The following is a 41,328-nucleotide window of genomic DNA, read 5'->3' on the forward strand; positions in this document are numbered from 1 at the left end:
TCTACAATCATGAACGGCCCCACGGATCCCTGGACGGCATGACGCCGAAACGCTACTGGGAAAACTGGACGCAAGAAAACCTATTAGCTATCGCATAGACGCTGGACTGCTAACGGGGGCCCAACCACCCGTGCTGAGGATCCTCTTGAGAACGCCGGATGGGACGCTCCGGAGTGACCGGGAGGCTCGGAGAGCATTGGCGCTCCACATACGCCGGAATATTTTGGCCGCGCAGTTGAGGGTCGCCCTCGACGAGCAGCGGGACCGGCCGACTCCCGACGCCGTGAAGCGACTGGCCAAGAGAGAGCTTCCGCCACTCGGGTGAAGACGATGGGCGCCGCACCCGGATCAGTGGCCGCACCCCTGACGGGTGCGGCAGCACCTCGATGTGGGAGTGATTCCTCGAAATATGCCCAAAAATGCACCACGAAGCTGCTGAGAATGCAGAAAACCCCCGGAATCCAGGGGGTCTTCTTTGGCGGTGACGGTGGGATTTGAACCCATTGTCGGTTTCGGCGACGGAATCCGAAAAAGGGACGAAAAACAATCGGAACGCCCCAGTAGTGTTGGCCAGCACTGGTTTTCTGAAATGAAAGCTACGTTGGTGGATAGATTTTGGCGTGTCGGGAAACGTGATCGGCTATGCGAGGGTCAGCACCCGGGGGCAGCCTTGGATCCCAGGTTGCCAGGAATACGCTTCAGGGGCGACGCAGGACCGGACGCGGGGATGGAATGCTTGGATTACATGCAGCCGGACAATGTCCTGATGGTTGCCGACCTCTCCAGGGTGGGGGCGCAATAACTCTGACCTGGCCGACATCTTGACTTTGCTGCGGAAGCGGGGGGATAGGGTTCCGTTCTCTGGCTGGTCCGTGGCTTGACACAACCAGTGCCCACGGCAATCTCATCTTTTTTGTGGACACGACTCCATCCCTACTAGGTTCTCGGCCAGCCAGGAAGAAGTCGACCGGTTGTACACGCAGGTCTTAAAGAACGTCCAGCCCACCGAACTGACAGAAGCCGACGAGGCAGAGGCCTACCGCAGGCTCTTGATCATCGGCATATCTCCAAGAAGACAGAACGGACCAAGTCCATCGTTGAAAAGCGCACTGAAAGAACGCTGAAAGCCGAAGCCACCACAAGAGGTGCCCAGGCAATGATCCCGCTGGTCGCGACCACTTTTGAAGTCGGTGAGACCGCTGGGCAGCAGCGCCCCAATGATCATGTTCCCGGGCTCGAAGCTCACGCTTGAGAGGTCCACGTCGGGTATGTCGAGTTTGTCGCGGAAGTAGAGGTAGCCGACGGCGTTGATCGTGAGTTAGACCAGTATCTGGACAATGTCGGCCTTGAACAGGACGATGACTTTGCCGATGTTCAGGGTGGTCGGTTCAGGGTTGCGAGATCATTTCGGGGACTGTCATAGATCCTGTCCAGCCGCGAGCAATCTCAGAGCGGATTGCTCGGCCAAATGGGGCTTTGTGGCCCACCGGCCTGGTCGTGGATTGCAGCCCTGTTCATTACCGCTGGATAGGCGCCCAGGCGAGACAACGCGAAGCCTGGATGTAGTAGGAACTTGGCCAAGGGGTGCCCGGCCTGACTTGGGCTCGATCCGGGGAAATCAGCAGAACTGAGCCTGGCCAGATTGGATCGGGCAGCGCTTCGATCCAAGCGTGCTGAACATGGTCGAAACGGTTCCACCGTATCGTTATCCAGGATCCCGTGGGTTCGAGGGAATCGACGCTCAGGACTGTGACCTCTGCTGTGGTGCGGTGCGCCAGCTTTGCCTCGTCAAAGCGATTCCACTTTTCGTTCGCGGCCGCTGTCCAAACACGAAGCCGGCGCAGGCGCGCCAACCAGACGGAGCCAGCAACAATGGTGGCCAGGAGGGCTGTAAGCGCTGTCGCTTGCAGCAGCAAGGTAGACGGCCAGCTGGCGGCCATAGTGGCCAGAAGGTATGTGACACACATCGAGAGGGCCACGCTAGTCAGAACCAACGCAGGTGTCGCAAGCTTCGGCTTCAGGACTGGGTTTCTATCCATGGATTACCTTCTCGACCAGTTTAGATTTGCCAGCCGACATTGATAAGCCGGTCCTCCCACGTAATCGGGTCATCACGCAACTTCGAAGCCTGCCGGTAATTGGGAGACGATAGAGCCGATTGGTCAACAAGGCGGGTTATCCTGGCGCGCTGCTCCTGCTGTTCCCAGTCGTAGGAGTCAGGAACTGGTCCCAGGGGGAGGGGAGAGTCATCGATACCCCATCGGTCCCTATGGATAGCGACTTGGCCAATGACGTCCGTCGCATGCTCTGGAAGTGTATTTGGACCCAAGGTCTCCAAGAGCGCCCGTTTCCATTCGGTGTCACGCATCGTGGCGTCGCTGGCGACATTCATGATCCGCTGCTGGATCCGGTCCTGAACCTGGCTGACCATGTCGGCCAGGTCGGGACGAGACATGCGGACAGGTTCAGCCAGGGGATAGATTCCAGTTGCGGGCATCCCGGACAGGAACTGACGGAGTCGGGAGTGGATGACAGCCGCCATGTCTCGAGCCGCCGCATCTGTTTGCAGGGCAGCGATGACGACACGTTGCGTGCTTGGACGGCTAACGCCAGTAGCCCGGCGCCACGCTGCGACAGCGGCTCCCCACGAATGGGACTGGTGAAGTTCAGCGGCCTTCCCGGGCGCGTGACTATCAAGGAACGCCGCCAGATCCTCGGCGGCTGCGATTTGGGCGAGGTAGTCATACTCAGCACTGAGGTGCTCCAGACTGTCCGCCTTCGACTGCTCGGCGTTGAGGGCTTCGTGGGCTGTGCGTTCCGCGCCTTCGGCGGCAAGGACGCCACCGAGTATCTGGCGCCACGGGGACGGTAAGGCGGGATCCAGAGGGTCGTCGTTCAAAGGATCGTTTTCGCTGACATATGCGTGGTTTCCCGATCGTCCGCGGGTCATGCTCACGTACAGCAGTTCACGGGTGAGCCGGCCCCGGGTGACGACGGTGTGCCCGGTGTCCACTGTGATGCCCTGCGAACGGTGGGCTGTCGTCGCATATCCCAGCTCCACCGAGGACTCAACATACTCCCGGCCAAGAACTTTCGTTGCGCCGGTGTCCCGGCGAACCGCGGTCAGCGAGCCGTCGCGCCTGCCTATACGGACGACGTCGAGCATGGTCCCGTTCCGGATGAAGTCACCGCTGCTGTCGGTGATACTGCGGTCATTGCGGCGGGCAATGACGGTGTCGCCAGCACCGGCCCGCGATCCGTCGCTGAGCGGCACCGTGTGTTCCGCGTCCACGGAACCTTGGAGAACGCGGTCGGCCTGGGCGCGCTGGTTGAGCATGCTGACTGTGTCGTTGTCGGCCGCGATGAGAATAGACGACTTGCCTTCTTGGAGGTCCGATTGCCAGCTCAGGTAGGCTTCGTCGACCATATCGACGTACGAGCCGTGTTGAATACGTTGGTGCCGGTCATAGTCAGCGATGGCCGCGAAGTCCCCGGCACGGAGCTTGAGTGATGCGTCCTGTTCCCACTTCTGTTCGAACCGCCAGATGGTGCTTAGCCGCACCGTCTTGCCTTGCCGGTCGAGCCAGCCGAGCGTACCGCCGGCATCAATGGCATCCAATTGCGCGGGGTCGCCCACCAGCAGCACCTTGGCCCCGGCGTCCCGGGCCTGCTGTACCAGGGCAGAAAGCTGAAGGGTGGAGACCATGGAGGCCTCATCGACGACGACCAGCTGGTTCGGATGGAAACGCCACCTGTCCTGTTCGGCGGCGAGCCGGGCGGCTCTCTGAGCGAACCGAAGGGGCAGGGGGCCGGGAGTAGCACCGACAGTGAGCTGTTGCTCCATGTCGAAGAAGAGTGCAGCCCGTTTGCCGGCTCCCTGGCCGACCGACTCGTAGAGCCATTTCGCGACGTTTTCCGTGGCCAGTGCCAGCTCTCGCCCGAGGACCTCGGCGCTCGCAGCAGCCGGCGCCAGCCCGACGACGGTACCGGCCCCGAATTCTGCCTCCCAGGCTGCCTTAATCGCGCCGAGCGTGGTGGTCTTGCCGGTGCCGGCGGGACCGACGACGGCGTCGAGCCGGTTGCCGCTGAGCAGGACATGGGCCGCCGCGGAGCGCTGGTCGCTGTGGAGTTCGAGCCGACCGCGGTGTTTGTAGCCGGCGAGCGATTCCATGGTGACCGCCGCGCTCACGGCCGGGCTGCCGTCGTCGTTCCTGGCCGCCATGACGACATCCTCATTGGTGAGGGTCGCCGTGTCTGTGTAGAGCCGGGAGCCGTGGAAGTCGAAGATGCTGCGGTGTGCGAAGCGGAGGTCGGGCTGCGCGTTGACGGGGACGGCGTAACGGTACTCGTTGAGTGGAACCGACTGGTTCTCTGCGGCGGTGGCAACGGCATCGATCATGGTGTTGCGGTCCGCCGGCGTCCTGCAGCGGATGTCGGCGCAGACCCGTTCGGTTTCCGCTAGGAGGTTCCACCGGTTCCAGGTGGCGCGTTTCGTCGCGACGCGCTCGCGGGTCAGTGAGCCGACAGCGTCGATCCAGTCGGCTGTGAAGTCACCGGTGCGGTAAGGGGCTTGGTGGGAGCGCCGCACGGTGTTCGCGAGAACGAGGCTGGGCTCGAAGCCTTGGGCCGCTGCGCGTGCCCGCCACTGTGCGGAAAGCTGATGGAGTGGTGCGGCGGTTTCCGGTTTGGCGCCGCGGGTGGAAAGGGTTGCCTGCTGGCGGAGCTTGATGGTGGTCGTGGCGGTTGGGGGAGTGCTGTGGCTGGCGGTCCATTCGGCGACGAGGCGGTCGGTTTCCAGGTCGATGAGGCGGGAGCGGTTGGAGAATTCGCGGATGAGCACCTGGTCGACGCCGGTGAGTTGCTGACTGGGGTTGTGTGTGTTTGCGGCTGGCTCCCGGATGTCTGCGTCGGTGCCGAGGTTCCGGTGGAGTGCGTCGAAGAGGAGACCGTTGTAGTGCTCGCTGGCAGCGACCGCGGCTTTGTAGAGCGTCCGCGAGTCCAAGGTGACCCACGCATCGTCGGTGATGCGCTGGACGCGGTTGGCGATGACCAAGTGGGTGTGTAGCTGCGGATCTCCGGCACGGGAGTCCCAATGGTCGAAGGCGGCGGCGATGGCTCCGCGGGTGCCGAGGTGGGCGACGCCGTTACGGCCTGCCCTCGTGTGTATGACCGATTCTTCGAGCCAGTGCAGGGTGTCGTTGACGGCCTCGTGGTGGGTCTGGAGGATCTGGTCTTGGAGCGCGCGGGGGCTCAGGGCCCAGAGGACGGACACGGACTTTGGGACGCTGAACGTGAGGTCGAAGCCGACAACGGCGTGGCGCGTTTCGGTTCGGCCTTGGCTGTTCTGGACGACAGTGGGTTGGCCGTGCGGACGGCCCAGGGGAGTGCCGGTGTCCGGGTGGACCGCGTGGTCGAACAGGGCTTTGGCGTCGGATTCCGTGACGGCCTGTCCGCTGGTCCGGCTGATGCCTTGCAGGCCGGAACCCAGCCAGCGGCCCTGCGGCGTGCCCGCTTTCATGTAGTACGTGGTGGCATCGGCGGGAGTGATCGTCAGATCGTCCAACATAGTGGTTTTGAAGAGGTACTTCAGGCCAGACTGGGCGGACAGCCGGGCGATGGACATGGTCATTGCTTCGATGCCTCCCGATGGCGGCTGGAGGATGTCCACCCTCGCCGGCGGAATACGGCTTTCGTGGTGTCGTCCATTTCAAGTCCGGTGGCCTGGGACAGAGCCAGCAGCTTGCCGGCCAGGCGGACCAAGTCCTGGGTGTCAGTTCTCTGACCGGTCTGCAGGCTGGCGACGTCGGCGCGGAGGTTCTTGATCAGGGCTCGTTGGTCCGCGTTCTCTGCTGCCAAGTGGTCGATGTCTGCGGCTTGGGATCTGAGCCGGGTATACAACGAATCCAGGAGCTTGCTGCTCATTGAGAGGGCGGCAGACAAGCGGGCGTCGGTGTTGCGCGGGGGTGCCGTTGGGGCGGATGCTCTGGTGGGTGAATTGAACGCAACAGCCGCGCCGGTTGCGGGCGGCGCGCCCTTTGCTCTGTGCCGCCGTCGACGATCACGCTGTCGGTTGGCGCAGCGCGTAGAGCAGAACCGCTGCGACCCGCGCGACGGCTCGAAGCGCTTGCCGCATTCCCCGCAAACCTTTCCGCTCACAGTCGTTCATCAACGCCGAGGCGCGCTGCGACATGACTTGCCGTGAGTACGCGCTCACGCCGACAACCTTGGATGCCAGAGGTGTGAGGGTGGTGCGGTTTGGTGCTCTGGACATGTCCAGAGCACAGGCGTTCAATGGTGGTAGGCGATTCTTGGCGGGCGCAGATGAGCGGGCCGATTCGTCGAAGGGCAGCGGGCATGGATATGAGCCGGCAGCCCAGATGATGGGATTCCAATGGGACGTTTTGCTGACTCTGAATACTCGCCGGCGAGCAGCGCTGCGGAGGGCTTCCGAGCGCTGAAGCTGCCGAGCCGCCTTTCCTTGGACCGTCTGATCTCGATCATTGAGAAGGCCCGTGGACGGCGGATTGAGATCGACGTCTGTGAGTCTTTGAACAGCGGAACGGTTTGTGGGCTGTGGCTGTCCACGAACACCCGGGAGATCATCCTGCACGCGCCAACGCCGTCGGCCCTTCACCGCCAGCAATTTATCCTTCACGAACTCGGACATATGGTGCTCCGCCACGATGAGGCGGTGGTGTCCGCGAACTACGCCGAGACCCTGTGTCCCAATCTTTCCGGCGAGAAAGTCTCGCGCATCCTGGGGCGCAGTGACTTCCTGGATCATATCGAAGCCGCTGCCGAGACCCTGGCAGATCTCTTCGCCGCTGCAATCAGGGACAGCAGCATCGAGCCCCGGTCGTTTGAAAGGATTTTGGGGTGATCCAGGTCTTTGCCGCCGCCGTGATCTGGGGCTTGGTCCTGTGCCTCCTTCCAAGCATGAAGCGGCGCAGCGACCACAGCATCATGGTGGCTGCCGTGACTATTGCCACCGCACTCACCCTGAACGTCGACACAATCTACCTCGAGGGGGACAGGCTTCTCGGAGGCCGCAATGTCCTGGACCTGGTGGCCAACATCTTCATGGTCGTCGGGATCTACTTCCTGTCCCAGGCGATCCTGCGGGCGGCCGATCCAGACGAGAAGATGGACCGGCGCAACAGGGGCGGACTCGCTCTGCTGGGACTGGTCGTCGTCGCACTGATTCTGACTTTCAGCCTGGTCGATGCCCCGCGGACGTCCACCGCCTTTATGAAGGACTTTGGCAGCCAGTGGGCAGCCGCCGCGTACTCCAGCATCCAGTTCCTCTACATCGGAGCGGTGGTGACCGTCACTGGCTATACGTGCTTCGAGTTTCGTGGCGAGATGGCAAGGCCGTATTTCCGCCTTGCACTCACTTTCATCGGCATTGGGTGTTCCCTGGCCGTGGTGCTCGTTCTGGCGGTGGTGGGTATGGATGTCCTGCACCTGATGGGAGAGATTGAGTCGATGATGCGGCTCTCCTATGTGTACGACGCTGCGGTATTCGGGGCCATGGCGTTTCTGTGCGTGGGCCTTGCCCTGCCGCCCGTTGCGCGTCGCCTGGAGCGCAGATCCGATTCCCGGACCACCGCCGTCCTCCTCGCCCGCTTAGCTGAGACCTGGGAACGAACCACCGCGGCCCGCGCCGGGGTTCGGCTCAATGTTCCGGCGGTAGCCAGCGACCCGCGGGATGCGTCCAAGCAGCGTCTCCACCGGATGCTGGTTGAGATCCAGGACGCCCTCTTGGTCGACCCCGAACCTGCCAAGTCACTAGGGGAGAGTGATATTCAAGTACTGGCTGAAGCGGAGGAGTATCTCGGAACCCGGGTTTCCACCCCCGGGCATTGGGGAGCCAGGACGCCAATCAAGGGGGAGGTGAAGTCATGACCGACAGCGACGGCGATCTCTCCGAAACGCCGCAAGCACGCCTCGCCCGAAAACTGAATCTCCTCCTGGATCTTTTTGAGGCCCAAGGGTCTTCGCCATTGACCTACCCGCAGATCAGCCGGCACATGGAGGAGCGGGGAACGCCCTTGTCCCGTTCCCGGTGGGCTTATATGCGCAGTGGCGACGGTCCCATGGCGACGGACACGGCGCTTCTACAGAGTCTTGCCGACTACTTTGGCGTCGACTCCCGGTATCTCCTGGACGACACCGGGGAGATCCCAGATCTGGTCGACGCCCAACTGCAGCTGTTGCGGGCGCTGAGGGAAAACCGCGTCAGGAACTTTGCAGCCCGTCAGTTGCAGGCGATTTCCCCCGCCACGCTTCTGCGTTTACGCCAAGTCATCGACGACCGCATGAAAGAGCCAAAGGACGACGGCGATGCGTAAGGTCGTGGTGGGTGTGGTCGTCGGAGGTGCTGTGGCCGGCGCCGCAGCGCTTTTCGCTGCTGTCTATTTTGCGCGTCAGATTGTGGTTCCAGCATCGCGGCGAGTTGAGGATCTGCCGATTCTCAGCGTGTTCCGTGACAGCAACGATTCGTTGCTGATTGAACTGCCAGCATCGCCCCGGACCACCGTTCCGGGGCGCTACAGCATCTGGTTTGCCAATGGCGCAGGCCACGCCTGCATCGGGAAGATCGCGGCCACCGACGACGGCGCTGGGCCCGCCGCCGTCGGGACGGTGACGCGACTGGTTGAGCGGGTTGACTCGGGGGACCTGCTGAACGCCAAGGCTGGGATCTGGAGCGGCTACGTCTATCCAACGCCGGACCCGCTGGGCCTTCCTTACAAAGACGTGGGGATTGCAGTGGAGAACGGCATGGCGCCTGCCTGGCAGTTCCCACCCTCTGAAGCCTCCCCAGGTGATTCCGGCACGTGGGCTATCCATGTCCATGGCTTGGGGGGTAAGAAATCCGGCGCCCTGCGCGGTGTACCAGTGGCGGACCGGCTGGGCTACACCTCCCTGGTGGTTTCGTTCCGGAATGATGGAGAAGCGCCGGCCTCGGCGGATCGCCGCTACCACTTGGGACAGTCCGAGTGGCGCGACGTGGACGCTGCCGTCTCATATGCCGTGGATCAGGGCGCTAGCAAAATTGTATTGTTCGGTTGGTCTCTCGGCGGCACGATTGCTCTTCAGTTGACCCTGGAGTCGGAGTTCCGGGACCGCATCGCCGGGCTCGTTCTCGATGCGCCGGTCATTGACTGGACGAGCACGCTCATGGCCAACGCCCGATCAACTATGCTTCCGAGCTGGATTGCGGCCCTGGGGCTGCGGATTCTTGAGTCACGTCGACTGTGTTGGATCGCCGGGCTGGGAACAGCCTTGAATTTGAGGGCCCTGGATGGGGTGGCCCGGGCGGACGAACTCCGCCTTCCTGCCCTTCTGATCCATAGTGAAAGAGACAGGTCGACTCCCTTCGCGGTTTCCCGCCGGTTCGTCGACCGCCGTCCTGATTTGGCCACGCTGGTGACCTTTCCGTCGGTGGAGCACACGCAGGAGTGGAATGTCGATCCGGAGGGGTGGGACGCAGCGGTGTTTCGGTGGCTCCGAGACCGTGTGGCGTCAGGCTGACTGCCGGTTCCCAGGGTAGATCAATCTCTCGGTAGTTGTTCAGGATGCCTCAAGCCCGCGATTCCGATACGCCGTGTTCCGGTCCATGGTCCAGCCGGCGACTATTCCGCGACCGATCATTTGGTCGCTGAGCCTGGCCAGGTGGTAGCCGGGGTCGGCTTCGAGGGCGAGTTGCAGGAATTGGTGGGCCTTGCTGCCTCTGCCTTCCCACCAATTGATGAAAGCGATGGCGGTGAGGATGGGGGCGGAGTGCCTCGTGCTGCTGCGTGTGTAAGCGTGCAGCAGCAGCTGCTCTGCCCACTCGACCCTGGACCAGCGCGGCGTGCTGTCCGTCTGGGCCAGGAGAACGCGGTCCATGGGTTCGTCGATTCCGGGAATGTCCGCCATGAGTTGATCCCGAATGGTGGGGAACTGGAGGCACGCGATCAGGCTGATGATTCGCTCGTCGGTCGGGAAGGATTTTGCGTCCAGCATTTCCGTCCACAGCGTCCGGGCCCGGTCCATGGCATCTCGGACGTTCAGGCTCTGCATGGATTTCACGCAACTTTCGACGGCATCCGCAGTGTGGATTTCCTTGGTCGAAGCTGGCAAAGTGATCCGGTTAGTCGGGGCGATGGTGCTGCCGCGGTAGACGAACTCGGCGTTGATCTGGCTGGACTGCGTCGACGTTAGAGGCAGCGACGGTCCGGCCTTGGGATCGCCGTCGTATTGCGAAACTGCATCGTCTCCGACGAGGAGCCCGTCACGGATAGACATTCCCCGCTCGGCTAAGGCCCCTGTCAGTGCCGCGATGGTTGCGGCGTGCGGCCTGGAATGTCCGGACTCGGCGGGCAATGATGTGTATAGGGCGAAGACAACGCTGGCGGCCTTAGCGTCGTGGGCCAAGTATTCGGCGATGGTTTGTGCGTAGCTGATCTCTGCTCCCGGTTTCGGCAGGTCAACGCGCAGTGTGGCCCCGACGTGGTTGTCGACGAGCGTGATGCAGACGAGGCTTTCCCGGGGCCAAAACCCCAGGGTGTGTCCGACGAAACTGAGAACGTCTGCGGGTGTTTTGATGGTGAGCGTTTCCATGGTCTTTCTCCTTTATCGGCTGGCGGGCACCGGTTGTGCTTGCCAGATTTTGGCGTCGATCTGATAGAGGAGTCGCCGCTGGGTATAAGGGGCCGGAGTGCAACTTGGGGAACCGGTCACGGTCCAAGATTTCGCGAGGAAATAAGCGACGAAGGAGCACCGAACGAAATGTTGGATCGCGATCGGCGCATCGCGCCCTGGTTGCGTGGAGGACCCGCCCAGCGATGATGGGGGATCAGAATGACAAACAGCGAAGATACTTCTGGTCATTCATGGATGGTTTTCGGTGGCGCGGCATGACGCCAGAGAGTCGTGAGAACACCGGGCGGGAACCTGCTGGGTCAGGCCGAGAGTCCACCGGCATCGACGCGTTCAAGACCGAACACGCCGAACCCGGCTGGAGCCTCAGGGTCTGGTGGGGCTGGGCCAAACAGGAATGCCGTATCGGCGTCAGCTACCACTCTGGCGAAGACCCTGAACCCGAAGAGAAGGCAGCCAGCGGCGCCCTTGAGCAGTGGCGCCTGACCGCAGGCGGGCTCGACTCCGAGCACCTGCGGAAGGCAAGGTCTGCGGTTGCTGGCCGGCAGGAGGCCCTGCGGCGCCGAATAGAGGATGAAGCAGCAGCGGCAGCCGAGGAAGCAGCGGACAAGAGACGACGTGAAGAGGCCGCCCGCCGTGGCGCCCTGAATGCGGACCTCGCTCGCTACCGCCAGTATGAGGAGCAGTTGAGGACTCACTGAATATACCCGTGCTATTTTCCTATGCTTGCTCATGAGTTCGTAAACCCACAATGTTGAAGAAAAGAGGGGCACCAACTGGCCCGTTAGGATCGGACCATGATCATCACTAGCAGCACGCCCGGATATCCCTATCAACAAACTCGGAAATCTGCGAGCTGGGAAGACTTCAAGGGCCAAGTCCGCAAGGTTGACCGCGACAGTCTCCTGATTCAATGCGCCGCGACCAGTGCAGCAATTGCCCCCAATGACGACCGCGACAATTCTCTGAATCGGCTAGGGCTCAACCCTTGGAATATTGCCGACGTGGCCCGCACGTCACTTGCATGGGGATCTTTTCAACGCCCCCAGGCTGACAACAAAGTCCTTCTGCGCCTTTGCAATATGAACGTGCACCTGACAGATGAGGAACTTCACTCCAATCCCGATCGAACTGATGCTTTCGCGAAGACCCTCACGCGAATGTACTTCGAGCAGTTCCCCGGCCAGCGGGATATATTCTCAGCGCTCTCTAGGACCATCCTCCTCTTTGGCACGATGAGCGAGCACCCAAAGGGCTTTTCGGTGGAGAAGATGACCGCAGGTTGGTTCGAGGAGATCGCGAACGGCCTTACGCTTGACGAGTACGTGGAATCAGTGTTCGTCATCTCTGTCGGCGCCCATTCCAACAGCGGCACATTCAGTCTTGAGTGGCTAACCGGCGACGCTTTTCAGGGGCTGGGGGAGGTGCTCTCGTTTAGTGCGTTGCGACAGACGTTTAATGAGCAGCTCGTGACCTCCGTAGCCGAGTTCAAACGGGTGAACCGTGAGTTCCAAGATCATGCGACCTCTACTGAGAAGAAGTTCGCGTTCAACCCACTTGCGAATCGACCATTCATTGAGGGGATTACTGATGTGCCGATCGCTCCTTGGTGCCAGGCGATCATTGCCAAGGCCTTTCCGCCGGCCATCTATTTTCTTGGTGTCCAAGCTTTCGGCGACGGTTTCTCTCGAGATCTCGGTCACGTGTTTCAGCATTATGTAGGCCGTCATCTGGAGCTTATCAGCGGTGACTGCTCTCGCAAGCCTGAGCTTCCCTATCAGTTCAAAAAAAACCGCATCGATTCTTGCGATTGGTTCCTTGATCTCCCCGGTTTGCTTGTGCTCATTGAATGCAAGGCAAGACAGCCTATTGAGGCACTTAGAGTCGGTAGGGATACTTGGCTTGATTCGGTCACTGGCTCAATCGGCAAAGGCATTGAGCAGCTGAACCGGTCGCATAGAGATATAGAAGCTATCGCAGCCATCAACCCGGAAATCGACCCGATGAAACCACGCGTAGGGCTTGTCATATCCTTGGAACCGTTCTATATGGACCAGAACTGGCCGATGCGCGCGCAACTTCCGGATGCAGATTTCCCTGTAGGGGTGCTATCTATCGAAGAACTGGAGTCGCTTGTGACGCTCTCGGGGGATGAACTGGCTGACTTATTGACGAAGTCCGCTCACGATTCCGTTGACGGAGTATTGCCGATGACGCCTACCCTGAAGGCGGCGGCCGGACGGGAGAACCCGCTTGTGGCGGCCACTTGGGACTCGATTGGATTGTTCAAACGCATCGGTGAAGAGCAGAACCGCGCGGCGGTCGCGGACTTGGGATAGAGCTCGGCGGCGCGACTCGTGTCGGGTAGTTGTCGACCGAACGGCGAGTGCGAGGGGGCGGGTACGGAATGGACGGCGTCCAACGGTGAGAATGGTCTCTATGAAGGATGCGGATAAGGTGCAGGCTAAGGCGCTGCGTAGGAATAGCGCCGGCGGCGGGGTTGCCGACAAGCTGGGCAACACGTATGAGTTGTCCTGGGCCGTCCACTACGCTTTACGGTGCATCCAAGACGAGCGGCGCGCTATCACCCTCGAGGATCTTGATCCGGACCTGGCCGACGGTTCTGAGTTCACTTTCGTTGATGAACGGGGCACTGTGGCCGTCACGCAGGTGAAGCGTCAGCACAGCATTAACGATCATTGGACCGTCGCAGCGCTGCGGAGTCGCGGAATCTTCGCGGCTGCGGCGAGGCATGTCACTGACGGCCGGGAGTATCACTTCAGCTCAATGACGCCGTGCGGGCGGCTACGCGTGCTTAGCGAATGGGCTCGGCAGTCCGCGGATGTCGGGCAGTTCGTAACGCACCAACTCACCGAGCAGTTGAGCCCGGTATTCGATGAGCTGTCAGCTTCTGATATCTTTGGCAGCGCGGAGGACGCTTGGCAAGTGATTCGCGGCATGTGGTTCGAGATCGGTGACGAACAGCAGCTGGGTAAGACAAACGCTATGTTCGCCGCTACGGTGCTGGAGGGCGCCGCAGAGCCGCTGCTACCCGTCGCTGTTGGCGCAGTGTTGCTAAGTAACCTCCGTAAGCGCCTCACGAGGCGTGAATTGCTTGAAGGACTGGCCCTTCACGGCGTCTTCGCCCGCCAAGCAACAGCGAAACGAACTGCGCATGACGAGGTACACGCTACAACCACGAGTTGGCAGCGTACCGTGGAGCGGGAGTTACTCAGACCAGCTATCCCGCGCAAAGAAACCGCCGATCTCATCGAACTTATGGGCAGAACGCGTCTGGCGCTGGTGGTCGGCACTGGCGGCGGCGGCAAGAGTTCGGTCGTCTATCAGGCGGCGAAGGGCCTTGAATCGAAAGGCGCTGAGGTGCTGGCATTCCGGCTCGATCGTCGCGGAGCATTCAGTTCGACAGCCGAGTTGGGGGCGCAGCTGGGCTTGACTAGCTCGCCGGTTGCGTCGCTGCGGATGGCCGCCGACGGCCGCGACGCTTTCCTGATCATCGACCAGCTCGACGCCGTGTCACTCGCGTCGGGACGACTGTCCGAACGCTACGACGTCATCGAGGATCTGATCCACGAGGCTACGGCAGCCGAGGGTGTACGCGTCATCCTGGCCTGCCGCCTCTTCGATGTGGAGAACGATCATCGCATTCGCAAGCTCGATGCCCGGACAGACGTTGAGCGCCTCGCGGTCGAGCCCCTGCCCGATGAGGCCGTCACTGCTGCCTTAGAAGCGATGGGTTTGGACGCCACAACGCTCACCTCGTCGCAACAGGCGCTGCTGAAGTCGCCACTGAACCTCGTGCTCCTCGAAACTGTCGCGAGTCAACCAGGCGCGCTCAACTTCACCTCACGTGGATCGCTATTCGAGGCTTTCTGGCAGCGAAAGCGCCAGACCATCAACGACTATCGCCCAGAGGTTCGCTTCAACGACGTGCTGGCGCGCATCGCTAACACCGCAAGCGATCAGCAGGCCCTCTCGGTCGCCATCGAGATACTCGACCCCGACGACTACATCCGTGATGCCCAGGTGCTGGCGTCTGAACAAGTCTTGGCCATAGATGGTGATCGCGTCTCCTTCTTCCATGAAACGTTCTTCGACTACACCTTCGCGCGGCAATGGTTGTCGCGGCAGCAGTCAATGGTCGAGTTCCTCTGCGCACAGGAGCAAGAGCTTTTCCGGCGGGCACAGGTGCGTCAGATTCTTGAACTGCTGCGTGAGCGTGAACCAGCGCGCTTCCGCACGGAAGTCGAGGCGGTGCTGACCGGATTGTCCATCCGTCTCCACATCAAAGAAACTGTCATGATCGTTTTCGCCAACGTGAACGCACCGACGGATGAAGACCTTAACCTCGTTCTGCGAATCGGCGAGGGCGACTCGACGTTGGCCGGACGGCTATGGCAGCAAATCGCCCGCCCGAGCTGGTTCGACGTGCTCCACCACCGCGGACTCCTCGAGACATGGCTCGACAGCACCGATCAGACACTGCGCGAACGAGGCATCACCTTTCTCGCAAACGCCGGAGCTGATAACAGCAGGGTGGTCGCGGAACTTCTCTTAGCGAGACGAGATGCACCCGAGTACCTGACGTGGCTCCGATGGCTCACGCAGCGCGCTGATCTCCACGAGAACAGACCCCTATTCGACCTCCTGCTGAATGCGGTGCGATCGGGAGACCTCGACCCGATTGACAAAAATCTCTGGTTGTCGGCTCATGACCTTGCCACACACGAACCACTCTGGGCGATCGACTTGCTGAGCGCCTGCTTCATTGACAGCCCATCGGCGCTCGAGACGGGTCGAGACGGCAAAGTTACCATTCTCGGTCTGCACGATTACAGCGCCACTGAGCTCATCAAAGAGACGAGCAAGTTAGAACCTCAAGCCTTTGCCGAAAGCGTCGTGCCACATCTTCTCGGCGTCATGCAGGCGACATCCCTAGAACGGCGACACGACAGCCCGCTATACGACCACCACTTCAGCCTCCGACTGCGATCAGAAGCGGGGTTCGACAACGCTGACGACGCGCTCTACAACGGCGCGGCGGATGCGCTCGCCAGGTGGGTGTCAACCGCACCAGAGTCGGTCGAGCCGATGCTTCGGACCCTCGCGGCAAACGAGCACGCCTCCGCTCAAGCGTTACTATTCCGCACGCTCATTGCCGGTGCCGCGCACTTCACCGACTGGGCAGCCGAGCTAATCCTCGAAGGCGGCAGTCGTCTTGAAAGCGGTTATCTCTCAGACGGTTGCTGGCTGTCTAGAGAGCTTGTCGAAGCTATCGCGCCGCTCATCTCCGCAGAGGTCCACGCCCGTCTCGAAGACGAACTGCGAGACCTCCGCAATCCATACGAACGCTTTCGCTCGTTTGGCTACACCGCCTTTAAGTTCTTGTCGGCGCTTGATAGAAACCGGCTTAGCTCCCTGGGCACACGACGACTTGCCGAGTACCAACGAAAGTTCGGCATGGAGGTTCCGCCGCCACCGACCGGCATCATCAGCTACACCGTCGGCTCTCCGATCGGTGATGCGGCAACAGCGAGGATGACGGACAAGCAGTGGCTTCGCGCCATGGCCAAGCACGACAATGACCGCGAGCGGGGCAGCTCAATTGGTGGTGCCCACGAACTATCGCAAATACTCAAGAACCGCACCACAGAGGACCCACAACGGTTTGCCGGCCTAGCCATGCATATGACTGCAACGACAAACGCGGCCTATCCCAGCGCCATCCTCTGGGGATTCGGTGAAGCGACAATTCCCCCCAATGCGCAGCCGGCAGTATTTGACGCCATCCGGCATATCGTGAGCCTCGAGCTAACCGATTGCGACCGGTGGCTCGGATGGTCCGTACGACACGTCCTCAGTGAGACACCCCTCGACATCGTCGAACTAATCAGGGACCGTGCCCAGCATGCGCCAGACCCGAAGGACAACTCACCGGACTGTGACGAACGCCGCGGTCGTGACCTGCGTCAGAACGGTATGAACACAGCAAGAGGCAGCCTCGCCGAAGAACTCGGCGACCTCCTAGTCCATGACGTACACGGCGAGCGTACCGCGGCAGTTAGCCCTCACCTGGTCGCGCTCGCCAACGATCCGGTCTTAAGCGTCCGCTCCTGTGTTGCCCACACCATCGCGGCCTGCCTTCGACATGCACGGCCGACGGCGTATACAGCGTTTGAACGCCTCATCGAGGCGGACGACATCCTGCTTGCCTCCGACTTCGTCGTCAATCTAATGATGTACATCGGCAACGTCGACCCAGAACTAATCGACCCAGTGATCGACCGGATGCTCCAATCAGGGGAGGGAGAGGTACGGCAGGCGGGCGGGAGCATGGCTGCGTTCGCGGCCCTTCAGTGGGAACGTCCGCAGCTAATGGAACGAGCACTCGCTGGCGACATCGAGGTTCGGACTGGCGCGGCCATCGTTTGCAGCGCCAGGGTGGAACGCGCCGCTAACTCAGAACTCGTTCTCGCCACCTTGCGCCAACTCATGCACGACGATGACGATGACGATGAGGTTCGCAAGGCAGTGGGTGCGCTCGCCAGCCACTTCAGAGGGCACAGTCTGCGTCCCTTCGTGAGTTTCCTCGAGGACCTGGTCGCATCTCCGAGTTACGTCCATGCCACCCCCCAACTGCTGATCGCCTTACAAGAAGCTCCCGATAGGGTCGACGACCTGGTTGATCTCGCCGCACACCGCTTCCTCGACACATACGGCAGCGAAGTAGCAGATATCCGAACAGGGGCAGCTGGTGACGCACGCTACATCGCGGACTTGGTCGTCCGAGGGCTGGCACAGACAGTCGACAAGAAGCGCATCTCGGCACTGCTCGACATTCTGGACCGTCTGGTCGAGCTCGGCGTCTACGGAGTCGACCGAGCGTTAGAGCATGCCGAACGCCGCTAATCCTCAACTCCGATTAGTCAAAATAGTCGATCGCCACTCCCGGATACGAAGTAGCCTGGCGATGTTTGACGAGCATTCTGCGTTGTAAGAAACTTCCGCTCAGTAACACTTCCTGGCTTTAGGAATCACGCACTCCCCGACGGCAGGATCTTCATAAACTTTGGATCGCTCAGCAGGTGGGCCAACGCCGTATGGGATGACGACATGGCCTGGATTCCGGCGGTTTTCGCCGGAATCCGGACACACCCGCATAAATAACCGCATGTCTGAACCCGAACAGGTGATCTTCCGCAACAGCATGCCGCCGTGCGGGTATGCCCGGGAGGCCGTAACGAGCGCGGACAGGTCCCGGTTGCAGCTGCGATTGTTCTTCTCCAGCAGGATCAGGCGTTTTCAGGGCAAAGAAGCGCCGCTCCCTGTCGATGCGGGTGCGGCTGTTTGGGGGAGGTCTTTGGTGGGGAGATTTGGGGGTGTGGACAGTGTCCACACTTTGGGTCTCGAACTGGGCCGTACCGGTGCCGGACTGGGCCGGTTTCCGTATGTTGGGGCGGGAGTCCAGTGTTTGCAAGGGCTGGAACCCGGTTCGAGTCCCACCTCGGGCACAGTGTTTCCGCAGGTCAGGGGCCTTTTTGGTGTTTTTTCGTGTGGACAGTGTCCACACTCTCGCCTCTGATCTGATGTTCCGGGTGTGTGGGGTCCCGGACAGACCTATTCGGTTGTGTGGGGGAGCGGCTCTCTACTGCAGATCGGGTACCGCCCTGCGGGGTGCGTTCTGGGTGTTCATCCTTGTTCGTCCTTTCGTTGGGTTTTNTCGTTGGGTTTTCGCGTTCACTACTTCATGGTGGCCAGGGCCGCGTACAACATGATTTGCTTATTATTCTTTAGATATGGCCTGGGTTGCGGCCGGTCTGGAATTGCCGCTCTGATACCTTTTCATGCAGGAATGCGGGGGAACGGCATGACATGGCAACTGATCCGGGTTGGCCCGAGACAACGCGCGAGCCCTGGCAGAGATACAGGAAGGTCTTGAGGATACCGCAGCGACTGAGCTGGGTATGAAAATGGAACCCTTGGGACTGTCGCTCCTGCAAGTCAGACCGATCTAGGACTGGGCCCAGCCACCTTTCACATAATTCCGGTTAACCCAAGCATCTACGGCGATTCGACAGGAATCACGCATTAGATGCAGGAACCGGTGCCAGCCTTGGCAGGGCAAATCCAGACAGCACACACGAACCAGCTCCACAGCACACCGCGATCAGACCTGCGGAATGGTGCCGCTCTTCTTCGAACGGGAATTTTCATCCACTGCAGCTCCTGTTGGTCTAAACGCCGATAACGGATCTGATCTTACGAAGAAGGATATGGAATAGGCGGTGGCCGCCCACGGGGTCCTGGACCCAAATGAAGTCACCGTCTGCTGTCCGAGCGTCCACTTCGCCGGCGTACTCTGTGCGCCCGCTGGAGACCAGCTGCACCCTGTCTCCAACTTGGACATCGTCCCAGTTGGAAGCTCCGTCGCAGTTCGTCTTTGAAGTCAAGTACTTACCTCCGATTCCGTTTAGCAGGCGAAGTCAATGCACTGATCTAAACGGATGGCGCCTGATGAGCATGTTTCATTCCTCAGTCTTTAATGTCGCTGGGATGACACCGATCCCGGCCGGACCGGTGCCATCCTCACGGCAGGGAGCGATTCGTATGTATTAGAACTGGAAGGCGACCTGGGCGATGACTGCCGCGGCGACAAAGCTCGCGGTGAAGGTCATCAGGGCGACGATGACGATTTTCCAGCTCAGCGAGCGCAACGCCTTGATGTCGCGACCGAGCGACATGCCTATCAACGCGATCATGGGCAGGCCTGCGAAGAGGACGTTGATGTGCTGCGTGGTGGAGGCGATGAAGGGGCCTATCGGTAGGAATGTTGCGGAGGCAATGGTGGCCAGGGCCAAGACCCAGATGCTGGACGGGACTACCGGGACTAGCTTCGCGAGCACGAGTGCGATGGCGGTAAGGGCCAGGAGGATGAGCACGCCGACGGCATCCAGTGGCCGGGCGGAACCGGTTCCGAGGGCGTTCAGCAGGAAGCCCGCGACTCCGGTGGCGGCGAATGCGATGAGCCACGTCTTGGGTGTCCGGACAACAACGGGGTCCTCTTCGATGCCGTAGACGTCTACGGTGTCAATGCCCGACTCCTCGTCGGATTCGACCACTGCCCGGTCTAGTCTTCCTGACTCCGGGCTCTCGGCTTGGGTTCGCCCGGCAGCGCGGACGAGAACGCCATTGCGGACACGGCGGCCGAGGTCGTCCCGTCCGAAGATGCGGGACCACATTTTGTAGAGCTTCTGGCACATTGGCAGCGCGATGAAGACACCGGCGTAGAAGCCGACAATGTTAGTGACCAGGTTGGAGAGAGCAGCGAGGGCCATGATCTCCCCTGCCATCTCCGGGTACAGGATGGACAGAGCGCCGACGCCCCCGAGCATCATGGAGGCGGAACCCAGCCCGAGACCCAAAGCGAGGGCCCGCGGATCAAAGAAGTCGAGTCCGCCGAGAAGGCCGGCCAGGAGAGAGATAAACACGGCGCCAAAGACGCTGCCCAGCACCCACACCGCGAACACGCCGCGGTATTCGGGGGACCGGACTCCGAATCGCTGGATGGCGAAGGCGAGGTAGGACTCACGGTCGATGGACCAGGTGGCGCCGATCGCCGTGCGGCCCAAGCCGAGCGCAACCGCCACCGGAAGGGCCAGGATCACTGTCCCGACCACGTGGCCCACCTCCTGCAGGAGGATCGCGGGGCCAATGTTTGTGAACTTCGACAGCGACGGGCCAATCTGAGTACCGAGGCCGGCCAGAAAGAAAACAATGGCCACGTCCATCAGGTGTGTGGACACTGCCCGGGCACGCCCTCCGATGGGTTTCCTTCTCTGGACACCGAGGAATCCGCCGATAAGCACGGTCCACAGGATGGGCATCAGTACGATGGCCGCCGGGCCGAGATGGAACTTATGGGTTCCGATCATGATGGCAACGGCGCAGATGGCGGTGGAGAGCGCGATCATTGCGAGCCACATGGCTGGGCGGGCACGGAAAGAACGAGTGGGCGGCGTATCCATGAGGGCGGATGCCGGGCCGCCTGTGGTCTTCGCTTCGTTGCTCATGATGCAGGCCTTTCGAGGGGTTCAGGTTCCGGGGCAAGACATCTCACATTGCGGAATCTTGCACTTGGTATACCAAAAGACTGTATACTCGTAACCATTGAGAGGCAAGTCACATTTTTTAGCAAACCCTCGGAAGTCCGGCTTGCTCGGATGCCCGGACATGGGCAGTGACCCACCGCCGCATATCAAGACCGTGCCGGTCAAACCCGGCCGCTGTTCAAGGAGGCACGTTGTATAAGAAAATTTCGGCCCGGTACGTTCTGGGGTTCGATGGAATGCAGCACACGCTCATCGAGGACGGCGACGTCGTTTTCGTAGGAGATTCAATCGTCTTCGTGGGGCGCGATTACAGGGGCCCGGTCGATGAGGAGCACGACTATGGCCAGAGTCTGGTCATGCCCGGCCTGATAGACCTCGACGCCCTCGCGGACATCGATCACCTCATCCTGGACTCGTGCCCCTCGCCCGATGTCGCACCCGGTCACCTCTGGTCGGAGGACTACTTTGCCACCCGCCGACGGGACGCATTCACGCCATCGGAGCGCGCCGCGGTCCGCGAGTTCGCCTTGGCGCAGCTCGCGCTCCACGGCATCACGACCTACATGCCTATCGCCTCGGAGATCCACAGTTCATGGGCTGAGGGCTTCGACGAACTCGTGGACATGGCAGGGATAAGCCGGCGGATCGGACTGCGCGGCTACCTGGGGCCGGCGTACCGTTCCGGTGTCCATGTCACCACTTCCGCTGGTGATCGGGAGGTTCACTTCGACGAAACGCAGGGGCGGGCAGGCTTGCACGACGCAGAGCGTTTCCTGGACTACGCAGCCGGTTTGAAGGACCCCCTTATCACCGGGGCCCTGCTGCCGTGCCGTATCGAAACGCTCTCCGAAGACCTTATGCGGGAGACGGCGCGGATCGCCCGGGACCGCGACGCGCTCGTCCGGCTCCACTGCCTCCAGTCACCACTTGAGGAAGAGCTCCTGCAGCGCTCCGCTGGTCGCGGTGTCTGGGAACTGCTCGAATCCACCGGCCTCTTCAGCACACGGCTCCTCATCCCGCACGGTGTCATGATCGACGGCGCCGATCCAGCCGCGTCCGCGCCGGGCGGCCCGCTGAACACATTGGCCCGCTACGGCGTCAGCATCATCCATTGTCCGCTGACATTGTTCCGCTACCAGAAGCAACTTGTTTCATTCGACCGTTTCCGTGAAGCCGGCATCAACCTGTGCCTGGGCACTGACTCCTTCCCACCGGATCTAGTGCGGGGCATGGACGTCGGCATGCACCTGACTCGGATGGTCGAAGGACGTCCTGACGCCGGGACCCTGGCAGACTACTTCGACGCCGCCACCCTCGGCGGCGCACGGGCTCTTGGGCGGGCTGATTTGGGAAGACTTGCCTCCGGCATGCAGGCCGATATCACGGTGGTTTCCCTGGGCAACTTCGGTGACGGTGTCGTCGAAGATCCGCTGCGCACGCTGGTGCTCAATGGGACGGCACGCCAAGTGACCGATACCTTTGTGGCTGGTCGCCCCGTCGTCGTCGATGGCGCCCTGCCCGGCATCGACCTCGACGCGCTAAGGGTTGAAGGGCAGCTGCTGTTCGATAAGATGCGGTCCGCTTACTCGGCACGGGACGTTCAGCTCCGGGAGCCCGACGAGCTATTTCCGCCCGCTTATCCGCGCGCGGAAGCGGCCAGATCGGTCGCCGTGCCGTAACGGGTGCAAGCATCCGCTCTTACGTGATCACTCCCGCCGTGGTATACCAAAGATCAGGGGTGGCGGGCACGCGAGGGCACCAACCGGACAGTGTGGGGAGCTGATCCAGCTCATCAGAACCAGACTTTGACCTTTTGATATCGGACCTGGGCTGCTTCGGCCAGGACCCTTTCCCCTTGGAGGAAACAATGTGTTTGCACGATCACACCCCTGCTGCTCCGCCTGCGGCTGCGGTTCCACGCCGCGGCATCCTGGCCGGAGCGGCCGCTCTGGCTGGAATCTCAGTCGCGAGCCTGGCTGCCCAACTTGGAAGTGCTCCGGCCGCGAGGGCGGGCAGCAACGCATCCAGCCCCAAATACGCTGACCGGCCCGCTTCACCCCCGCCCATGATCATCCAGGGCGGCACCATTGTGGACCCCAAGACGGGCAACGCAGTCGAAGACGGAGTCCTTGTACTGGAAGGAGGGAAGGTCACCGCAGTCGGGAACCGGGAGGAGACACGGCGTGCCGTTGCCGCCCTCGCTGGCCGCGCGCAAATCGTGGATGCCTCCGGAGGCTGGGTCCTTCCTGGCCTCATCGATGTGCATGTTCATGCGAACGCGCTGTCCGACGCGCGGACCATTCTGCAGGGCGGCGCAACCAGCGTCAGGAGTGGCTCCAGCAGCTTCTATCAGGACGTCGCCCTCGCTGCCCTGCCTGCCTGGGCCGCCGGCGTCTCGCCCCGGATGAGCCCGGCCGGGCTGTTCATTTCACCCGAGCTTGGGGACTCGCTCCTCGCCGACCCGGACCTGGCACCGCTCGCGTCCCTGACCGGGGGAGTCACAGAACCGGCAGACCTTGCCTACCTCACCCGCGTCAACCTGAAACGCGGTGCCCAAGTGATCAAGACCCGCGCCAACCCCCGGGCCGGCTTGGCGGAACAAGACCCCCGCGAACTGGTCTACGACTATGAACAGCTCGCTGCTGTGGTCAAGGCCGCGGGCAAAGCAGGCGTGCTGTGCCACGCATACAGCGCAGATGGGATAGACGGTGCCGTCCGGGCAGGTGTGCGCAGTATCGAGCACGGCGTCTTCGTCACCGAGGAGACCATCTCCCGGATGGCCAGCCGCGGGACTTACTTCACACCCACCATGGATGCCATCACGAGCATGGCGGGCTCACCCAACCCGATCCTTGCCGCCCGCGGTACCGAGTACACGCCCATCATCAAAGCAGCAGTGAGGGCTGCCCATGAAGCCGGTGTGACGGTGGTCGCAGGAACGGACTCCTTCGGATCCGACGTCACCCCGATCGGCACGGAAGCGAGACTCCTTGAGGAAGCCGGGCTTTCACCACTGGACGCGCTGAGGGCGGCCACAGTAAATGCCGCCGCCCTGCTCGGCTGGAGCGAGAATGCCGGACGCCTGGTGCGCGGTTCCTTTGCCGACGCCGTCATCGTTGACTCTGATCCCTTGAGCAGCGCTTCTGCCCTGGAAAAAATCCGGGCAGTGGTGGCGCAGGGAGTCCTCGTAAGGAACGACCTCTGATTGATCGCCATGGATAACGGCGACGCCGTCCAAATCCTTCTTACCTTGCCCCAGCAACTATTCACACCAATTCAAGAAAGCCACTCATGACTCTGATTCTTAAAGCCTCCGAGCTCCAGGCTCTGGCCGATATGCCCGGGACCATCGCCGCGGTCGAACGCGTCTTTGCCGCCCTCAGTCGAGGCACCGCTTTTCAGCCGGCGCCCGATTCCCTCTTTCTGTCGTCTTCGGATGCGAGGTTCCTGCCGATGGCGGCGTTGTCCAGCGCCGAGGAGCTGGCATCCGTGAAGTTACTGGCGGACATCCCGGCAAACCGGGAGTCCAATCTGCCCACACAGCGGTCCACCATCATGCTTGTCTCCCAGCTGACCGGCGAAACCTTGGCCATTCTGGACGGCAAAGTCCCCACACGGGTCCGCACCGCAGCCGCCAGCGCCGTGGCGTCAAAGCTCCTGGCGAGGGCCGGCAGTACCACCCTGGGACTGGTAGGTGCGGGCGCCTTGGCAGTGTCACATGTGGAAGCCATGCTGGCCGTCCTGCCAATTGAGAACATAGTGGTGTGGTCGCGTTCCGCGGACACCGTCACGGAATTCTGCGGGAAGATATCCCATCATGACCTGAACATCACGCGGGCCTCGAGTGTTCAGGAAGTTGTAGAGGCTGCTGACGTTCTGTGCACCCTCACTCCGGCCGTTGAGCCTCTGGTGAAGGGCGAATGGTTCAGGCCCGGACTGCACGTGAACGCCGTCGGGTCCCGCCCCCGGGCGGATCATCGGGAGATTGATTCGGCGGGCATGGTGAGGGCGAGGGTCTTTGTGGACAGCCTGGCCACAGCCAGGGCCAAATCCGGAGGGCTAATTATCCCCGTCGCCGAAGGCATGATGAGCTTTGACGATGTCGAAGCCGAGCTTGGTGACGTGGCGGCCGGGACAAAAACAGGGCGCCTGGGCGATGAGGACGTAACCTTGTTCAATTCGGTTGGTATCGGTCTGCAAGACCTTGCCATCGGACGGCTCCTGTACGACGCGGCCGTCCATCAGGGGATCGGCACCCGCGTGGAGCTGAATAACTGAGAGTACGCGGCAGTAAGACTCATGTACAAAGCGGAGGCATCAATGACGGTCCAAACGGAATCTCCCGCGTCCTCGGCTGATACTACCCGGGCACGGATTCGAGAGCTGATCATCTCGGGCGACTTCGCGCCAGGATCACGGCTCAGGGAACGTGATCTGTCCCAAGCCCTAGACGTTTCCCGGGTGCCCGTCCGGGAAGCCCTCCAACAACTCGAAGCCGAAGGTTTCATCGACACCTCCCCGCGGCGGGGTGCCACGGTCAAACAGATCACCCTGCGCGACGTCAACGAACTCTTTGATGTGCGGCTGAGCCTCGAGGTTCTCGCCGCGCGTCTTGCGGCTCAGGCGGCAGCACGGGGCCAGTCCCCAGCGCGGTTGCACCAGATGATGAACCAGGCTGAGGAAGCAACGCGGCGCCACGACCATGCGCAGATACCGCTGAGCAACACGGCGCTGCACGCGGAGATCGTCTCGCTGGGAGGCAACTCACTGCTGGAATACTCCATGAAGCCGCTCCTCGGCAGGATGCAGTGGCTTTTCACCCTGACCGGCCACCGCGACCCGCAGGTCCAGTGCGCGGAGCACTTGAGCCTGTGCAAGGCAATCTACGACGGCAAGGTGGAGCTGGCGGCAGCACTGGCCTACGCACATGTGGAGTTGGGCCGCGAACCGTCGCTCCAAGGGCTGGCCGGACGCCTACCCGAACGCTGACCGGACTGAGAAGATCCGCAACAGTCAGACCTAACGCGACCCAGAGCGAAATATGAATCCCTGCGCCGGATGGTGCGGAAGGCACCGCGGGTTTGGGCCGTCGCCGTCCCAGCTGGGACGGCGGCGGCCAAGGAGCGAGCTGATGCGGACCCGATCCGGCGGTCGCCGTGCGAGGCGATGTTCCACCTCTGCCGGGGGAATCCGAGTCGGCGTGATGTCCGTGGGCCAGCCCGTAATTTCCGGGTCCGATCGGGCGATGATCCGGCGGGCTCCGTCACTAGGACATGCACGCGGAAGAAGGAGTGACCGCTGTGGGAACTGCTCCTTTCTCCCGGGCTTGTTCTCTGATCGCTGCCTCAAGTCCAGACCGTTTAGAGCCCCAACTGATCAGGAACTGCGGGCCGGCTCAGCGGCGGGGAGTCAACTCTCACGGTCGGTTACGGCGTATTCATCCGGTCTCACCGCACCGTGGAAGACCCAGCATTGATGATCTTCACGATCGCGGCGAATCCCAGCCTGTGGGCGTTCTCCAACGCCGTTCGTCCCTGAGGGTTCGGGATCGAGGGGTCCGCGCCGGCGGCGAGGAGTTGCCGCACCACGTCCTGCTGCCTGGGGCCTCCGTCGTTGAGGAGGATGGACTCCTTGTAGGGCGGTCCAGCCCAGGCTGTTGACGTGGTTAACGGGCACCCCTGCTTCGAGGAGGATCCGCACGGTCTCGTCGTGTCCTTGTTCGCTGGCCGGGATCAGCGCTGTCCCGCCGCACCGGTTGGTGCTGGAAACGTCGGCACCGTCGGCGAGCGTCAGCCGGAGGACCTCATTGAACCCTTCAGCCCCGGCATAGAGGAACGCTGAATCCTGGATAGAATCCTTGGCGGTGACGTTGCCGCCGGCCCGGATCAGCTCGGCCACCTGACCGACGTCGTTGGCCTTGGCAGCCTGGACAAGACGCCGGTCCAGTGCCGCCTGAGCCTCCCGGGGCGGGACCGTCGGGGCCGACGTTGTCAAAGAATGCGGCGGGGCCGGTGGCGTCAGCTGCGGCGCCTGCTGCGCGGGAATGCCCCGGACGTGGGGGACTCGAGCCGGAGGGGCCGATCGGTTCCCGGGCCAGAGGACGTCAGCCCGAGCACCGCTGCGCCGATCAAGACAAGGTTCCGGATCACAGCCAAGGTGACGCCTACTTGGCTGTGCCCGGCGCGGCACCCGCAATGGATTCCGCCCCGGCTGCGGCGCAGGCTTCGTCGAGCATGCCGTCGGGAGCTCCTCCGACGCCGATGCCCGCCACGGACACCCCGCTGACCTTGAGCGGAACGCCGCCGGCCAGGAAGAGCGTGCCGGGGAGGTCAGCGATGCTCGGCCCGTTCCCGTTGATCCGTTTGGACAACTCGCTGGTCGGCGTTCCGAAGGCCGCGGCGGTGTAGGCCTTTTGCCGGGCCGCCTCGATCGTGTGCTCGGCGGCGTTGTCGCCGCGAAGCAGCGCCTGGACGGTGCCGAAGCGGTCGACCAGCGCCACCGTCACGAACGGCAGCTTGTCGGCCTGGCATTTCGCGAAGGCGGCCTGGACGGCAGCAGCGGAAGCACCCGCGCTGATGCGGTTCTGGGCGACCACGTTCCCCGGAAGCGGCTGGATGTCCGCCGCCGGTAAGGCAAGGCTGGCCGCGGCCGGGTTGGGCCCGGCGTTGGCGGCGGCCGTCAGCCCGCCGGTCAGGAGCAATACGCCGGTGGCAGCGGCGGCAGTGATGATTTTGTGGGACTTCTTCATGGGTTCTCCTTGGAGTGCGGTCTCGGGGCTTGCTCAAGGCTGATGGCCCGGGCCCCGAATCCATCCTTTCCGCTCCCGTGCGGGTGGGCATCGGGAATTCGTCTGACGATTCCTCGCCCGTAAGGCCAGCAGCATCAGCCAAAAGGCTGAGGCCGGCGCAACGGTGCGGGCTCTAGCATGGTGGGTAGTACCCCATCCACCGAAACCGGATCCCATGCCTGACTTACCAGCCGCCCCGCCGGAGCCCGCCCAGCGCGACCATGCCAGGGGGAGGGGACCGCTGGGCCGGATCGACGCCGTCGTCCATCTTGGTTTTGCCGTGCTCCTGGTGGCGTCCGCGGTCCGCTACATGATGCGGCACAGCCCTGCGGATAACTTGGGGGTCCTGGCACTCGCCGCGGCGGTCTGTACGCTCTACGCTCTGATCGCCGTGCTCTCGCAGCGGCGGCGGCCGTGGGCGGTGTGGATGTTCATCCTGGTAGTGCTCTGGGCCGTGCTGGTGATTGTGGCGCCGAGCTTTGCCTGGTGCTCGTTCGCGCTGTTCTTCCTCTGCCGCACGGCCTTCAGCGGGTGGGTCGCCTACCTCGCCGCCGGCGCGACGGCGGCAGCCACTGCCGTGGGGCTGTTCCGGCTTGGCGGCGGCACCGATGTAGCCATGCTCCTGGGCCCGTTGGCGATCGGCGTCATGCTGACACTGATCCATGACCACATCGAGCACGACGCTGAGGAGCAGCGCCGGCTCCATGCAGCGGTGTCGCTGGCGCAGGGTCAACTGGCGGCCACCGAGCGCCGGGCGGGGAGCATCGAAGAACGTGCGCGGGTTTCCCGGGAGATTCATGACACCGTGACCCAGGGCCTGGCGAGCAGCCTCCTGCTCCTGGAAGCGGCCAGCCGGTCCTGGCCCACCTCGGCCGCACTTGAGGACGTCCGCTCCGCGAGCGGGATGCTGCGGCAGAACCTGGCCGAAACCCGCAGCCTGGTCCACGACCTCGCTTCCCCGGGGCTGGAAACGGCGCTACTGCCGGACGCCGTATTAGAAGCAGCATCGCAGCACCTGCCGGGTGTGCACCTGCTGGTCACCGGCGAGCCCCGTCCCATTCCCGCCGACACCCGCCACGCCCTGCTGCGGGTGGTTCAGAGCGCGGCCGCCAACACGGCGCTGCATGCGTCCGCGGCCAACGCCACGGTAACGCTGGGCTTCCTCCCGGGCGCCGTCACGCTGGATGTACACGACGACGGCGCGGGCTTTGATCCGTCGTCACTGGCACCGCCTTCGGTCGCTGGAGGCTACGGACTGCGCGCCATGCGCCAGCGGGTCGAACAACTCGGCGGCGTATTCTCGGTGGAAAGCCGCCCTGCGACGGGACGGTTGTGGCCGCGGAACTGCCGACCAGGGAGAAACAATGAATACCATTACTGTGCTGCTGGCGGATGACCACCTGGTGGTCCGCAGCGGGCTCAAGGCGCTGTTGGCGACCCAGCCCGGCATTGAGGTGGTGGCCGAGGCAGCCTCGGGCGAGGAGGCACTCGCCCTGGTGGAGCAGCACGGTCCGGCTGTGGTGATGATGGATCTCGCCATGGGTGCCGGCATGGACGGCATCGAGGCCATCAAGCAGTTGCGGCAGCGCAACAGCCGGCAGGCGATCCTCGTGTTCACCACCTATGACTCCGACGCCGACATCGTCCGCGCCGTCGATGCCGGGGCGATGGGCTATCTCCTCAAGGACGCCTCCCCCGAGGAGATCTTCGCAGCTGTCCGCGGCGCAGTCCACGGCAAGAGCGTGATGAGCGCACCCGTAGCCTCGCGGCTCTTCCAGCAACTGCGCAACCCGGACGCAATCCTGACCCCGCGCGAGGCCGAGCTGCTGAGCCTCCTGACCGAAGGACTCAGCAACCGCGAACTCGGTCAGCGGCTGTTCATCTCCGAGGGCACGGTGAAGACGCACCTGGCACACATCTACGCCAAACTCGGGGTTGAAACCCGTTCAGCGGCGATCGCCACCGCCATCCGCCGGGAGGGCATGCGCTAGTCCTGGCGGAGTGCATCGCGAGGTCTCCGGGACGGGACGGGATCGGGGACGGACTCACGCTGCTGCTAAGAAATGAGGACCGCAATTGAGTATGCCGAGGCGACGTGCTCATGCGAAGTTGGATCCTCCGGGTCTTGACCGGCAACTGCTCCCTCTACCGGTTGCGGGCACTCGCTGCCTGCCGAAAAGCGGACCTCGCTCATAAGCCAGAAGACGCTGAAGTGGGCCAGACCAGCGGCGAGGGTGGAACATTTCAACCGCATCCTCCTTGAGAAGAGGGCCTATGCGAAGGCCCGACCGCTTGCAGTTGGTGCGCTTGCGAGGGGAAATGCCGGAGGGAAGAGTTGCTCCGAAGTGCGGTTTTCGCTGTCACGCTCCGAGTATGCTTCCTGCATTTTCTGGAAAAGCCGTAGGGCCTCAGCTTTGAGCCCCAAGAGATCAATGCCGGGGATTTCGCCGTCCCGCATAACGATGCGCCCTGCGACGACGGAATGAGTGGCATGTCGTGCTGTTCCGTTTAGCAGGAGGGTTCGACTGAGATCGTCCAGGACCCCATCCCTGTGCTCCCGCTTCCAGCTTTCCCAGATCCGTCCGGTCCAACGCACGAGCTCCGCCAAGTGTTGCCGGGTGGTCCAGAGCGCAGGATTCGGGCTTGCCACTGTTCTCGTCGTGCTCAGGTCGACGAGGCCCCGGACGGCCGGAAAACTATCGGCGATGAGCCGGGGTTTGGGTTTTGCCCTAGCCTCCCTGGGGCCTTTGGGGGCCGCCCTGCTGCATGACGTTTCCGGGGGCTGGGATGGTGCGTTCTGGGCGTTGACAGGGGTGGGCATGCCGCAGGCGCTGGCCGGCTACTTCGCGGTGAACGGACGCATCGTGTGTGTCGAGGGAGGAACCTCGCCGCCGGAGAGGCTCAACGGGCCGGCGTTGCAAGCTAAAGACACTGCAAGAAGTTGGCGGGTCCCTCCAGCGAGGGACCTGCCAACTTTTGTTTCAGGCTTAAAGGACCAATTGCAGCTGGTCCGCCACGACACGGCCGTGGTGGATCACGGTCCGGTCAGTGCCTCTGTCCATGACCGCGGAGGCGACCGTTTCACCGTCGACCAGCAGCAGTTCTGCGGGATCACCGGTTTCGAGCCCTGGCCGGTGGGCGGTGCCTTTGAGTCGGCTGCCGGTAGGATCCAGAACGCTGGCGCCTCCCACCGTAGCGATCGCCAGGCAGTGTTCGATCAGCTCATCCCGGCGGAATCCATGCGTAAACGCCAGCTGCCAGGTGCGGTCCAACATGTCTGTATTGCCGTAGGGGGACCAATAGTCGCGCTGGCCGTCTTCGCCGAGCCCCACGCGGATACCGGCCTCGGCCAGCAGTGGCAGTGGGAGCTGCCCGGCTGCCGCCGGAGCCACGGAGGCCATGGAAACGTCCAGCTCGGCGAACTCCTCGATGAGCCTGTGCGTGGTCGCCTCGTCGACGCTTCCCAGCTGGTATGCATGAGAGATGGTGACCTTGCCCTGCATCCCCAGGGCGCGGGTTCGTTCCAGCACCAGATCTGTGCTGAAGACGCCCAGCTCACCGGGTTCGTGGAGGTGGATGTCAATGGGGACCTGATACTTTTCGGCCAACCCAAAGACGATGTCCAGGTGCCGGGCGGGGTCACGGTCCAGGCTGCACGGATCAATGCCCCCCATCACATTCGCCCCGGCCCGGAGTGCTTCCTCCATCAGCGGTACGGTTCCATCCTCGCGAAGGAGGCCGGCCTGGGGGAAGGCGATGATTTCGACGTCGGCGTGGTCCTTGAAATGTTCCTTGGCGGCCAGGACGGCGTCGAATCTTTCCAGCCGGCAGTCCACATCAATCTGAGCGTACGAGCGGACCCTGGTGGTGCCCCGCGCGATCATCCTGCCCAGCGTGTTGTTGACGCGTTCCTGGAGGGGGACCTCAGCGTTCCGCCAGTTCTGCCGGTCATTCATCATCATGGTCCAGACGCCAGGGCCTCCCGTGTGCTCGCGGAAGGGCAGCCCGATGCGGGTCGAGTCCAAGTGAACGTGGACGTCGGAGAAGGACGGGAGCAGCAGCCGGCCGCGGCCTTCGACAACTTTTGCTGCCTCGCGCAGGTTCCCGGACATGTCCACCGGCGTGCGGGCCGGATTGTGCGGTTCGACGCGGGCGATCATGCCGTCCTGGACTAGGACGTCACTCAGCGCTTGCCCCCAGGGACGGGCGGCGCGGATCAGGGTAGTCAATGTGGTGCTCCTTAGTGTTGGGTTTATTGCACACCGGCGGGGCGGCCGCGGCCAGCCCCGCGTGGTGGCAGGCCGGGGCGTCGGGGCCGGCCGGAGTTGGGATGTCGTCGATGCACAACTGCTGCTGACCTTCGTGCAGTGTCCCGAACAGCGGGCAACGCGTGCGGAAGACACAGCCGCTGGGCGGGTTCGCCGGCGACGGAAGGTCTCCGCGGAGCCGGATCTTCACCTGTTGCCGGGCAGCCCTTGGATCGGGCAAAGGCACCGCGGACAGGAGCGCCTTTGTGTAGGGGTGCCGGGGAATGCGGAACAGGTCATCGCGGGGACCCTGTTCGGCGATCTTACCGAGGTACATAACGGCCACCTGATGGGAAATGTGCCGGACAACGGACAGGTCGTGGGCGATGAAGACGTATGCGACACCGGTGTCGCGCTGGATCTCCTGGAGCAGGTTAACCACCTGCGCCTGGACTGAGACGTCCAGGGCAGAGACCGGTTCGTCGCACACGATCACGGACGGTTCAACGATATCGCCCGGGCGATACCCACCCTCTGGCGCTGGCCGCCGGAGAACTCATGAGGAAAGCGGTTGTAATGTTCGGGCCTGAGGCCCACTTGTTCCATGAGCTCTTTGACGCGGTTCTTCAGTCCTGCAGGCGGACTGATCTTCTGCGCCACCATCGGAGCGGCGATCGCGGTACCAACCGTCTGCCTTGGATTTAGCGAGGCGAAGGGGTCCTGGAAGATCATCTGGACCTTGCGCCGGAAGTTGTACAGTTCCTTCCCGTGCAGGTGGCTGATGTCGACGTCGTCGACAATGATCCGTCCTCCGGTGGGGTCCAGCAGTCGGGCGATCATGCGGCCGGTGGTAGATTTCCCGCACCCGGACTCACCTACCAGTCCGAGCGTCTGACCTCGTTCCAGACTGAAGGAAACACCGTCGACGGCTTTGACCGTACGGTGCCCCCCGGGTGAAAAGAGTCCGCCCTTGACGGGGAAATGCTTCTGAAGGTTCTCGACCTGGAGAATTGGATGCCTGTCCATGGCGGGTCCTAACGCGAAGTCCGGATAGTGAGGATCTGGGTGCTACTGAGGTGGCAGCGGTTGCCGTGGCCGCCGTCAATAAGGAGCTCGGGCCTGTGCTCACGGCAGACGTCGGGTCCGACCAGTTCGGCGTAGCCGCATCGGGAGCTGAAGATGCACCCTGTCGGCAGGTCAAGCAGCGACGGCGGCTGGCCGGGGATCGGATTGAGTCGGCCGGAGGTGCCGGCGAGCGTCGGCATGGAGTTGAGGAGACCGAGGGTGTACGGGTGCCGGGTGTCGTGGAAGATTTCGTCGACCGGTCCTGACTCGACGCATTGCCCGCCGTACATGACAAGCACGGAATCGCAGACTTCGGCCACCACACCCAGATCGTGCGTGATGAGGATCAGGGCCGAGTTGGTTTCGGCTTGGAGTTCGGCCATGAGGTCCAGGATTTGCGCTTGAACAGTCACATCCAGGGCCGTGGTGGGCTCGTCCGCGATGAGCAGTTCCGGTTCGCAGATGAGGGCCATGGCAATCATGGCCCGCTGCCGCATGCCGCCGGAGAAGTGATGGGGGTACTCGTCATAGCGCTGCTCGGGGCTGGGAATCCCCACCCGTCCGAGCATATTGATCGCCGCGGCCCGGGCTTGTTTCTTGCTCCCTTCGTGGTGGACGAGGTACGCCTCGGCGATTTGGTGACCGACTGTATAGAAGGGATGGAGTGCCGACAGAGGGTCCTGGAAGATCATGCCGATGTTCCGGCCCCGCAGCTGCCGCATCCCTGCCTCGGACAGCGTGGTCAGATCCCTGCCCTGGAACAGGACCTGGCCGGATACGCGGGCGGAGGTGCCTTTCAGCAGGCCCATCAGGGCCTGGCTGGTCACCGATTTTCCGGATCCGGATTCACCGACGATGCCTAACGTCTGACCTCGTTCTAGGGTGAAGTCCATGCCGTTTACGGCGGAGACCAGACCGTCGTCGGTGGGGAACTGGACAGAGAGATTCCGGACGTCGAGGAAGGCGTTGGCATCGTCGCTGCCCACTGCGGTGGCGCGGGCCGGAGAAGATGCCGGCGCGCCGGGGTGGATCTGGGTCATTGGAGCCTCACTCTGGGATCGATGGCGGCGTAGGCGAGGTCAACGAGGACATTGGCGATGATGACAAAGAAGGCGGCCAGCATGGTGATTGCCATCGTGACGGGCAGGTCGCCGGAGATCGCGGCCCGGACTGCGGTGAAACCGAGACCCGGCACGGAGAAGATCTGTTCCGTCAGGACGGCGCCGCCGAGCAGCAGGCCGATGTCCATGCCGAGCATGGTCACGATCGGGGTTATTCCGGCGCGGACGCCGTGCTTAAACGTCACTGTCCGGGGAGCCAGCCCCTTGGCGCGGGCCGTGCGGATGAAGTCCTCTCCGAACGTTTCGATCATGTTGGCACGGGTGACGCGGATGTAGGAGGCGCTGAACAACACGGCGAGGGCAATCCACGGCAGCAGATAGTTCAGTACCCATGCCCACGGCCCGTGAGGGCCAAAGGGGCTGTTGATCTCGTTGGTTGTGAACGGCAGGAGGTGAAGTTGGTTGACGAACACCAGCAGCAGGAACAGGCCTGTAACCGGGATCGGCAGTGAGACGCCCACGGATGCGGCACCGACAATGAACTTGTCCGTGGCGCTGCCCTTCCTGAGGGCTGCCAGAAGGCCGAGGCCGACCCCGGAAACCGTCCACAGGACCAGTGCGCCGACAGCCATTGAGAGTGTGTAGGGCAGGGACCGGCCGACGATGTCGGAGACATTTTCATTTGTCTGGAATGATTTTCCCAAGCAGGGCCATTCGCAGACGCTTTCGGAGCCTGGGGCCCCGATGATGCGGGATGAAACCAGGCCGCGGAGGTAGTCGGCGTACTGGATGAAGAACGGCTGGTCCATGCCGAGCGCCACGCGCGCCTCGGCGATGCGTTCGGGCGTGCATTCCTGGCCGCATGCGGCCGACGCCGGATCAGCCGGCCCCAGTTGGAACAGCGTGAAGGTGATGAAGCTGACGGCTACGAGTAGCAGGACCAGGGAACCGGTCCGGCGAAGTATGAATCTGATCATTGTGGTTGCGGGCCGCCCGCCTGATTCCGGGCGGCCCGCGTCTCCTTCTGTGAGGACCGGTTAGTGCTCGACGCCGACGATCGACAGGTCGATGCCGCCGAAGAAGTAGCCCACTTGGGCGTTACGAACATTTGAGCCCACAACACTGTTCGTATGGCTGCGGACGAGGGGGATGATCGGGTAGGTCTTCAGGGCTTTGCCGAACTCCTCCGACCACTTCTTGCCCAGCTCCTCCGACGTCCCGGCAGTGTTGCGCAGCTCAAACATGGCCTTGGATACCTGCGGGTCGAAGTAGCGGGAGGTGTTGGAGAATCCGTAGCTCGTGCCGTCGTTGTTCGGGCCCAGGAGGGGGTCCGCTGAGGTCCGGATCGAAGCCGGATCAGCGCCGCCGCACCAGCCTGAACGTCCGATGTCCGGCAGCTGCTCGCTCGCCATGACCGAGTAGTAGTTCGGCGCCGGAATCGGCACCAGCTGGACGTCGATGCCCAATGCCTTGAGGTTTTCCTGAACCACAGTGCCCGTGTTCTTGAAGGCGTCCCGGTTGTTGGCATAGCCGAACGTGAGTGACGTGGGGTATGTCTTGCCTTCGAGGAGCTTCTTGGCCTCATCCAGCTTGGGTTTTCCGCTGGGGTCGATTTCCAGGTCCTGGGCCACGTATCCGCGCATCTTGTCGTTAAGCGGTGTCTGGGTGAGCTCGCCGAAGCGGCGTCCGCCATACTGGACCAGTATCGACTGCCGGTCCAGGGCAAGCGCAATCGCCTTGCGGACGTCCGGGTCCTGGATCTTCTGCGTGTTCAGGCTCAGCACGTCGTTGCAGCCCAGCAGTCCCGAGGCGACCCGGTCCTTGACCTGGGCATCGGCCAGTTTGGCCGAATCCGATGTTTGCAGGGCACCGTTCGAGTCCAAGGTGATGGCGTTTGGGTCCGCGTTGGCCAGCAGCTGCTGGCTGATGGTGGCCTGGGACGTGGAAAGTGAAAAGCTGAAGGTGTCCGGGAGTGCGGAGCGGTTGGGGTCTGTTGCGGCATCCCAATGCGGGTTGCGCACGAGCTTGAGAGACTTGCCCCGGTTGTACGACTCCACCATGTATGGTCCGGATGAGACCGGGTGGTTCGTGTAGTCCAGCTTGGTGTCCTTGTCCCGGGGCACAGGAGCGGTGTTGGATCGAGAGGCCAGCGCCGGAAATTCAGCGAACGGCTTCTTGAGATGGAACACGACAGTGCGCTCGTCTGGGGTCTCGACGGCCTGGAGCACTGCGGCAGGATCCTTGTAGGGTCCTTTGTAGCCCGCCGCGTCCAGCGCCGAATTCATCTCCTGGGGCGCCTGGGTGTAGACGTCCTGTGCGAAAGTGCGTTCGATCCCGTATCTCACGTCGGCCGAGGTAATCGGCCGGCCGTCTTCGAACTTGATGCCATCCCGGAGCGTGAACGTCCAGGTGAGGCCGTCCGGGGATGCCTTCCCAGTGTCCGTCGCGAGGTCCGGGACGATGGTGGGCGGCTGGCCCGCAGTCTCTTTGGCCATGGTGAGAGTCCGGTAATACAACTGTCCGACATTGGCGGTCTGGACGTAGTTGCTGTTTCCAGGGTCAAGGGTCTGGAAGTCAGAGGACATCAAAACATTGATGTTTCCTCCCTTGGAGGTGAATCCTGGCTTGACCACCGCCGCGGCCAGCTCCGTCGCTGATCCGCTGGTCTTGGTCGTGCCCGGCTGACCCTGGGCTGCACCGCAGCCGGTCGCGGCAACGGAGATCAGCACTGCAAGTGCCAGCCCGCTGGATGGATATTTCATGGTTCTCCTCTTAGGGGTGATGGTGATGGTGAAGGGTGCTAGTGGCGTGAGGCTTTGGGGTCCAACGCATCACGAACGGCGTCGCCGAGCAGGTTGAATGCGAGGACGGTGACGATCAGTATCACTCCCGGGACGGCCAGGAACCATGGATCACTGAGGTACCAGTTGCCGGACTGGGCCGCGTTGAGCATCTGGCCCCACGACGGCGTCGGGTCCCTGACGCCGACCCCGAGAAAGGACAGTGCAGCCTCGGCAGAAATGTTGGTGGGGATGAGCATGGTGGCGTAAACCAGGACCACGCCCATCACGTTGGGGATGATCTGCCGAAACAGCACGCTGAGGTGGGAGGCACCGAAAGAGCGTGCAGCGTCAACGAATTCACGTTCCCTGAGGCTGAGGACCTGACCTCGGACGATCCGGGCAAGATAGGCCCAGCCGAAGAACCCCAGGATGATGACCAGTGACGCCATGGGCAGGAAGCTTCCCTGACCCAGTGCTGTGTCGCGCAGCCGCGACTGAAGGATGGGCGTCAGTGAGAGCACGAGCAGGAGGTGCGGGAAGGCAAGGAAAAGATCCATGATGCGGCTAATGATCGCGTCCGTCTTACCTCCGAAGTAGCCCGCCGCCGCCCCGAGGACAGTTCCAAGCACGACGGAGACGACCGTTGACAGCAGGGCGATGGTGAGGGAAACCTGACCGCCATGGGCGAGCCGGGCGAACAGATCCCTTCCGAGACCGGGTTCTACCCCCAGCCAGTGCTGCTCGGAGGGATACATGTAGCCCGGAAGTGGCAGGCCGGGAGTTTCGTAGTCATCCAGTACGTCCGGGCCGGTATTGGAAGTGAAGGGATCATTCCCGGACCAGGCGCTGAGTACCGGTGCAAGCACCGCAAAGAGAACGATTGCAACCACAACACAGAGGCTCAGCAGAGCTATCTTGCTCCTGCGGATCCTGAGCCAGGCCGTGGCGAGCAGCGACCGCGCATGGGCCGGGACCACAGTGACATTGGCGGGGCCGTCAGGGGACAACGGGCGGCTGACGCTACCGTCGCTGTCCTGAGGCATCGGTCCCGCACCAGTTGGTGTGGCTCCGGAATGAAGCTGGGTCATCGGGAACACTCGTTTCAGGGTCCAAGGAGCACGCTCCCATATCTTGTATACCAAACTGAGACTAGAGCATCTTTTATGCGATGTAAATCACAATTAGCAAGCATTTGGAATACCAGCCGGTACGGATCATCCTTCTCACACCCCGGTGCCGTCCGTTTCGCCCGTAACAAACCTGCCCCAGTGACAGTGCAGGGGGTGCCCAAGAGCCCCCAAAACCGACCACTGGGCACGCGTGTATGTTCAGGGAGCTCTGAGGCGCACGCTCCGCCAAACTCACCAGGGGCGCAACGAAAGGCCCGGCCGAGCACGAGTACGAGCTCGTTAGAGCACATTGACTGCGAAATGTGCGCAGGCTGCCCGGTTGCGCGAACGCGAACTGTCTAAATCTTTACAATGCGTCAAGGGTCCCGGTGCGCGAGGCGAGCGTACGGCTGCCGCTCACGGGACCGAGCGCCTACCCCCGCGTTCAGCGCAGGCTCCTGTGAGGGCAACTTCGAAAGCTATCTCGGCCGCTGGCGCCGCCTTGGGTGTCGCCAGCGCATATCCTGAACCGCTCGACGCTGTGCGAACACGGCGTGAGGGTGTCGCTTATTGGCAGGCTGTTCATTCCATAATGTGGAATAACATTCCCCCCTTGTGGAATGAAGTGACTTCGCTTACATTTGTTCTATCCCTCAACGAGGAGGGAAAACGATAAGCGATTGGTCAAGATCATGCGGCTCACCCAGTTCTTTCCGGAACGCACCCCGTCGACAATCGCCAGTCACGCCGTCGCCGCCTGGCCGCAGTGGCCCCGGCATCCCGTCCCTAGTTCCATCCCCAAGGACTGAGAGAAACGGTCATACGCCGACTCGCCACTCGCCTGCCCTCACAGGCCACCTTGCAGACCCATTCATCATGTTCCCGAGAGGTAACCCATGTCTCAACTGCCGACTGCGGCTCCGTCCGTCGATGAGAATCCCGAACGTCCCGCCCGTACATCAGGTGACGTTCCCACCGCCAGGGAGCTCGGCCTCTCACCGACGAGCGCACGGCTGTACAACCAGGATCTCGCCCCCACAATGATGAAGGGCCGTCGCTGGAGCGCATACAACATCTTCACGCTCTGGGCCAACGACGTGCACAGCCTGGGCAACTACGGCTTCGCGATCGGCCTCTTCGCCCTCGGCCTCGGTGCGTGGCAGATCCTGCTCGCCCTGGGCGTCGGCGCCGTCCTGCTCTTCCTGCTGCTTACGCTGTCCGGGTATATGGGCCATAAGACCGGTGTCCCGTTCCCCGTTATGAGCCGCATCGCCTTCGGAATCCACGGCGCACAAATCCCGGCCCTGATCCGCGGAGGCGTCGCAATCGCCTGGTTCGGCATCCAGACCTACCTGGCCTCGCTGGTCCTCCGCGTCCTCCTGATCGCGCTGGCACCCGGCCTGGCGGACCTGGACAAAGACTCCATTCTCGGCCTCTCGACCCTGGGCTGGGCGTCGTTCCTCACCCTGTGGATCGTGCAGGTCATCATCGTCCGATACGGGATGGACATGATCCGCCACTACGAGGCCTTCGCAGGGCCCATCATCCTCATCACCATGACCGCCCTGGCCATCTGGATGTTCATGCAGGCCGGTGGCTCCATTGCGCTCTCCACACCGGATGCCCTCACCGGAGGTGCCATGTGGCGGGAAATCTTCGCCGGCGGCGCACTCTGGGTTTCCATCTACGCCACGTTTGTCCTGAACTTCTGCGACTTCACCCGATCATCAACCACCCGCAAATCCATCATCAAGGGTAATTTCTGGGGCATCCCGATCAACATGCTCTTCTTTGGCCTCATTGTCATCGTTATTACCGGAGCCCAGTTCAAGATCAACGGCGTAGTGATCGGCAGCCCCTCCGACATTGTTCAGTCGATCCCCAACACGTTCCTGCTGGTGGCCGCTGCACTCGCCCTGCTCATTCTGACCATCGCGGTGAACCTGATGGCCAACTTCGTCGCACCGATCTACGCCCTGACCAACCTCATGCCAAAACGGCTCGACTTCCGCAAGGCCAGCCTGGTCAGCGCAATCATCGGACTGGTGATCCTGCCCTGGAATCTCTACAACAACCCGGCGGTCATCGTCTACTTCCTGGGAGGCCTCGGCGCACTCCTCGGCCCGCTGTTCGGCGTCATCATGGCCGACTACTGGCTCATCCGCAAAACCCGCATCAACGTCCCGGAGCTCTACACCGAAGTCGACAAAGGTTCCTACTTCTACAGCAAGGGCGTCAACATGCGGGCAGTCGGAGCTTTCATTCCAGCGGCGATCATTTCCCTCCTGATCGCCTTCATCCCTGCCCTGCAGCCTGTCGCGGCTTTCTCCTGGTTCATCGGCGCCGGAATCGGAGCCCTAGCGTACTTCATCGTCGCCGACCGCAAGCGGGAATTCCATGACGTCTCCGGCGAGCCGATCGCCGTGCCAAGCCTGCACTAAGCCGCCCGTCGTCCCCGACGGTTCACTTTCGCACGGCGGACCGACCGCTTCCCGTACCAGAGCACCCGAAAGGCATCATGCGCATCCTCGTCGCAAACGTCAACACCACCGCTTCCATGACGGAATCAATCGCCGCACAGGCCCGCACGGCCGCCGGTGCCGGAACCGAGATCGTCGGTCTCACCCCGCGCTTCGGTGCGGACTCCTGCGAGGGAAACTTCGAAAGCTACCTGGCCGCCATAGCCGTCATGGATGTTGTCCTCGCCTATGCCGAACCCTTCGACGCCGTGATCCAGGCCGGCTATGGCGAACATGGCCGGGAGGGGCTCCAGGAGCTGCTCGATGTGCCCGTGATCGACATCACCGAAGCAGCCGCCAGCACTGCAATGTTCCTGGGCCACAAGTACTCGGTCGTCACTACCCTTGACCGGACAGTTCCGCTCATTGAGGACCGACTCAAACTTGCCGGACTCGACGCCCGGTGCGCCTCGGTGCGGGCCAGCGGCATGGGCGTCCTAGAACTCGAAGAATTCCCGGACCGGGCCGTGGAGGCAATCCTCGACCAGGCCCGACGGGCCGTGGAAGAGGACAAGGCGGAAGTCATCGTCCTCGGGTGCGGCGGCATGTCCGGACTCGACGAGCAGATCCGCACGCGTCTGGGCGTTCCCGTTGTTGACGGCGTCGCTGCCGCCGTGACGATCGCCGAGTCGCTCGTCCGCCTTGGGCTGAGCACCTCGAAAGTCCGCACCTTTGCCACGCCGCGGGCCAAGGTGGTCACCGGGTGGCCCTTTACGCTCAATCAGAACACCGGCGGCACTCAAGCACCGGTGCACGCCCGGTATCAGTAGCTGTTCCCGGCATCCTGCTAAGAACCTGATAACACGTTCACCAGATCTACAAAGGAATGAAATCAATGAGTGAATCGACCGGACCGGAATTTGACCTGGTCATCCGCGGCCAGCGCATCCTCACCACCGCCGGCCTTGCGCCACGTGAAGTGGGTGTGCGCGGCGGGAAGATCGTGGCCATCGAACCCCTCGGTAACGGGCTCGCCGGCGCCGAGC

At 62.5% G+C, this 41,328-nt stretch carries 28 protein-coding genes and 2 pseudogenes; 16 read left to right on the top strand and 14 right to left on the bottom strand.

The window, feature by feature from the left end; translation table 11 throughout:
• Positions 1 to 1,036 precede the first annotated feature (1,036 nt).
• The 3 genes from ACZYZE_RS17880 to ACZYZE_RS17890 all read right to left on the bottom strand — a co-directional run bounded on the left by ACZYZE_RS17880 (position 1,037) and on the right by ACZYZE_RS17890 (position 5,922).
• Positions 1,037 to 1,246 carry a hypothetical protein gene (locus ACZYZE_RS17880; RefSeq protein ID WP_463909342.1) on the bottom strand — a complete coding sequence of 70 codons (210 nt, stop codon included), beginning with the start codon at positions 1,244 to 1,246 and terminating at the stop codon, positions 1,037 to 1,039.
• 813 nt (positions 1,247 to 2,059) lie between these two features.
• Complete coding sequence (gene mobF / locus ACZYZE_RS17885) at positions 2,060 to 5,629, bottom strand: MobF family relaxase (RefSeq protein WP_463909344.1); 3,570 nt, start codon at positions 5,627 to 5,629, stop codon at positions 2,060 to 2,062.
• Positions 5,626 to 5,922 carry a hypothetical protein gene (locus ACZYZE_RS17890; protein WP_463909346.1) on the bottom strand — a complete coding sequence of 99 codons (297 nt, stop codon included), beginning with the start codon at positions 5,920 to 5,922 and terminating at the stop codon, positions 5,626 to 5,628. Before ACZYZE_RS17890 ends, mobF begins: the two co-directional genes overlap by 4 nt.
• Before the next feature lie 469 nt (positions 5,923 to 6,391).
• Here ACZYZE_RS17890 and ACZYZE_RS17895 point away from each other — a divergent pair, with 469 nt between their 5' ends.
• From ACZYZE_RS17895 to ACZYZE_RS17910, 4 genes are read left to right on the top strand one after another with little or no spacing between them, the layout of a single operon-like run.
• Positions 6,392 to 6,880: a hypothetical protein gene (locus ACZYZE_RS17895; protein ID WP_463909347.1), complete on the top strand. Its 489-nt coding sequence runs from the start codon at positions 6,392 to 6,394 to the stop codon at positions 6,878 to 6,880.
• The gene (locus tag ACZYZE_RS17900; protein ID WP_463909349.1) at positions 6,877 to 7,905 is read left to right on the top strand and encodes a hypothetical protein; all 1,029 of its coding nucleotides are present in this window, start codon (positions 6,877 to 6,879) and stop codon (positions 7,903 to 7,905) included. Before ACZYZE_RS17895 ends, ACZYZE_RS17900 begins: the two co-directional genes overlap by 4 nt.
• Entirely contained in the window at positions 7,902 to 8,351 is a 450-nt protein-coding gene (locus tag ACZYZE_RS17905; protein ID WP_463909351.1) for a hypothetical protein, read from the top strand. Before ACZYZE_RS17900 ends, ACZYZE_RS17905 begins: the two co-directional genes overlap by 4 nt.
• On the top strand, positions 8,344 to 9,534 hold the full coding sequence (locus tag ACZYZE_RS17910) for an alpha/beta hydrolase (protein WP_463909353.1): 1,191 nt from the start codon (positions 8,344 to 8,346) through the stop codon (positions 9,532 to 9,534). The genes ACZYZE_RS17905 and ACZYZE_RS17910 overlap by 8 nt, the downstream gene beginning before the upstream one ends.
• Positions 9,535 to 9,573: 39 nt before the next feature.
• Here the strand turns inward: ACZYZE_RS17910 and ACZYZE_RS17915 are convergent, their stop codons facing one another.
• Positions 9,574 to 10,605 carry a DUF4192 domain-containing protein gene (locus ACZYZE_RS17915; protein ID WP_463909354.1) on the bottom strand — a complete coding sequence of 344 codons (1,032 nt, stop codon included), beginning with the start codon at positions 10,603 to 10,605 and terminating at the stop codon, positions 9,574 to 9,576.
• A 296-nt stretch (positions 10,606 to 10,901) separates the two neighbouring features.
• On the opposite strand from ACZYZE_RS17915, the gene ACZYZE_RS17920 reads away from it, so the two are divergent.
• The 3 genes from ACZYZE_RS17920 (at position 10,902) to ACZYZE_RS17930 (ending at position 17,571) form a co-directional block, all read left to right on the top strand.
• Positions 10,902 to 11,345, top strand: coding sequence for a hypothetical protein (locus ACZYZE_RS17920; protein WP_463909356.1), 444 nt, complete (start codon positions 10,902 to 10,904; stop codon positions 11,343 to 11,345).
• 96 nt (positions 11,346 to 11,441) lie between these two features.
• A complete protein-coding gene (locus ACZYZE_RS17925; RefSeq protein ID WP_463909358.1) occupies positions 11,442 to 12,983 on the top strand; it encodes a hypothetical protein in 1,542 nt (513 codons plus the stop codon).
• A gap of 100 nt (positions 12,984 to 13,083) precedes the next feature.
• A complete protein-coding gene (locus ACZYZE_RS17930; RefSeq protein WP_463909360.1) occupies positions 13,084 to 17,571 on the top strand; it encodes an nSTAND1 domain-containing NTPase in 4,488 nt (1,495 codons plus the stop codon).
• A 1,703-nt stretch (positions 17,572 to 19,274) separates the two neighbouring features.
• Here the strand turns inward: ACZYZE_RS17930 and ACZYZE_RS17935 are convergent.
• A complete protein-coding gene (locus ACZYZE_RS17935) occupies positions 19,275 to 20,732 on the bottom strand; it encodes a DUF3100 domain-containing protein (protein WP_463909362.1) in 1,458 nt (485 codons plus the stop codon).
• A gap of 230 nt (positions 20,733 to 20,962) precedes the next feature.
• On the opposite strand from ACZYZE_RS17935, the gene ACZYZE_RS17940 reads away from it, so the two are divergent.
• From ACZYZE_RS17940 to ACZYZE_RS17955, 4 genes are all read left to right on the top strand, one after another.
• Positions 20,963 to 22,450: an amidohydrolase family protein gene (locus ACZYZE_RS17940; protein WP_463909363.1), complete on the top strand. Its 1,488-nt coding sequence runs from the start codon at positions 20,963 to 20,965 to the stop codon at positions 22,448 to 22,450.
• Positions 22,451 to 22,836: 386 nt separating this feature from the next.
• Positions 22,837 to 23,976, top strand: a complete 1,140-nt coding sequence (locus ACZYZE_RS17945) for an amidohydrolase family protein (RefSeq protein WP_463909365.1) — start codon at positions 22,837 to 22,839, stop codon at positions 23,974 to 23,976.
• An 86-nt stretch (positions 23,977 to 24,062) separates the two neighbouring features.
• The gene (locus tag ACZYZE_RS17950) at positions 24,063 to 25,049 is read left to right on the top strand and encodes an ornithine cyclodeaminase family protein (protein WP_463909367.1); all 987 of its coding nucleotides are present in this window, start codon (positions 24,063 to 24,065) and stop codon (positions 25,047 to 25,049) included.
• 42 nt (positions 25,050 to 25,091) lie between these two features.
• Positions 25,092 to 25,760, top strand: coding sequence for a GntR family transcriptional regulator (locus ACZYZE_RS17955; protein ID WP_463909369.1), 669 nt, complete (start codon positions 25,092 to 25,094; stop codon positions 25,758 to 25,760).
• A gap of 420 nt (positions 25,761 to 26,180) precedes the next feature.
• Here ACZYZE_RS17955 and ACZYZE_RS17960 read toward each other — a convergent pair whose 3' ends face one another.
• Positions 26,181 to 26,669, bottom strand: coding sequence for an ankyrin repeat domain-containing protein (locus ACZYZE_RS17960; protein WP_463909371.1), 489 nt, complete (start codon positions 26,667 to 26,669; stop codon positions 26,181 to 26,183).
• 265 nt (positions 26,670 to 26,934) lie between these two features.
• Positions 26,935 to 27,519 (bottom strand): GlcG/HbpS family heme-binding protein, encoded by a 585-nt coding sequence (locus ACZYZE_RS17965; protein ID WP_463909373.1) that lies wholly within the window; start codon positions 27,517 to 27,519, stop codon positions 26,935 to 26,937.
• A gap of 214 nt (positions 27,520 to 27,733) precedes the next feature.
• Here ACZYZE_RS17965 and ACZYZE_RS17970 point away from each other — a divergent pair.
• Positions 27,734 to 28,926: pseudogene (locus ACZYZE_RS17970) on the top strand (sensor histidine kinase).
• On the top strand, positions 28,923 to 29,549 hold the full coding sequence (locus ACZYZE_RS17975) for a response regulator (RefSeq protein WP_463909374.1): 627 nt from the start codon (positions 28,923 to 28,925) through the stop codon (positions 29,547 to 29,549). Before ACZYZE_RS17970 ends, ACZYZE_RS17975 begins: the two are co-directional and overlap by 4 nt.
• A 996-nt stretch (positions 29,550 to 30,545) precedes the next feature.
• Here ACZYZE_RS17975 and ACZYZE_RS17980 read toward each other — a convergent pair.
• From ACZYZE_RS17980 to ACZYZE_RS18010, 7 genes are read right to left on the bottom strand one after another with little or no spacing between them, the layout of a single operon-like run.
• Positions 30,546 to 31,787: an amidohydrolase gene (locus ACZYZE_RS17980; RefSeq protein WP_463909376.1), complete on the bottom strand. Its 1,242-nt coding sequence runs from the start codon at positions 31,785 to 31,787 to the stop codon at positions 30,546 to 30,548.
• Positions 31,738 to 32,295, bottom strand: a complete 558-nt coding sequence (locus tag ACZYZE_RS17985) for an oligopeptide/dipeptide ABC transporter ATP-binding protein (RefSeq protein WP_463909378.1) — start codon at positions 32,293 to 32,295, stop codon at positions 31,738 to 31,740. The genes ACZYZE_RS17980 and ACZYZE_RS17985 overlap by 50 nt, the downstream gene beginning before the upstream one ends.
• Positions 32,296 to 32,297: 2 nt before the next feature.
• Positions 32,298 to 32,831: an ATP-binding cassette domain-containing protein gene (locus tag ACZYZE_RS17990; RefSeq protein WP_463909379.1), complete on the bottom strand. Its 534-nt coding sequence runs from the start codon at positions 32,829 to 32,831 to the stop codon at positions 32,298 to 32,300.
• 8 nt (positions 32,832 to 32,839) lie between these two features.
• Positions 32,840 to 33,910, bottom strand: a complete 1,071-nt coding sequence (locus ACZYZE_RS17995; RefSeq protein WP_463909380.1) for an ABC transporter ATP-binding protein — start codon at positions 33,908 to 33,910, stop codon at positions 32,840 to 32,842.
• Positions 33,907 to 34,908 carry an ABC transporter permease gene (locus tag ACZYZE_RS18000; protein ID WP_463909381.1) on the bottom strand — a complete coding sequence of 334 codons (1,002 nt, stop codon included), beginning with the start codon at positions 34,906 to 34,908 and terminating at the stop codon, positions 33,907 to 33,909. The genes ACZYZE_RS17995 and ACZYZE_RS18000 overlap by 4 nt, the downstream gene beginning before the upstream one ends.
• A gap of 60 nt (positions 34,909 to 34,968) precedes the next feature.
• A complete protein-coding gene (locus ACZYZE_RS18005) occupies positions 34,969 to 36,693 on the bottom strand; it encodes an ABC transporter substrate-binding protein (protein ID WP_463909382.1) in 1,725 nt (574 codons plus the stop codon).
• A 38-nt stretch (positions 36,694 to 36,731) separates the two neighbouring features.
• Positions 36,732 to 37,691, bottom strand: a complete 960-nt coding sequence (locus ACZYZE_RS18010) for an ABC transporter permease (RefSeq protein WP_463909385.1) — start codon at positions 37,689 to 37,691, stop codon at positions 36,732 to 36,734.
• Positions 37,692 to 38,719: 1,028 nt separating this feature from the next.
• Between ACZYZE_RS18010 and ACZYZE_RS18015 the strand changes: the two genes are divergently transcribed.
• The 3 genes and pseudogenes from ACZYZE_RS18015 to ACZYZE_RS18025 all read left to right on the top strand — a co-directional run.
• Positions 38,720 to 40,264 carry an NCS1 family nucleobase:cation symporter-1 gene (locus tag ACZYZE_RS18015; RefSeq protein ID WP_463909383.1) on the top strand — a complete coding sequence of 515 codons (1,545 nt, stop codon included), beginning with the start codon at positions 38,720 to 38,722 and terminating at the stop codon, positions 40,262 to 40,264.
• 77 nt (positions 40,265 to 40,341) lie between these two features.
• Positions 40,342 to 41,112, top strand: a complete 771-nt coding sequence (locus ACZYZE_RS18020; protein WP_463909384.1) for an aspartate/glutamate racemase family protein — start codon at positions 40,342 to 40,344, stop codon at positions 41,110 to 41,112.
• A 65-nt stretch (positions 41,113 to 41,177) separates the two neighbouring features.
• Positions 41,178 to 41,328 (top strand): annotated as a pseudogene (locus tag ACZYZE_RS18025) (allantoinase AllB); the annotation flags it as partial.

It is taken from the genome of Pseudarthrobacter woesei, assembly GCF_055412745.1.

Coding starts and splice junctions, on each gene's coding strand:
- ACZYZE_RS17890 (WP_463909346.1), bottom strand. CDS start 5,922: ATGAGCAGCAAGCTCCTGGATTCGTTGTATACCCGGCTCAGATCCCAA.
- ACZYZE_RS18005 (WP_463909382.1), bottom strand. CDS start 36,693: ATGAAATATCCATCCAGCGGGCTGGCACTTGCAGTGCTGATCTCCGTT.
- ACZYZE_RS18020 (WP_463909384.1), top strand. CDS start 40,342: ATGCGCATCCTCGTCGCAAACGTCAACACCACCGCTTCCATGACGGAA.
- ACZYZE_RS17950 (WP_463909367.1), top strand. CDS start 24,063: ATGACTCTGATTCTTAAAGCCTCCGAGCTCCAGGCTCTGGCCGATATG.
- ACZYZE_RS17930 (WP_463909360.1), top strand. CDS start 13,084: ATGAAGGATGCGGATAAGGTGCAGGCTAAGGCGCTGCGTAGGAATAGC.
- ACZYZE_RS17945 (WP_463909365.1), top strand. CDS start 22,837: ATGATCATCCAGGGCGGCACCATTGTGGACCCCAAGACGGGCAACGCA.
- ACZYZE_RS17920 (WP_463909356.1), top strand. CDS start 10,902: ATGACGCCAGAGAGTCGTGAGAACACCGGGCGGGAACCTGCTGGGTCA.
- ACZYZE_RS17935 (WP_463909362.1), bottom strand. CDS start 20,732: ATGAGCAACGAAGCGAAGACCACAGGCGGCCCGGCATCCGCCCTCATG.
- ACZYZE_RS17905 (WP_463909351.1), top strand. CDS start 7,902: ATGACCGACAGCGACGGCGATCTCTCCGAAACGCCGCAAGCACGCCTC.
- ACZYZE_RS17925 (WP_463909358.1), top strand. CDS start 11,442: ATGATCATCACTAGCAGCACGCCCGGATATCCCTATCAACAAACTCGG.
- ACZYZE_RS17895 (WP_463909347.1), top strand. CDS start 6,392: ATGGGACGTTTTGCTGACTCTGAATACTCGCCGGCGAGCAGCGCTGCG.
- ACZYZE_RS18015 (WP_463909383.1), top strand. CDS start 38,720: ATGTCTCAACTGCCGACTGCGGCTCCGTCCGTCGATGAGAATCCCGAA.
- ACZYZE_RS18000 (WP_463909381.1), bottom strand. CDS start 34,908: ATGATCAGATTCATACTTCGCCGGACCGGTTCCCTGGTCCTGCTACTC.
- mobF (WP_463909344.1), bottom strand. CDS start 5,629: ATGACCATGTCCATCGCCCGGCTGTCCGCCCAGTCTGGCCTGAAGTAC.
- ACZYZE_RS17995 (WP_463909380.1), bottom strand. CDS start 33,910: ATGACCCAGATCCACCCCGGCGCGCCGGCATCTTCTCCGGCCCGCGCC.
- ACZYZE_RS17915 (WP_463909354.1), bottom strand. CDS start 10,605: ATGGAAACGCTCACCATCAAAACACCCGCAGACGTTCTCAGTTTCGTC.
- ACZYZE_RS17965 (WP_463909373.1), bottom strand. CDS start 27,519: ATGAAGAAGTCCCACAAAATCATCACTGCCGCCGCTGCCACCGGCGTA.
- ACZYZE_RS17910 (WP_463909353.1), top strand. CDS start 8,344: ATGCGTAAGGTCGTGGTGGGTGTGGTCGTCGGAGGTGCTGTGGCCGGC.
- ACZYZE_RS17990 (WP_463909379.1), bottom strand. CDS start 32,831: ATGGACAGGCATCCAATTCTCCAGGTCGAGAACCTTCAGAAGCATTTC.
- ACZYZE_RS17975 (WP_463909374.1), top strand. CDS start 28,923: ATGAATACCATTACTGTGCTGCTGGCGGATGACCACCTGGTGGTCCGC.
- ACZYZE_RS17955 (WP_463909369.1), top strand. CDS start 25,092: ATGACGGTCCAAACGGAATCTCCCGCGTCCTCGGCTGATACTACCCGG.